The sequence below is a fragment of the Pseudomonas sp. PDM22 genome, from assembly GCF_014851965.1.
Taxonomy (GTDB): domain Bacteria; phylum Pseudomonadota; class Gammaproteobacteria; order Pseudomonadales; family Pseudomonadaceae; genus Pseudomonas.
Window position 1 is genome coordinate 167872 of sequence record NZ_JACVAR010000004.1, and the last position, 55942, is coordinate 223813.

Annotated in this window: 51 protein-coding genes (2 of these 51 running past the window's edge); 23 read left to right on the top strand and 28 right to left on the bottom strand. The window is 66.6% G+C overall.

Annotation, left to right across the window (positions count from 1 at the left end; all coding sequences use genetic code 11):
* From IB255_RS15790 to IB255_RS15810, 5 genes are all read right to left on the bottom strand, one after another.
* On the bottom strand, positions 1–527 hold the 5' portion of the coding sequence (locus IB255_RS15790) for an extracellular solute-binding protein (RefSeq protein ID WP_081515260.1). The gene continues 523 nt to the left of window position 1, outside the view; the window shows 527 of its 1050 coding nt (coding positions 1–527); the start codon lies at positions 525–527; the stop codon falls past the left edge of the window.
* Positions 528–570: 43 nt separating this feature from the next.
* Positions 571–1359 (bottom strand): ABC transporter permease, encoded by a 789-nt coding sequence (locus IB255_RS15795; protein WP_045215587.1) that lies wholly within the window; start codon positions 1357–1359, stop codon positions 571–573.
* Positions 1356–2270, bottom strand: a complete 915-nt coding sequence (locus tag IB255_RS15800; RefSeq protein WP_081515261.1) for an ABC transporter permease — start codon at positions 2268–2270, stop codon at positions 1356–1358. The genes IB255_RS15795 and IB255_RS15800 overlap by 4 nt, the downstream gene beginning before the upstream one ends.
* The gene (locus IB255_RS15805) at positions 2267–3316 is read right to left on the bottom strand and encodes an ABC transporter ATP-binding protein (RefSeq protein ID WP_081515262.1); all 1050 of its coding nucleotides are present in this window, start codon (positions 3314–3316) and stop codon (positions 2267–2269) included. The genes IB255_RS15800 and IB255_RS15805 overlap by 4 nt, the downstream gene beginning before the upstream one ends.
* Positions 3317–3633: 317 nt before the next feature.
* Positions 3634–4650, bottom strand: coding sequence for an AraC family transcriptional regulator (locus tag IB255_RS15810; RefSeq protein ID WP_081515263.1), 1017 nt, complete (start codon positions 4648–4650; stop codon positions 3634–3636).
* 149 nt (positions 4651–4799) lie between these two features.
* On the opposite strand from IB255_RS15810, the gene IB255_RS15815 reads away from it, so the two are divergent.
* Positions 4800–5723 carry an SdiA-regulated domain-containing protein gene (locus tag IB255_RS15815; RefSeq protein WP_081515264.1) on the top strand — a complete coding sequence of 308 codons (924 nt, stop codon included), beginning with the start codon at positions 4800–4802 and terminating at the stop codon, positions 5721–5723.
* Positions 5724–5744: 21 nt separating this feature from the next.
* Here IB255_RS15815 and IB255_RS15820 read toward each other — a convergent pair whose 3' ends face one another.
* From IB255_RS15820 to rpiA, 3 genes are all read right to left on the bottom strand, one after another.
* Entirely contained in the window at positions 5745–7688 is a 1944-nt protein-coding gene (locus IB255_RS15820; RefSeq protein WP_192210555.1) for an autotransporter outer membrane beta-barrel domain-containing protein, read from the bottom strand.
* A 213-nt stretch (positions 7689–7901) separates the two neighbouring features.
* Complete coding sequence (locus tag IB255_RS15825) at positions 7902–8234, bottom strand: YegP family protein (RefSeq protein WP_192210556.1); 333 nt, start codon at positions 8232–8234, stop codon at positions 7902–7904.
* 93 nt (positions 8235–8327) lie between these two features.
* A complete protein-coding gene (gene rpiA / locus IB255_RS15830) occupies positions 8328–8999 on the bottom strand; it encodes a ribose-5-phosphate isomerase RpiA (protein ID WP_081515267.1) in 672 nt (223 codons plus the stop codon).
* 189 nt (positions 9000–9188) lie between these two features.
* Between rpiA and ilvA the strand changes: the two genes are divergently transcribed.
* The 3 genes from ilvA (at position 9189) to IB255_RS15845 (ending at position 11730) form a co-directional block, all read left to right on the top strand.
* Positions 9189–10715, top strand: a complete 1527-nt coding sequence (gene ilvA, locus IB255_RS15835) for a threonine ammonia-lyase, biosynthetic (RefSeq protein ID WP_139791462.1) — start codon at positions 9189–9191, stop codon at positions 10713–10715.
* A gap of 69 nt (positions 10716–10784) precedes the next feature.
* A complete protein-coding gene (locus IB255_RS15840) occupies positions 10785–11252 on the top strand; it encodes a DUF2269 domain-containing protein (protein WP_081515269.1) in 468 nt (155 codons plus the stop codon).
* A gap of 10 nt (positions 11253–11262) precedes the next feature.
* Positions 11263–11730, top strand: coding sequence for a DUF2269 family protein (locus IB255_RS15845; RefSeq protein ID WP_081515270.1), 468 nt, complete (start codon positions 11263–11265; stop codon positions 11728–11730).
* Between the two features lie 46 nt (positions 11731–11776).
* Here the strand turns inward: IB255_RS15845 and IB255_RS15850 are convergent, their stop codons facing one another.
* A complete protein-coding gene (locus IB255_RS15850; RefSeq protein WP_081515271.1) occupies positions 11777–12433 on the bottom strand; it encodes an HAD family hydrolase in 657 nt (218 codons plus the stop codon).
* 147 nt (positions 12434–12580) lie between these two features.
* Here IB255_RS15850 and IB255_RS15855 point away from each other — a divergent pair, with 147 nt between their 5' ends.
* From IB255_RS15855 to IB255_RS15865, 3 genes are all read left to right on the top strand, one after another.
* Positions 12581–13060, top strand: a complete 480-nt coding sequence (locus IB255_RS15855; protein ID WP_017520843.1) for an RNA pyrophosphohydrolase — start codon at positions 12581–12583, stop codon at positions 13058–13060.
* Positions 13061–13091: 31 nt separating this feature from the next.
* Positions 13092–15371 carry a phosphoenolpyruvate--protein phosphotransferase gene (gene ptsP / locus IB255_RS15860; protein WP_081515272.1) on the top strand — a complete coding sequence of 760 codons (2280 nt, stop codon included), beginning with the start codon at positions 13092–13094 and terminating at the stop codon, positions 15369–15371.
* A 97-nt stretch (positions 15372–15468) separates the two neighbouring features.
* Positions 15469–16494, top strand: a complete 1026-nt coding sequence (locus IB255_RS15865) for a sensor domain-containing diguanylate cyclase (protein ID WP_081515273.1) — start codon at positions 15469–15471, stop codon at positions 16492–16494.
* Here the strand turns inward: IB255_RS15865 and IB255_RS15870 are convergent.
* Entirely contained in the window at positions 16491–17237 is a 747-nt protein-coding gene (locus IB255_RS15870) for an NRDE family protein (protein ID WP_081515274.1), read from the bottom strand. The genes IB255_RS15865 and IB255_RS15870 overlap by 4 nt on opposite strands.
* 114 nt (positions 17238–17351) lie before the next feature.
* Between IB255_RS15870 and IB255_RS15875 the strand changes: the two genes are divergently transcribed.
* Positions 17352–18134 (top strand): sulfite exporter TauE/SafE family protein, encoded by a 783-nt coding sequence (locus IB255_RS15875; RefSeq protein ID WP_081515275.1) that lies wholly within the window; start codon positions 17352–17354, stop codon positions 18132–18134.
* A gap of 283 nt (positions 18135–18417) precedes the next feature.
* The gene (lgt, locus tag IB255_RS15880; RefSeq protein WP_045215607.1) at positions 18418–19218 is read left to right on the top strand and encodes a prolipoprotein diacylglyceryl transferase; all 801 of its coding nucleotides are present in this window, start codon (positions 18418–18420) and stop codon (positions 19216–19218) included.
* A gap of 241 nt (positions 19219–19459) precedes the next feature.
* On the opposite strand, the gene IB255_RS15885 is transcribed toward lgt, so the two are convergent.
* The 4 genes from IB255_RS15885 to IB255_RS15900 all read right to left on the bottom strand — a co-directional run bounded on the left by IB255_RS15885 (position 19460) and on the right by IB255_RS15900 (position 24162).
* Entirely contained in the window at positions 19460–19906 is a 447-nt protein-coding gene (locus tag IB255_RS15885; RefSeq protein ID WP_081515276.1) for an NfeD family protein, read from the bottom strand.
* A complete protein-coding gene (locus IB255_RS15890; protein ID WP_081515277.1) occupies positions 19906–20832 on the bottom strand; it encodes an SPFH domain-containing protein in 927 nt (308 codons plus the stop codon). Before IB255_RS15890 ends, IB255_RS15885 begins: the two co-directional genes overlap by 1 nt.
* Before the next feature lie 125 nt (positions 20833–20957).
* Positions 20958–22742 (bottom strand): GspE/PulE family protein, encoded by a 1785-nt coding sequence (locus tag IB255_RS15895; RefSeq protein ID WP_081515278.1) that lies wholly within the window; start codon positions 22740–22742, stop codon positions 20958–20960.
* A gap of 55 nt (positions 22743–22797) precedes the next feature.
* Positions 22798–24162 (bottom strand): inorganic triphosphatase, encoded by a 1365-nt coding sequence (locus IB255_RS15900; RefSeq protein ID WP_081515279.1) that lies wholly within the window; start codon positions 24160–24162, stop codon positions 22798–22800.
* A gap of 187 nt (positions 24163–24349) precedes the next feature.
* Between IB255_RS15900 and argE the strand changes: the two genes are divergently transcribed.
* Together argE and argA are read left to right on the top strand one after the other, a co-directional pair.
* Positions 24350–25489 (top strand): acetylornithine deacetylase, encoded by a 1140-nt coding sequence (gene argE / locus IB255_RS15905; protein ID WP_081515280.1) that lies wholly within the window; start codon positions 24350–24352, stop codon positions 25487–25489.
* 196 nt (positions 25490–25685) lie between these two features.
* Positions 25686–26984 carry an amino-acid N-acetyltransferase gene (gene argA, locus IB255_RS15910; RefSeq protein ID WP_081515281.1) on the top strand — a complete coding sequence of 433 codons (1299 nt, stop codon included), beginning with the start codon at positions 25686–25688 and terminating at the stop codon, positions 26982–26984.
* On the opposite strand, the gene IB255_RS15915 is transcribed toward argA, so the two are convergent.
* The 4 genes from IB255_RS15915 to IB255_RS15930 form a co-directional block, all read right to left on the bottom strand.
* On the bottom strand, positions 26985–27233 hold the full coding sequence (locus IB255_RS15915) for a hypothetical protein (RefSeq protein ID WP_081515282.1): 249 nt from the start codon (positions 27231–27233) through the stop codon (positions 26985–26987).
* A gap of 139 nt (positions 27234–27372) precedes the next feature.
* Positions 27373–28959 carry a glutamate--cysteine ligase gene (gene gshA, locus IB255_RS15920; RefSeq protein WP_081515283.1) on the bottom strand — a complete coding sequence of 529 codons (1587 nt, stop codon included), beginning with the start codon at positions 28957–28959 and terminating at the stop codon, positions 27373–27375.
* Positions 28960–29124: 165 nt separating this feature from the next.
* Positions 29125–29487 carry a PaaI family thioesterase gene (locus IB255_RS15925; protein ID WP_412548123.1) on the bottom strand — a complete coding sequence of 121 codons (363 nt, stop codon included), beginning with the start codon at positions 29485–29487 and terminating at the stop codon, positions 29125–29127.
* 36 nt (positions 29488–29523) lie between these two features.
* Complete coding sequence (locus IB255_RS15930; protein ID WP_081515285.1) at positions 29524–31866, bottom strand: Tex family protein; 2343 nt, start codon at positions 31864–31866, stop codon at positions 29524–29526.
* Between the two features lie 274 nt (positions 31867–32140).
* Between IB255_RS15930 and ompR the strand changes: the two genes are divergently transcribed.
* Both ompR and IB255_RS15940 read left to right on the top strand, forming a co-directional pair.
* Positions 32141–32881 carry a two-component system response regulator OmpR gene (ompR, locus tag IB255_RS15935; RefSeq protein ID WP_081515286.1) on the top strand — a complete coding sequence of 247 codons (741 nt, stop codon included), beginning with the start codon at positions 32141–32143 and terminating at the stop codon, positions 32879–32881.
* 61 nt (positions 32882–32942) lie between these two features.
* On the top strand, positions 32943–34262 hold the full coding sequence (locus tag IB255_RS15940) for an ATP-binding protein (RefSeq protein ID WP_081515287.1): 1320 nt from the start codon (positions 32943–32945) through the stop codon (positions 34260–34262).
* On the opposite strand, the gene IB255_RS15945 is transcribed toward IB255_RS15940, so the two are convergent.
* The 3 genes from IB255_RS15945 to IB255_RS15955 form a co-directional block, all read right to left on the bottom strand.
* A complete protein-coding gene (locus IB255_RS15945) occupies positions 34259–35188 on the bottom strand; it encodes a S66 peptidase family protein (RefSeq protein WP_081515288.1) in 930 nt (309 codons plus the stop codon). The genes IB255_RS15940 and IB255_RS15945 overlap by 4 nt on opposite strands.
* Before the next feature lie 339 nt (positions 35189–35527).
* Positions 35528–36433, bottom strand: coding sequence for a 30S ribosomal protein S6--L-glutamate ligase (gene rimK, locus IB255_RS15950; protein ID WP_038803545.1), 906 nt, complete (start codon positions 36431–36433; stop codon positions 35528–35530).
* The gene (locus IB255_RS15955; RefSeq protein ID WP_263866023.1) at positions 36430–36873 is read right to left on the bottom strand and encodes an ATP-dependent zinc protease; all 444 of its coding nucleotides are present in this window, start codon (positions 36871–36873) and stop codon (positions 36430–36432) included. Before IB255_RS15955 ends, rimK begins: the two co-directional genes overlap by 4 nt.
* 134 nt (positions 36874–37007) lie before the next feature.
* Between IB255_RS15955 and IB255_RS15960 the strand changes: the two genes are divergently transcribed.
* Positions 37008–37400, top strand: coding sequence for an RNA-binding S4 domain-containing protein (locus IB255_RS15960; RefSeq protein WP_045215645.1), 393 nt, complete (start codon positions 37008–37010; stop codon positions 37398–37400).
* On the opposite strand, the gene IB255_RS15965 is transcribed toward IB255_RS15960, so the two are convergent.
* Both IB255_RS15965 and IB255_RS15970 read right to left on the bottom strand, forming a co-directional pair.
* Positions 37391–38038: an HAD-IA family hydrolase gene (locus IB255_RS15965; protein WP_081515290.1), complete on the bottom strand. Its 648-nt coding sequence runs from the start codon at positions 38036–38038 to the stop codon at positions 37391–37393. The two genes, IB255_RS15960 and IB255_RS15965, sit on opposite strands and share 10 nt — an antisense overlap.
* A 149-nt stretch (positions 38039–38187) precedes the next feature.
* Positions 38188–38988: a phosphatase PAP2 family protein gene (locus IB255_RS15970; RefSeq protein ID WP_081515291.1), complete on the bottom strand. Its 801-nt coding sequence runs from the start codon at positions 38986–38988 to the stop codon at positions 38188–38190.
* Positions 38989–39106: 118 nt separating this feature from the next.
* Here IB255_RS15970 and hslO point away from each other — a divergent pair, with 118 nt between their 5' ends.
* From hslO to IB255_RS15995, 5 genes are all read left to right on the top strand, one after another.
* Complete coding sequence (gene hslO, locus IB255_RS15975) at positions 39107–40000, top strand: Hsp33 family molecular chaperone HslO (RefSeq protein WP_151188663.1); 894 nt, start codon at positions 39107–39109, stop codon at positions 39998–40000.
* 168 nt (positions 40001–40168) lie between these two features.
* On the top strand, positions 40169–41710 hold the full coding sequence (locus IB255_RS15980) for a phosphoenolpyruvate carboxykinase (protein WP_081515293.1): 1542 nt from the start codon (positions 40169–40171) through the stop codon (positions 41708–41710).
* A 222-nt stretch (positions 41711–41932) separates the two neighbouring features.
* Positions 41933–43870 carry an ATP-dependent DNA helicase RecQ gene (locus IB255_RS15985; RefSeq protein ID WP_151188662.1) on the top strand — a complete coding sequence of 646 codons (1938 nt, stop codon included), beginning with the start codon at positions 41933–41935 and terminating at the stop codon, positions 43868–43870.
* A 126-nt stretch (positions 43871–43996) separates the two neighbouring features.
* The gene (locus IB255_RS15990; RefSeq protein WP_192210557.1) at positions 43997–45496 is read left to right on the top strand and encodes a flavin-containing monooxygenase; all 1500 of its coding nucleotides are present in this window, start codon (positions 43997–43999) and stop codon (positions 45494–45496) included.
* A gap of 154 nt (positions 45497–45650) precedes the next feature.
* Positions 45651–46253 (top strand): nitroreductase family protein, encoded by a 603-nt coding sequence (locus IB255_RS15995; protein ID WP_192210558.1) that lies wholly within the window; start codon positions 45651–45653, stop codon positions 46251–46253.
* 138 nt (positions 46254–46391) lie between these two features.
* On the opposite strand, the gene IB255_RS16000 is transcribed toward IB255_RS15995, so the two are convergent.
* Positions 46392–47291 carry a LysR family transcriptional regulator gene (locus IB255_RS16000; protein WP_192210559.1) on the bottom strand — a complete coding sequence of 300 codons (900 nt, stop codon included), beginning with the start codon at positions 47289–47291 and terminating at the stop codon, positions 46392–46394.
* A gap of 104 nt (positions 47292–47395) precedes the next feature.
* Between IB255_RS16000 and IB255_RS16005 the strand changes: the two genes are divergently transcribed.
* Complete coding sequence (locus IB255_RS16005) at positions 47396–48631, top strand: 3-hydroxyacyl-CoA dehydrogenase (protein ID WP_192210560.1); 1236 nt, start codon at positions 47396–47398, stop codon at positions 48629–48631.
* Positions 48632–48633: 2 nt separating this feature from the next.
* Positions 48634–50424 carry an acyl-CoA dehydrogenase C-terminal domain-containing protein gene (locus tag IB255_RS16010; RefSeq protein ID WP_192210561.1) on the top strand — a complete coding sequence of 597 codons (1791 nt, stop codon included), beginning with the start codon at positions 48634–48636 and terminating at the stop codon, positions 50422–50424.
* 31 nt (positions 50425–50455) lie between these two features.
* Here the strand turns inward: IB255_RS16010 and IB255_RS16015 are convergent, their stop codons facing one another.
* From IB255_RS16015 to IB255_RS16030, 4 genes are all read right to left on the bottom strand, one after another.
* Positions 50456–50749, bottom strand: coding sequence for a double zinc ribbon domain-containing protein (locus tag IB255_RS16015; RefSeq protein ID WP_081515300.1), 294 nt, complete (start codon positions 50747–50749; stop codon positions 50456–50458).
* Positions 50750–51097: 348 nt separating this feature from the next.
* Positions 51098–51610, bottom strand: coding sequence for a dihydrofolate reductase (locus IB255_RS16020; protein ID WP_081515765.1), 513 nt, complete (start codon positions 51608–51610; stop codon positions 51098–51100).
* A 20-nt stretch (positions 51611–51630) separates the two neighbouring features.
* Positions 51631–52698: a hypothetical protein gene (locus IB255_RS16025; protein WP_081515301.1), complete on the bottom strand. Its 1068-nt coding sequence runs from the start codon at positions 52696–52698 to the stop codon at positions 51631–51633.
* Positions 52695–53717, bottom strand: a complete 1023-nt coding sequence (locus IB255_RS16030; RefSeq protein WP_065086530.1) for a hypothetical protein — start codon at positions 53715–53717, stop codon at positions 52695–52697. The genes IB255_RS16025 and IB255_RS16030 overlap by 4 nt, the downstream gene beginning before the upstream one ends.
* Positions 53718–53881: 164 nt before the next feature.
* Here IB255_RS16030 and IB255_RS16035 point away from each other — a divergent pair, with 164 nt between their 5' ends.
* Both IB255_RS16035 and IB255_RS16040 read left to right on the top strand, forming a co-directional pair.
* A complete protein-coding gene (locus tag IB255_RS16035) occupies positions 53882–55267 on the top strand; it encodes a DUF2868 domain-containing protein (RefSeq protein ID WP_081515302.1) in 1386 nt (461 codons plus the stop codon).
* Positions 55260–55942 carry the 5' end (the start) of a GTPase/DUF3482 domain-containing protein gene (locus tag IB255_RS16040; protein ID WP_081515303.1) on the top strand. 691 nt of this gene lie beyond the right edge of the window, so the window shows 683 of its 1374 coding nt (coding positions 1–683); it begins with the start codon at positions 55260–55262; its stop codon lies beyond the right edge, outside the window. Before IB255_RS16035 ends, IB255_RS16040 begins: the two co-directional genes overlap by 8 nt.

The following is a 55942-nucleotide window of genomic DNA, read 5'->3' on the forward strand; positions in this document are numbered from 1 at the left end:
GCGTACAGTTCTTCGATGGAGTTGAGCGCCACCACCTTGCCTTTCAGCTCGGCCGGCGGCTCGAAGAACGGCTTCCAGCTCTCGTCCAGCTTGCCGCCGGGAACCTTGGCGCTGTCGTAGCTGTAGCCGGTGGTGCCCCACAGGTAGGGCACGGAGTAGTCGTGGCCCGGGTCGTAGGTCAGGGTCTTGAACTTGTCCTTCAGGTTCGCCAGGTTCGGCAGCTGCGACTTGTCGAGCTTCTGCAGGAGGCCTTCCTTGACGAAGATCTCGATGAAGCTGTCCGACGGCACGACCACGTCGTAGGCGCCGCCGCCGGCCTTGAGCTTGGCCAGCAGGGTTTCGTTGCTGTCGTAGGAGTCCAGGGTGGCGTGGATGCCGGTGTCCTTCTCGAACTTCTTCAGCAGTTCCGGCGGGAAGTAGTCGGACCAGTTGGCGAAGTGCAGGGTGCCGTCGGCATGGGCGCTGCCGGCCAGCAACAGGCTGGCGGCGACGAGCGCGCGGGCGATGGGGGTACGGCGGAATTTCATCGGTGAAGCTCCTTGCAATGTTGTTTTGTTTGGCGGCAGGAGGTCAGCGGCGACGCTGGCCGACGTAGTACGACAACGCAACGAACGCGATGGAAATCAACAGTATTATTGAAGATATGGCGTTGATCTTCGGGGAAATCCCCATTCGGATGGAACTGAAGATGTACACCGGCAGGGTGGTGGCCCCGGCACCGGCGACGAAGTAGGTGATGACGAAGTCGTCCATCGAGATGATGAACGCCAGCATCGCCCCCGACACGATCCCCGGCGTCAGCAGGGGGAAGGTCACCTTCCAGAAGGTCTTCCACGGCGAGGCATAGAGGTCCGCCGCCGCTTCCGCCAGCCGCGGGTCCATGCCTTCGAGACGGGCACGGATCGGCAGGTAGGCGAAGGGAATGCAGAACACGATGTGCGCCAGCAGGATGGTGAACAGCGACAGCTTCAGGCCGATGAACGCGAAGAACATCAGGGTCGCCACTGCGGTGACGATCTCCGGCACCAGCAGCGGCAGGCCCAGCACGCCACTCATCAGCGTCTGCCCACGGAACGAGCGGCCGCGCATGCCCAGCGCAGCCAGCGTGGCCAGGGTAGTGGCGACGACGGTGGCCAGGGTCGCGACGATCAGCGAGTTCTTCGCTGCGCGAAGGATCTCCGGGTCGTCCGCCACCACCGAGTACCACTTCAGGCTGAAGCTTTCCCACAGCGTCGCCGACTGGCCGCTGTTGAAGCTCAGCACCACCAGCACGAAGATCGGGATGTAGAGGAAGGCGAAGAACAGCCAGGCGGCGGGCCGGACCCCGGTGAACCGCCAGAGCGGGTTGGCCGACTTCATGGATGACCTCCCGACGCGCCCTGTTTGAATCGCATGCTGTAGATCATCATCGCCAGCAGCACGAAGGCCAGCAGGGCGAAGGACAGCGCCGCGCCGAACGGCCAGTTGTGCGCCGTGCCGAACTGCAGCTGGATCAGGTTGCCGATCATCAGCGACTTACCGCCCCCGAGCAGCTCGGGGATGATGTAGCTGCCCAGCGAAGGGATGAACACCAGGATGCAGCCGGCGACGATGCCGGGCATGGCCAGCGGGATGATGATCCGCTTGAGGGCCTTCCAGCGGTTGGCGCCCAGGTCGAAGGCCGCCTCCACCAGGCGCCAGTCCATCTTCTCAAGGCTGGTGTAGATGGGCAGGACCATGAACGGCAGGTAGGTGTAGAGCAGGCCGATGATCACCGCGTTATCGGTGTAGAGGATGCCCAGGGAGGCGTCCGAGAAGCCCAGCCCGTGCAGGCCCTCGTCGATCAGCCCGCCGTTGCGCAGCAGCAGCATCCAGGCGTAGACGCGCACCAGCAGGTTGGTCCAGAACGGCACCGTGACCAGGAACAGCAGCAGGTTGCGCCGGCGTTCGTCCTGCAGCGCCAGGTACAGCGCGGTGGGGAAGCCGATCAGCACGCAGCCCAGGGTGGTCAGGATCGACAGCCAGAACGAGCGCTGGAAGATGCCCAGGTAGTCGGCGTTGAAGGCCAGGCTGTCGTCCAGGTCGCGTTCCCAGAGGAAGTTGATGTAGGCCTCGACGGTGTGCTGGCCCCATTTCACGCCGCCGTAGTCCCCCGGTGCCTGGATCGACACGGCGAACATGATGCCCAGCGGCAGGACGAGGAACACCACCAGCATGATCATCGCCGGGCTGGTCAGGGCCAGGCGATTGAACAGCGACTTTCGTTCCGCCAGTGCGCGCAGTGTACTCATTCGGCCAGCACCCGGATGGCGGTGGCGGGAATGCGGACCCGCACCCGCGCGCCGGGCGCGTGGGTGGAAAGGGCGCCGTCGCGGTTCTGCTGACGGACCCGGAAGCCGCCCTGACCGGCGACATTGAGGTGGTACACGGTGTCGGTGCCGACGTAGACGATGTTCTCGACCACGCCTTCGAGCTGGCCATCCTGCGCAAGCTCGGTGCGCTCCGGGCGGATCGCCAGGGTTACCTTGCCGGGCAGGGTGGTGGCGGCCGGCAGCAGCTGGCCGTCCGCCAGGCGCACGCTGTCGCCGCTGGATTCACCCTCGAGGAAGTTGGTCTCGCCGATGAAGTCGGCCACCAGGCGGTTGACCGGCGCCTCGTAGATCTCGGTGGGCGTGCCGATCTGCATGACCTTGCCGCGACTCATCACCGCGATGCGGTCGGACATGGTCAGCGCTTCTTCCTGGTCATGGGTGACGAAGATGAAGGTGATGCCGGTTTCGTGCTGCAGGCGCTTGAGCTCGATCTGCATTTCCTTGCGCAGCTTGAGGTCCAGCGCGGAAAGCGATTCGTCGAGCAGCAGTACCTTGGGGCGGCTGGCCAGGGCGCGGGCGAGGGCGATGCGCTGTTGCTGGCCGCCGGAGAGCTGGTCGGCGCGGCGCTTGCCGACGTCGGGCAGGCGGACCAGGTCGAGCATCTTCTGCACGGTGGCGTCGATGTCGCTGCGCTGCTTGCCCTGCATTTCCAGGCCGAAGGCGATGTTCTCCGCCACCGTCATGTGGGGGAACAGGGCGTAGCTCTGGAAGACGGTATTGACCGGGCGGCGGAAGGGCGGGAGGCCTTCCATCGCGTCGCCGTAAAGGCGAATGCTGCCGGAGGAGGGTTGTTCGAAGCCGGCGATCAGTCGCAGCAAGGTGGTCTTGCCGCAGCCCGATGGGCCGAGGAGGGTGAAGAACTCGTTGGCGCGGATTTCCAGTGACACGTCGTCCAGGGCCTTGAGGCCTTGTCCGGGTGTACCGAACTCCATGCATATCCGCTCGATGGTGATCGCGCTGGTCATGCTCGTACCATGCAGTTAAGCAGTTGTTATTGTTGAGGTTTTACGGTTTCTAGGACCGTTTCACCTAGCTGCGGATTGATAATGACCAAGCGCCGGGATGCGCAGAACGATAGATCAGGCCAATAAGGGATAAATCAGGCCAAGTTGAAAATGCGCTTTGCCATGCTGGATTTCGGGCGTCAGCGGATTGTTGTTCTGAAGATTTTTAGGGGCTTGGTGCTACGCGGAAAAGTCGACTCTGGCGGTGAGTAGGATGGGCGTGCTGAGATGATGGTTATCGCTGCGCTCCACGCCATCCTACGAATAGAGCTCCCGGCTCAGCCCCGATACAAACTCGGACTCGCCCCGCTCCAGCGCTGGAAGGCATGCCGGAAACTGGCCGTCTCGCTGTAGCCCAGCTGTTCGGCGATCAGGTAGATCGGCAGGTCGGTGTCCTTGAGCAACTGCCGCGCGCGGTCGAAGCGCACCTCGTCGAGCACCTGTTGATAGCTGGTGTTCTGCTGCTGCAGGTGCCTCCGCAGGGTGCGGGTGGAGCGGTGCAGGTGGCGCGCCACGGTGTCCAGGCTGGCGGTGTCCTGCAGGTGGCTCGCCAGGTGCTGGCGCAACTGGTCGAGCACATCGCCACGGGCGCTGAGCACCCCGCTCATGCGCAAGCACTGCTGCACGCCGTTGTGGCAACTGACCGGGTCGGCCAGCGGCAGCGGCCGGTCCAGCAGCGCCGGGCTGAAGCACAGCGCGCTGGTGGGCGCGCCGAAATCCACCGGGCAGCCCAGGCGCTCGGTGTAGGTCTCCGCGTGCAGTGGCGGCCGATACGCCAGCAGCAGCCGACGAGGCCGCACCGACTCGCCGAGCAGGTCGCGGATCACCGTCAGCAGCGAAGTCAGGCACAGCTCGGTGTTGAAGACCGTCAGCTCCGGCGCGTAGCGGTAGCCGTCGGCGGTCAGGTGGACCTCGTCGCCCTGCGGCGTCAGCGCCAGGCGGAAGTAGGTGCCGAGCAGCTCGGGGAAGGACAGCGCCAGTTGCAGCGCATCGCGCAGGGTGCGGCTGGCGAGCATGCTGTAACCGAGGATGCCGTAAGCCGAGACATGCATGCGCAGGCCGAGGTAGAGGCCCAGCGCCGGATCGTGGTGGCAGTTCAGGGCGTTGGCGAAGACCCGCAGCTCCTGCGCGTGGGTGATCAGCTTTTCCGGCGTCAGCAGGTCCGCCTCGCCGATGCCGCTGCCCTCCAGCAGCTTCGGGCGCGGTACGCCGGCGTGGTGCAGCACCTCGGTCGCCAGCACCACCGTGTGCAGGGTCGCCTGCTGGCGTTGTTCGGGAAGCAGGTGCTGGGCCATCGATACGCCTCTTGCAGTCGTTTGCAAAAGAAACACGGGACAGTCTTGCGCTAACCTGACTCTAGCCTGCCCGCAGCGGATGATGGCCTTTAAGTTTGGCTTCAGGCGCTGCTGTCACTCTGCCACGCCATCCCCACCCCGAGTCCCCCATGCGCCGTTTGCTCAAACCCCGTCGCCTGTTCCTGCTGCTGGCGTTGCTCACCCTGGCCGCGCTGCTCGCGCTGGGCCAGAGCTTTCGGGTCTACGAGCGCATCTGGTTCAAGTTCAACGAGTGGCGCCACGCTGCGCAGTGGCAGGAACAGTCCCTCTGGCTGCCCGACTACCGCGTGGTGCTGGAGGCGCAACCCATCGAGGGGCTCAAAGACAACGTCTCGGCGCTGACCTACGACCCGGATCGACAGACCCTGTTCACCGTCACCAACAAGCAGAACGAGTTGGTCGAGCTGTCGCTGGAAGGCAAGGTGCTGCGCAGGATCGCGTTGCACGGCTTCGGCGACACCGAGGCCATCGAGTACATCAGCCGCAACGTCTATGTGATCACTGACGAAACCCACCAGCGGCTGATCCGCGTCGAGCTGCGCGACGATACCAAGGAGCTGCACATCGAAGACGCCCAGCAGCTCGCTCTGGCCCTGGGGCGCGGCGGCAACAGTGGCTTCGAGGGGCTGGCTTATGATTCGGTGGGCAAGCGCCTGTTCGTCGCCAAGGAGCGCCATCCCGTGCATATCTACGAGGTGCGTGGCTTTCCCTACGAGCAGTCGGAGCAACCCATCGCGGTGCATGTGGTGGAAGACCTCGAGCACAACCGCAACCTGTTCGTCCGCGATCTTTCCAGCCTGCAGTACGACGAGCGCAGCGGCCATCTGCTGGCGCTGTCAGACGAGTCCCGGCTGGTGCTGGAGCTGAGCGCCAATGGCGAGCCGATCAGCTCGCTGTCGCTGCTGCGCGGCATGCAGGGCCTGCGGCGCAGCGTGCCGCAGGCCGAGGGCATCGCCATGGACGACCAGGGCACGCTGTACCTGGTCAGCGAGCCCAATCTCTTCTACGTGTTCAAGAAGCGCGAGGCGCACTGAAGGCGCCTCGCACTCAGGCGATCAGAACTGCCACTGCACGCCGAGGGAATAGGACGCCTGGCTGCCTTCGCTGTGGGCGAAGCGCGAGTTGGCCTCGGCGAACACGCCCAATTGCTCGGTGACTGCCAGCAGGGCACCGACCTGGGCGCGGCCGAAGTCCTTGTCCACATCGCCCAGATCGGCGACGCGGGTGCGACCATCGCCCAGGGCGGTCAGCGCGATGTCTTCCAGGCGCCCGTCGGCCAGCTCCTTCACCCAGCGCACGCTGGCGTAGGGCTGCACAGCCATGCGGTTGCCCAACGGCAGCTCGCCGCGCAGGCCCCAGCCGAGGCTGGCTTCCACCGAGTCGTAGTCCTGCTTCTCGTAGCCCAGCGCAGTACGCAGGTCGTCGTCCTCATTGAAGTCGTCGATGCGGTAGTGCACGAAGTCCAGCCCGCCCTGCGGCCCGGTCTTGATACCAGCGACGTCGAAGTCGTAACCGCCGTCGACCCGCGCGCCCCAGAACCAGGCGTTGGTGTCGCCGTCGATGCGCTGGTCGAGCAGCACCGGGCCGTTGTTCGCCTTCAGGTATACCGAGCGCTTGCTGTCGAAGTCGGCGTAGCCGGCGCTCAGCTCGCCGCCCAGCCAGGCAGGACCGCCATCGTTGAGCAGGCCGTAGAGCCCCAGTTGCCAGGTTTCCGCTTCCAGGCGGGCGCTGTGGTCGAGGTTGTCGCGGCTGCGCTGGAAGCTCAGGCTGCCGCCGACGGTCACTGCCTCGCTGGCGCGGTAGTCGCCCAGCAGGTTGACGCCGGCACGGTGGGAGCGCGGGTCGCCGGGCATGTCGAAGCCGCTTTCGGGCGTGGTCTCACCTTCCACGCCGACGGCGCCGTCGAAGCTGCCGACCGGGCGCGAGCTGCCCAGCAGCGTCAGCCAGCGGCGGTCGTGCAGGCGGGTCAGGGCCAGGTGCTGGCGTTGCAGCTGGTCTTCCATCTGCCGTGCCATGGCGCCGCCGGAGGCGGTGGAGGCAAGCAGGTCGGCATTGGTCAGCTCCAGCACCAGGCGCGTGAGCAGGCGCGAAAAGTCGCGCAGGCGCTGGTCGATGCGCTCCTGGCCGAAGGCGCCAGTGAGCACCTGCTCGTTGTCCAGCGCCGGGTTGTGCCAGGTGGCGCCACCGGGGATGGCGGGGTTGTCGGTCTGCTCGTAGCCGTCGAGATCGCCCAGCTCCCAGTTGGTGGCCTCGATGAACAGCACCGGGACATTCAGGCCCTCGAAACTTTCGCCGTCACTGCAGCAACCGGTGCCGGCGGGGTATTCCTCGTTCAGGCCGGGGTTGGTGAACAGCGGGATCTTCAGTTCCTGGGCGATGCGCAGGAGCTGGTCGCGGTAGGCGCCCAGCGCGGGGTTGTCGACGCTGTTGAGGCCGGCGTGGGCGTACATCTTGTCGCCGGTGATCAGGCTGTCGAGGTTGATCATGCCCAGCAGGTTGCTGCGCTGTTCGTCACTGAGGGCGGCAACGTAGGCGCGCGAACCGCGCAGGCCTTCCTCCTCGGCGCCGAAGCCGACCACTTCCAGGCCGTTCTCCAGGGCGACGCCGCCCAGGTTGCGGGCGATCTCGGTCAGCACGGCGGCGCCCGAGCCGTTGTCATCCAGGCCCTGCAGGGTGGGACGGCCGTAGTAGGTGTCGTAGTGGGCGCCCAGCACCACGTACTGGCCGCTGCTGCCCGGGGCGCTGGCGATGACGTTCTGCGAGCTGCGGTTGCCGGCCCAGGTGAAGTCCTGGACCTGCGTCTGGTAGCCGAAGCCCAGGCGCGACTGCATCAGCGCGGTGGCGCCGGCGAAGCTGGCGGTGCCGCGGTAGCGGCCGGGGTAATCGTTGATCAGGGTGTCGAGGGTGTCCCCGGCATACTCCCCGTATTCGTAGGCGTTGGCGTCGGTTGCCAGCGCAGCACAGCCCAGGCTGACCGCAACGGCTAAGGGTCTGAACACGGCACTTTCCTCTGTGTCGATTGGGATCGCATCGGTCTTCGATGCGTGCGCCGGAGGAAAGCAGGATGTGGACCGGTTCGCCGGAGATGGGCGGAATTTGACGCGTCAGTGACCGAGGGTGTCGCGCCACTGTAACAATGGTGATACACGGCCGGCGGCAAGGCCGGCCGTGCTGAGCGGGCGTGAGGGAGTGCTCACCGAAATGGTGCGCTGTCAGGTGTCGTCGCTGATCGGAGCTTCCGGCGCGTAACGCTTGACCGCCCCCACGCCGGCATCGGCGGTGGCCTTGCTGGCGTACATCTGGCTCTGCCCGACGACCTGGCCGTTGGTGGCCTTGAGCACGAAGTAGTGCTTGCCGTTGGTGGCGACCTTGACCTCGAAGGCGCCTTCGCGCTGGGAGTTCTTGCGCACCGACTCGATGCCGTCGATGGCCGAGGTCTTGGCCTTGTACAGCTCGCTGGTCAGGACGATCTCGCCGTTGCTGGCGTGCAGGTTGAAGTGGAACTGGCCATCACTGGCCTTCTTCAGATGGTACTTGGCGGCCATGCTGCATCTCCTTCCGGGAGGGTTGGGTCATCCCAGCGTAGACGGCAGCAGGCGCTCTGGAAGGCGCCATCCGGCGGATGGCGCTTGAGGGCATCAGACCTTGAGGGTCTTCACACCTTCGGCGGTGCCCAGCAGCAGCAGGTCAGCCGGGCGCGCGGCGAACAGGCCATTGGTGACCACGCCGACGATATTGTTGATCGCCTCTTCCAGCTGTACCGGGCTGTCGATGCGCAGGTTGTGCACGTCGAGGATGATGTTGCCGTTGTCGGTCAGCACGCCTTCGCGGTACACCGGGTCGCCGCCCAGCTTCACCAACTGGCGCGCCACGTGGCTGCGGGCCATGGGGATGACTTCCACCGGCAGCGGGAAGCCGCCGAGCATCGGCACCAGCTTGCTGGCGTCGGCGATGCAGATGAATTCCCTGGCGACCGCGGCGACGATCTTTTCGCGGGTCAGCGCGGCGCCGCCGCCCTTGATCAGTTCCAGGCGCTCGTTGGTCTCGTCGGCGCCGTCCACGTAGAACTCCAGCTCGCTGACGGTGTTCAGGTCATAGACCGGAATGCCGTGGCCCTTCAGGCGCTGGGCAGTGGCTTCGGAGCTGGCCACGGCGCCGTCGAACTCGGCCTTGTGCTTGGCCAGCAGGTCGATGAAGAAGTTGGCGGTGGAGCCGGTGCCCACGCCGACGATGCTCTTGCTGTCGAGGTGCGGAAGGATGTGGTCGACGGCGGCCTGGGCCACAGCCTGCTTGAGCTGATCCTGGTTCATGGCGAGGGTCTTCTTACCTGGGTGGGCGCAACGGCGCCGGAGAATGGTCGAAAGGGCGGATTATAGCGGTCGACGGCGCGCCGGTGTTGCGCCGCCGGGCAACTGTTATGGTCATCTGCGCGCGGATTGTTCGGTGGCCCGCGCCGCGCCGGCTGGAGTAGACTCGCGGTTCCTCGAAAAGCCGCCGATATAGCCCTTCCGATGCTCGAACAATACGTCAAGAAGATCCTCACCTCGCGTGTCTACGACGTTGCCGTGGAAACGCCCCTGCAGCCCGCCCGCCAGCTCTCCGAGCGCCTGGGCAACCAGATTCTGCTGAAACGCGAAGACCTGCAGCCGGTGTTCTCCTTCAAGATTCGCGGCGCCTACAACAAGCTGGCGCAACTGAGCCCGGAAGAACTCGCCCGCGGCGTCGTCACCGCCTCCGCCGGCAACCATGCCCAGGGCGTGGCGCTGGCCGCCCGCGAGCTGGGCATCAAGGCCACCATCGTGATGCCGCGCACCACGCCGGAGCTGAAGGTCCAGGGCGTACGCGCCCGTGGCGGTAAGGCCGTGCTGCACGGTGACGCCTTCCCCGACGCGCTGGCGCACTCGCTGAAGCTGGTGGAAGAAAAGGGCTACGTCTACATCCACCCCTACGACGATCCGGACGTGATCGCTGGCCAGGGCACCGTGGCCATGGAAATCCTCCGCCAGAACCCCGGCCGCATCGACGCGATCTTCGTGCCCGTTGGCGGTGGCGGCCTGATCGCCGGCATTGCCGCGTACGTGAAGTACCTGCGCCCGGAGATCAAGGTCATCGGCGTCGAGCCGGACGACTCCAACTGCCTGCAGGCCGCCATGGCCGCCGGCGAGCGCGTGGTACTCGGCCAGGTCGGGCTGTTCGCTGACGGCGTGGCCGTGGCGCAGATCGGCAAGCACAACTTCGAGCTGTGCAAGGACCATGTCGATGAAGTGATTACCGTCAGCACCGACGAAATCTGCGCGGCGATCAAGGACATCTACGACGACACCCGCTCGATCACCGAGCCGGCCGGCGCGTTGGCAGTGGCCGGGATCAAGAAGTACGTCGAGCGCGAAGGCGTGAAGGGTGAGACCCTGGTCGCCATCGATTCGGGCGCCAACATCAACTTCGACCGCCTGCGCCACGTGGCCGAGCGTGCGGAGCTGGGCGAGAAGCGCGAAGCGATCATCGCGGTGACCATCCCCGAGCGTCCGGGCAGCTTCAAGGCCTTCTGCGAGGCCATCGGCAAGCGCCAGATCACCGAGTTCAACTACCGCTACAACACCGACAGCGAAGCGCACATCTTCGTCGGCGTGCAGACGCACCCGGAGAACGACCCGCGCGCGGCACTGGTGCAGCAGTTGCAGGAACAGGGCTTCCCGGTACTGGACCTGACCGACAACGAACTGGCCAAGCTGCACATCCGCCACATGGTCGGCGGCCATTCGCCGCGCGTCTCCGGCGAGCAGGTGTTCCGCTTCGAGTTCCCCGAGCGCCCCGGCGCGCTGTTCAACTTCCTCAACCGCCTGGGCGGGCGCTGGAACATCACCCTGTTCCACTACCGCAACCACGGCGCGGCCGATGGTCGCGTGGTCGCGGGCCTGCAGGTGCCGGAAGACGAGCGTCACCTGGTGGCGGCCGCGCTGGAAGAGATCGGCTACCCCTACTGGGACGAGACGGACAACCCGGCCTACCGCCTGTTCCTCGGCTGAGGATCGGGCAGGGGCGGCGCGACTGCTGCTAGGCTTGTCGGAACGCCGCCTTCTTCACAGGGAATTGAAATGGAAAGCCTGCAGACCTTCCGCATCCTCCACGGCATCGCCGCGGTGCTGCCGTTCCTGGCCATCATCGGCCTGGCCTGGTACGGCTGGCGCAGCTGGCGTGGCGGCGACGCCGGGGTGATCGCCAAGGCGCTGCAGCGCATCGGCCTGATCGGCTGGGTACTGGTGGCCGGCAGCGTCGCCAGCCTGCCAGTCACCGGCTACCGCATGGTGCAGACCGTCGGCTGGCCGCTGGGGCAAACCTGGCTGTTGGGCAGCGCCTGCCTGCTGATCGTCGCGACTATCTTCTGGCTGCTGTTCACCACCCGCCTGTGGCGCATCCGCGACCTGGCACTGGTGGCGCAGAGCAGCGGCGAGCCGATTGCATCGGGCGCCGCGCGGCAGTGGAAGTTCGGCCTGGCCTTCTTCGCGCTGGCGCTGCTTTGTGTGATCGCAATCCTGGTGCTGATGATCAGCAAGCCGGTGTGATGCCCACCGCGTGAACCTCTACCTGCTGCTCAAGACCTTTCATATCCTGTCTTCCACGCTGCTGTTCGGCACCGGGCTGGGCTCGGCCTACTACAGCTGGCGGGCCTGGCGCAGCGGCAACCTGGAAGCCATCCGCATCACCTTCCGCCATCTGGTCACCGCCGACTGGCTGTTCATCGCCACCACGGCGGTGTTCCAGCCGCTGAGCGGCATCGCCATGGCGCACATGGCTGGCTGGCCGCTGGATTCGGGCTGGCTGCTGTGGAGCCTGGCGCTCTATGTGTTCGCCGGTGTCTGCTGGCTGCCGGTGGTGTGGCTGCAGATCCGCGTGCGTGACATGGCCGAGGCGGCGCACCGCGATGGTGCAGCGTTGCCGCCCAGGGCCTTCCTCTATATGCGCTGGTGGTTCGCCCTGGGCTGGCCGGCGTTCCTGGCCTTCCTGGCGATCTTCTACCTGATGGTCAACAAGGGCTTCTGAACCCTCAGCGCAGATAGAGGAGCCCTCAGCGCAGGTTGACGGGCGCTCAGTCGCGCAGGCTGATCACCGGCCAGCCGCGCTCGGTGGCGGTGGCGCGCAGGGTGTCGTCGGGGTCGACGGCTACCGGATTGGCCACCAGCTCCAGCAGCGGCAGGTCGTTGCGCGAGTCGCTGTAGAAATAGGCGTCGTCCAGCTTCAGGCCGGTCTCTTCGAGCCAGCGGTTGAGGCGGGTCACCTTGCCGCCCTGGAAGCAGGGCACGTCGAAGGTGCGGCCGGTGTAGAGGCCATCGAGCATTTCGCACTCGGTGGCGATCAGGGTTTCCACGCCCAGGCGCGCGGCAATCGGGCCGGTGACGAAGCGGTTGGTGGCGGTGATGATCACCAGCTTGTCGCCCGCAGCGCGGTGCTCGGCCAGCAGGGCCTCGCCCTTGGCCAGGACGATGGGCTCGATCACCTCCTGCATGAACTGGCGGTGCCAGGTGTCCAGCTGGTCCAGGCTGTTGCGGCCCAGGATCGCCTGGGTGAAGGCCTGGTAGGCGAACACGTCGAGGGTGCCGGCCATGTAGTCGGCATAGAAGGCATCGTTGCGTGCCTGGTACTCGCCGGCGTCTACCAGAGCGCGCTGGCACAGCCATTCGCCCCAGCTGTGGTCGCTGTCGCCGGCCAGAAGGGTGTTGTCGAGATCGAAGAGAGCCAGTCGCACGATGGATTACCGCCAGTTGCCAATACGGAAAAGTCGCCTAGAGTAACGGCTTTTGCCCACCCGGCACAGGACGCCGCAGCCCGCGTTGCCGCTGTCACAAGCTTTGTGGAACAATGCGGGCACACGCGATTTCGAGGATGTACCGCCGTGATCGATCCCGATGGTTTTCGCCCCAATGTCGGCATCATCCTTTGCAACGATGTCGGACAGGTACTGTGGGCACGGCGCATCAACCAGGAAGCCTGGCAATTTCCCCAGGGCGGCATCAACGCCCGAGAAACCCCTGAGGAAGCGCTGTACCGCGAACTGAACGAAGAAGTCGGCCTGGAAGAGCAGGACGTCAAGATCCTCGCCTGTACCCGGGGCTGGCTGCGTTACCGCCTGCCGCAACGCCTGGTGCGTACCAACAGCCAGCCGCTGTGCATCGGGCAGAAACAGAAGTGGTTCCTTCTGCGCCTGACCGGCGAGGAAAGCCGGGTGCGCATGGATGTCACCGGCAAACCCGAATTCGACGGCTGGAAATGGGTGAGCTACTGGTACCCGCTGGGCCAGGTCGTGACCTTCAAGCGCGAGGTCTACCGCCGGGCTCTGAAGGAATTGGCACCGCGCCTGCTGGCGCGCGACTAGCACGAAGTTCAAGGAGTTAGACCCCCACGCCATGCTCAACACGCTGCGTAAGATCGTCCAGGAAGTGAACTCCGCCAAGGACCTCAAGGCGGCGCTGGGCATCATCGTGCTGCGGGTCAAGGAGGCCATGGGCAGCCAGGTGTGCTCGGTCTACCTGCTCGACCCGGAGAGCAACCGCTTCGTGCTGATGGCCACCGAGGGCCTGAACAAGCGCTCCATCGGCAAGGTCAGCATGGCGCCCAACGAGGGCCTGGTCGGCCTGGTCGGCACCCGCGAAGAGCCGCTGAACCTCGAGAACGCCTCCGAACACCCCCGTTACCGCTACTTCGCCGAGACCGGCGAGGAACGCTACGCCTCCTTCCTTGGCGCGCCGATCATCCACCACCGTCGGGTGATGGGTGTTCTGGTTGTGCAGCAGAAGGAAAAGCGCCAGTTCGACGAAGGCGAGGAAGCCTTCCTCGTCACCATGAGCGCGCAACTCGCCGGCGTAATCGCCCACGCCGAGGCCACCGGCTCGATCCGCGGCCTGGGCAAGATGGGCAAGGGCATCAGCGAAGCCAAGTTCGTCGGCGTCCCCGGCGCCCCCGGCGTGGCCGTGGGCAAGGCCGTGGTGGTGCTGCCGCCGGCTGATCTCGAAGTCGTCCCGGACAAACCCATCGATGACGTCGAGGCCGAGGTCGAGCGCTTCAAGCAGGCGCTGGAATCGGTTCGCGAGGACATGCGCAACCTCTCCAGCAAGCTGGCTACCCAGCTGCGCAAGGAAGAGCGGGCGCTGTTCGACGTCTACCTGATGATGCTCGATGACGCCTCCATCGGCCTTGAGGTCAAGCGCATCATCCGCACCGGCCAGTGGGCACAGGGCGCCCTGCGCCAGGTGGTCATGGAGCACGTGCAGCGCTTCGAGCTGATGGACGACGCCTACCTGCGCGAGCGTGCATCGGACGTCAAGGACATCGGCCGGCGCATCCTGGCGTACCTCCAGGAAGAGCGTAAGCAGTCGCTGACCTACCCCGACCAGACCATCATCGTCAGCGAGGAGCTGTCGCCGGCCATGCTCGGCGAAGTGCCCGAAGGCAAGCTGGTGGGCCTGATCTCGGTGCTCGGCTCGGGCAACTCCCACGTCGCCATCCTCGCCCGCGCCATGGGCATCCCGACCGTCATGGGCGCGGTCGACCTGCCGTATTCCAAGGTCGACGGCATCGACCTGATCGTCGACGGCTACCACGGCGAGATCTACACCAACCCGTCGCCGCAGCTGGTCAAGCAGTACGGCGAAGTGGTCGCCGAAGAGAAGGAGCTGAGCAAGGGCCTGGCCGCGCTGCGCGAGCTGCCCTGCGAGACGCTGGACGGCCATCGCATGCCGCTGTGGGTCAACACCGGCCTGCTGGCGGACGTCGCGCGCGCCCAGGAGCGCGGTGCCGAAGGGGTCGGCCTGTACCGCACCGAAGTGCCGTTCATGATCAACGACCGCTTCCCCAGCGAGAAGGAGCAGCTCGCCATCTACCGCGAGCAGCTCTCCGCCTTCCACCCGCTGCCGGTGACCATGCGCACCCTGGACATCGGCGGCGACAAGGCGCTGTCCTACTTCCCGATCAAGGAAGACAACCCCTTCCTCGGCTGGCGCGGCATCCGCGTCACCCTCGACCACCCGGAAATCTTCCTGGTGCAGACCCGCGCCATGCTCAAGGCCAGTGAAGGCCTGGACAACCTGCGCATCCTGCTGCCGATGATCTCCGGCACCCACGAGCTGGAAGAGGCGCTGCACCTGATCCACCGCGCCTGGGGTGAAGTGCGCGACGAAGGCGTCGACATCCCCATGCCGCCGATCGGCATGATGGTGGAGATCCCCGCCGCCGTGTACCAGACCCGCGAACTGGCGCGCCAGGTGGACTTCCTCTCGGTCGGCTCCAACGACCTGACCCAGTACCTGCTGGCCGTGGACCGCAACAACCCGCGTGTCGCCGACCTCTACGACTACCTGCACCCGGCCGTGCTGCAGGCGCTGAAGAAGGTGGTCGATGACTCCCACGCCGAAGGCAAGCCGGTGAGCATCTGCGGCGAGATGGCCGGTGACCCGGCCGCTGCCGTGCTGCTGATGGCCATGGGCTTCGACTCCCTGTCGATGAACGCCACGAACTTGCCCAAGGTTAAATGGCTGTTGCGCCAGATGACCCTGTCCAGGGCTCGCGAACTGCTCAGCCAGCTGATGACCTTCGACAACCCGCAGGTTATCCACAGCTCGCTGCACCTGGCCCTGCGCAACCTGGGGCTGGGCCGTGTGATCAACCCGGCCGCGACCATCCAGGCCTGACGCGGCGACAGTTCTTTACGAAAGCCACCTGCGGATCCGTGCATGACCACAGGGCAGATGAAGTAACAGGGCCGGATCACCGGCCAGGACGCAGCTTATGGAAGAGCTCGACCAGCCGCCTTGCACGGACACCGGCGCCAGCGCCCGCACCCTGCGCTATGCCCTGAGCATTGTCAGCGATGGCATCTGGGACTGGGACATCCGCAGCAACCATGTCACTCGCAGTCCGGGCTGGTACGCCATGCTCGGCTATGACCCCGACAGCCTCCCGGAAAACGTCGCCACCTGGCACGAGATCATCCATCCCGAGGACTTCTCCCGCGTGATGTTCGCGTTCGATGCCTATGTGCAGGGGCGCAGCGGCGTCTACCGCGAGGAGTACCGCTGCCGCTGCCTGGACGGAAATTACCTGTGGGTCAGCGATCACGGGCGCTTCTTCGAGTTCGACGAGGCGGGCAAGCCGACGCGGATGATTGGCGCGCACCGCAACATCCACGAGCGCAAGCTCGCGGAGCTGGAGCTGCAGGAGAAGAACCACGAACTGCACCAGCTCAACCTGAGCCTGGAATACCTGGTGCTGCAGCGCACCGAAGCCTTGCGCCAGGCCAACCAGGCGCTCGCCGAACAGGCCGCCGTCGCCCTGCGCCTTTCCGAGATCGACCCGCTGACACAGATCGCCAACCGCCGGCGTTTCGAGCAGCAGTTGCACGCCGAATGGCAGCGTCTGCAGCGCCACGGCCACGGCTGCTCGCTGATGATGTTCGACCTCGACCACTTCAAGCGCATCAACGACAGCCTTGGTCACCCGGCCGGCGACCGCGTGCTGGTGGCGGTGGCCGAAGTGGTGCGGCGGCGTCTGCGCGAGGAGGACTGCTTCGCCCGCTGGGGCGGCGAGGAATTCATCGTGCTGCTGCCGGAAACCACCTGCGAAGCGGCGCGCGAACTGGCCGAGCGGCTGCGCATGAGCCTGCGCCGGGCCGATATCTCGCTGCCGACCCAGCTCACCGCCAGCTTCTCGGTGACGGCGATGCAGCCCGGCGAGGACCTGTCGGTGATGCTGCGTCGCCTGGACGAAGGGCTCTACCGCGCCAAGGCCCAACGCGACTGCATCGTCACCTGCTAGAGGGACAGGGCCACTTCGCCCAGACGCGCGCCACTGGGGCCGAAGCTGTGTTCCAGAAGCTCGCGGCGGCCGTCCGCATGGACGATCAGCGCGGTGCTGGCGCGGGTGCCGTAGGTCGGGCTGGCGATGAAAACGCTCGACAACAGGCGCTCCGTGGCCAGGCCGACGCCGGTATCCGGCAGCTCGGCTTCGCTGGGCTGGCGGTTGTCGGCCAGCAGCGCCACCAGTGAGCTGGTGTCTGGCCTCTGCAGCGCGGCCTCCAGCCCGTTGCGGGCATTCAGCAGCTTGGGCCAGGGCGTGTTCAGCGCGGCGTTGGAGAGCCCGTGTACACCCGGCGCCACCGCCACCGGCGGGCCGACGCGGGGGTTGAAGTAGCAGAGCTGCGCACTGTCGCCCACCAGCAGGTTGAAGCCGCTGTAATCCGTGGCGCGGCGGGCGACCTGCTGCAGGTACTCCAGCGGTGCCTGCCGGCCCTGCAGGAAGGCCGCCACCAGCTCGCCGCGGGAGCGCGGGCCCAGCGGCTGGCCAGGGTCGCGCACGTTGGTCAGGGCGGCGAAGCGGCCGTCGGGCGCCACGCCCAGCCAGGTACCGCCGGCCTCCAGGTCGCGGCCGGCATAGACGCCGGGGTATTCCTCCCAGGCCGCCAGCGGCAGGGTCGGTCGGGCGTAGAACTCATCGCGGTTGGCCGCGACGATCAGGGGCGTGGCGTGGCCGGGACGCCAGGCGAAGACGATCAGGCACATGGGTCGAACTCCGTGGTGTCCCGGCAGTCTATCAACATCCGCCGATGTCCCGGAGTGGCTGGAGCGCCCGGGAGCCTTCGGCTACCATGCCCGCTTTGTTGCCCGAGGTTGCCCATGGAGTTCGTGCTCTACCTGGTGCTTGGCGCCTGCGCTGGCGTGCTCGCCGGCCTGTTCGGCGTCGGCGGCGGGTTGATCATCGTCCCGGCCCTGGTGTTCAGCTTCGGTGCCCACGGTTTCTCGCCCGACGTGCTGACCCAGATGGCGGTCGGCACTTCTCTGGCGACCATCGTCTTCACCTCGATCAACTCGATCATCGAACACCATCGCCGTGGCGCGGTGCGCTGGCCGGTGTTCGGCTGGATGACGGTCGGCATCCTGGTCGGCAGCGCGCTGGGGGCGATCACCGCGTCGAAGATCCAGGGCCCGGTGCTGCAGAAGATCATCGGTACCTTCGCCATCCTGGTGTCGATCCAGATGGCACTGGGCCTGCAGCCCAAGGGCGCGCGCGACCTGCCGGGGCGCTTCGGCCTGGGCGTGGCCGGCGGCGTGGTGGGCTGGGCTTCGGCGATTTTCGGCATCGGCGGCGGCTCGCTGACCGTGCCTTTCCTGACCTGGCGTGGCGTCTCCATGCAACAGGCGGTTGCGACTTCCTCGGCGTGCGGCCTGCCGATCGCCATCGCCGGCGCGATATCCTTCATCGCTGTCGGCTGGCACAACGACAAGCTGCCGGAGATGAGCCTGGGCTTCGTCTACCTCCCGGCGCTGGTGGGTATTGCCCTCACCAGCATGTTCTTCGCCCGCATCGGGGCTCGGCTGGCGCATCGCCTGCCACCCCTGGTGCTCAAGCGTTTGTTCGCCCTGCTGCTGTTCAGCGTGGGCATGAGTTTCCTGATCTGAGTTCCAGAGGGTCTGCTGACGTTTTGTCGCGGCCGCGACGGAGCCAGATTTTGCGCAGGTATGGCGCGAGGAGAGAGTTATGTTTGTTTCAAATGGGCGCCAAGTCATGCGGCGCTGCGCAAAATGTGGCCCGTCCCTTCGGGTTGCGCGTCAAACCACGCCATGCGTCGTTGCGGGACTAGGCAAGGGAGTGGCCATTGCCGGCGTCCCGCGTCTAGCCTGGCGTGGTTTGACGCGGCAACGCGGCGCGCGAAAAAACGTCAACAGACCCTAGGAGTAGCGGATGCTGCCTTATCCACAGATCGACCCGGTTGCCGTAGCGCTCGGGCCGCTGAAAATCCACTGGTACGGCCTGATGTACCTGATCGGCATCGGCGGCGCCTGGCTGCTGGCGTCGCGCAAGCTGAAGGATTTCGATCCGACCTGGACCAAGGAGAAACTCTCCGACCTGGTCTTCTGGGTCGCGTGCGGCGTGGTCCTGGGCGGTCGCCTGGGCTACGTGCTGTTCTACAACCTGGACGAGTACATCGCCAACCCGACGCTGATCTTCGAGGTGTGGAAGGGCGGCATGTCGTTCCACGGCGGGTTGATCGGCGTGATGCTGGCCACCTGGTGGTTCGGCAAGCGCAACAACAAGAGCTTCTTCCAGCTGATGGACCTGATCGCGCCGCTGGTGCCGATCGGCCTGGGCGCCGGGCGTATCGGCAACTTCATCAACGGCGAGCTGTGGGGCAAGGTGACCGACGTGCCCTGGGCGATGATCTTCCCCACCGGCGGCCCGGAACCGCGCCACCCGTCGCAGCTGTACCAGTTCGCGCTGGAAGGCGTGGCGCTGTTCGTCGTGCTCTGGCTGTTCACCCGCAAGCCACGCCCGACCGCCTCGGTGTCCGGCCTGTTCGTGCTGTGCTACGGCATCTTCCGCTTCATCGTCGAGTTCGTCCGTGTGCCGGATGCCCAACTGGGCTACCTGGCGTGGGGCTGGCTGACCATGGGCCAGGTGCTGTGCGTGCCGATGGTCCTGGGCGGCATCGCGCTGATGGTCTGGGCCTACCGCCGCGCCCCGGCGCAGCCGGCCGCGAGCTGAGTTTCGCCTGAATGAAAAAGCCCGCCGATTGGCGGGCTTTTTCGTTGAGGTCAGCTTGGGAGGGCTGTTCCCGCTATGTAGGATGGCGTGGAGCGAAGCGATACCCATCAATGTGCTTACCGGCTCTGCCGATAGCTATCACAAGCCCCCCCATCCTGCATTCGTGCACGCGAACCGAGCTCCGCAGCGGGGGCGGGTTCGCGAGCAAGCTCGCTCCTGCAGATACCGGTTTGATCGGTGCTCAGATCGGCTCGACGAGCAGCAGCACACCGTCCTGCCCGGTCACGCGCACCTGCGCGCCAGCGGGCAGGTCAGGCCCGCTGACCAGCCAGACGCTGTCACCGACGCGGATCTTGCCGCGCCCGCCGACGATGGCGTCATGCAGGGCGAACTGCCGGCCGACCAGCTCGCTGCCGCGACGGTTGAGGCTGGAGGGCACGGCCTGGCGCTTGTTGAGGCGCTGGTGGTTCCACCAGTACAGCGCGGTGAGGATCGCCAGCACGCCGAAGGCCAGGCACTGCCAGACCCAGTCCAGCCCCGGCAGCAGGAACGACAGCACGCCGGTCAGCGCCGCGGCGATGCCGATCCACAGCAGGTAGCCGCCGGCACCGAAGATTTCCAGGATCAGCAGGACGATGCCCAGGCCCAGCCAGTCCCAGAAACCGAGGTTCTGGAGAAAGGCAGCCATCAGCTACGGCCCTTGGTTTCGCCGAAGGTGGCCTTGACGATCTCGCCGATGCCGCCGACCGCACCGATCACCTGGCTGGCTTCCAGCGGCATCAGCACGATCTTGCTGTTGTTGGAGCTGGCCAGCTGGCCAAGGGCGTCGACGTACTTCTGTGCGACGAAGTAGTTGATCGCCTGCACGTTGCCGCTGGCGATGGCTTCGGAGACCACCTGGGTCGCCTTGGCCTCGGCCTCGGCCTGGCGCTCGCGCGCTTCGGACTCGAGGAAGGCCGACTGGCGCAGGCCCTCGGCCTCGAGGATCTGTGCCTGCTTCTTGCCCTCGGCGGTGAGGATTTCCGCGGCGCGGCGGCCTTCGGCTTCGAGGATCTGCGCGCGCTTCAAGCGCTCGGCCTTCATCTGGCTGGCCATGGCTTCCACCAGGTCGGCCGGCGGGCTGATGTCCTTGATCTCGATACGGGTGACCTTCAGGCCCCAGGGTGCGGTGGCCTCGTCGACGGTGCGCAGCAGGCGCTCGTTGATCGCGTCGCGCTGGCTGAGCATGTGGTCCAGCTCCATGGAGCCGAGCACGGTGCGGATGTTGGTCATCACCAGGTTGCGCACGGCGTTTTCCAGCCCGCTGACTTCATACGCCGCCTGCGCCGCGTCGACCACCTGGAAGAAGCACACGGCGTCGATCTGCACGATGGCGTTGTCGGCGCTGATGGCCTCCTGCGGCGGCACGTCGAGCACGCGCTCCATCATGTTGATCTTCTGGCCGACGCGGTCCACCACCGGAATGATGATGCTCAGGCCCGGCTTCAGGGTGACGGTGTAGCGGCCGAAGCGCTCGATGGTCCATTCGAAGCCCTGGGGCACGACCTTGAACCCCATGAGGACGATGACGATGGCGAGGATGACGAACAGCAGGGCGACACTGCCGATTTCCATGCAAAGGACTCCTTGTCTGGCTTGGATGAAGAGGGTCGAGTGTAACCGAACCGGTGTACCGGGCAGGCATGCAGGAAATTCCAGCAGGCGCCTGCGGAGTTTTCCTCAGGCGCCTGACCGGCGGCCTACTTCTGCTCGCTTTGCGGTGTGACCCGCATGACTTCCTCGATGGTCGTCAGGCCGGCGGCCACCTTCTGCGCACCGGACAGCCGCAGGCTGCGCATGCCTTCCTTGAAGGCCTGGCGGCGCAGCGGGATGAGGTCGGTGTCGGCGGTGATCAGCTCTTTCAGCGATTCGCTCAGCAGCATGATCTCGTACACGCCGGCGCGCCCGCGGTAGCCGGTATCGCGGCACTCCAGGCAGCCGACGGCCTGGTGCGCGCCGGTGGGCAGCGGGGCGTTCCACGGGCGGGTGACTTCCTGCCAGTCCTCCTCGTGCAGCTCCATCGGCGCCTTGCAGTGCGGGCAGAGGGTACGCACCAGGCGCTGGGCCATGACGCCGAGCACGGTGGCGCGGATCAGGTAGTAGGGCACGCCCAGTTCGAGCAGGCGGGTGATGGCGGTGGGTGAGTCGTTGGTGTGCAGGGTGGAGAGCACCAGGTGGCCGGTGAGCGCCGCCTGGATCGCCATTTCGGCGGTCTCCAGGTCGCGGATTTCGCCGACCATGATGATGTCCGGGTCCTGACGCAGCAGGGCGCGCACGCCGCTGGCGAAGGTCAGGTCGATGTTGTGCTGCACCTGCATCTGGTTGAACGAGGGCTCGATCATCTCGATCGGGTCCTCGATGGTGCAGAGGTTCACTTCATCCGTGGCAAGCTGCTTGAGCGTGGTGTAGAGCGTGGTGGTCTTGCCCGAACCGGTGGGGCCGGTGACCAGGATGATGCCGTTGGGCTGGCTGGTCATGCTCTCCCAGCGGCGCAGGTCGTCGGGGGAGAAGCCGAGCTGGTCGAAGGACTTGAGCAGTACCTCGGGGTCGAAGATCCGCATCACCATCTTCTCGCCGAAGGCCGTGGGCAGGGTCGACAGGCGCAGCTCCACTTCGGCGCCATCCGGGGTCTTGGTCTTCACCCGGCCGTCCTGTGGCTTGCGCTTCTCGGCAACGTTCATCCGGCCCAGGGACTTCAGGCGGCTGACCACCGCCATGCTGACCTGTGGCGGGAACTGGTAGACGTTGTGCAGCACGCCGTCGATGCGGAAGCGCACGGTGCCCTGCTCGCGGCGCGGCTCGATGTGGATATCGCTGGCGCGCTGCTGGAAGGCGTACTGGAACAGCCAGTCGACGATGGTGACGATGTGCGCATCGTTGGCATCGGGCTCCTGGTCGTTGGCGCCCAGGTTGAGCAGTTGCTCGAAGTTGCCGATGCCGCTGATCTTCTGGTCCTGCGAGCTGGCGCCGGTCACCGATTTGGCGAGGCGGTAGAACTCCACGGTGAAGCGCTGGATATCCACCGGGTTGGCGACCACGCGCCTGATCGGGCGCTTGAGCACGTGGGTGAGGTTGCTCTCCCAGGCGTGCACGAACGGCTGCGCACTGGCGATGGTGACTTCATCCGGCGCCACCGCGACCGCGAGGATCTGGTGGCGCTGGGCGAAGGCGTAGGACATCAGCGGGGTGACGGCGGCGACGTCGATCTTCAGCGGGTCGATGCGCAGGTAGGGCTGCCCGGAAAAGTCCGCCAGCCACCTCACCAAGGTGTCCAGGTCCAGCTTGTGCCCGGGCCGCTGGCGGTCCGCGACCTGCTGCGCGGCGAGGAACTCCAGCGGGTGCTGCTGGTTCTTCACGGCGCTGCGGCGGATCGCCAGGCACTGCTCGGCGTCATCCTGGGCGACGCGGCCCTGGGTGACCAGCTCGCGCAGGATATCGCCCAGGTCGAGCGGACGGTCCTGGGCGGATGGGGCAAAGACGGACATGCGGACTCCCTACTTCCAGTGGCGGGTCACAGGCCCGCAGCAATGCCGGGCCAGCTTATTTCAAAAGCGCCTTCCACGGCTTGAGGGTCAGCACAGTATGGGCCTGGGCCGCGAGGGCATCCAGGCGCCCCTCGGCGTCGGGAGTGACGAGCAGCTCCTGCAGCTTGGCCAGTTCGCCGTACAGGCGGTCGGTTTCCGGCAGCTCCAGCACGCTGCGCGCCAGGCGCAGCCAGACCAGCATGCGCTGCAGGCGCGGCAGTTGGTCGGCGAGCACTTCGGGCAGTTGCTGAGCGCGTTGCAGCGGCATGGCCTGGGCCTCTTCGGCCAGGGTGCGCTGCAGCCACTTGCCGACGGCGGAACCGCCCAGGCGGTTGGCGCGTTCGTTGCGCTCGGTGGCCCAGCCCTTGCCCAGCAGCCAGCGCGAGGTGCTCAGGGAGAACTGACCCCAGCGCAGGTTGGCCAGTTCCTCGCGGAAGGCGGCCGGCATCTGCTGGCGCACGGCGTCGTCGTGGCGACCCTGTTCGATGCGCGGCTGCCAGTCGGCGATCAGCGCGTCGAGGGCAGCACGCAGCTCGCGGGTGCTGGCGCGCGGCACGGCCTGGCCGAGGCTGCCGAGCAGGGCGCGCAGGTCGACCAGTTGCTGCAGCCAGCTTTCCAGCAGGCTCCAGTGGCCGTTGAAGCGGTATTGCTCGGCGAGGCGCTGGCTGCTGCCCAGCAGCGACCAGGACAGCGCGGCGAAGGCGCCGTCCAGCGGGGTTTCATGCAGCAGCTTCTGGGTGTCGGGCTGGATGCTGTAGCTGGCCGGGTCGAACAGTCGGTAGCCGCGCTCGGCCTTGCTGATGTCGCAGGGCATCAGCGCCAGGTCCGCGGCCAGTTCGATGGCCAGTTCCAGCAGCGCCTCGGGCTCGCCCTGGCGCAGTTCCAGTTCCAGCTCGCAGATTTCCTCTTCCTGCTTGCCGGCGATGACCTTGCCCAGGTCCAGCGCGGCCTCGATCACCACCTTGGCCTTGCCGCGGCCCCAGGCGATCTCGGCGCGCTGGCGGGTGAAGTCGGTGCTGAAGATCGGCTTCAGGCTTTTCTTGTCCAGGTCGGCGAGGGCGGCCGGCCAGCACTGGTCGTCGAGTTTCTTCAGGTCGAGCTTGTTCTTCTCCAGGTACCAGTCCCATTCGTTGCGCTCGGACAAGCCGGCCACACTCTGGCCGCGGGTCTTCAGGGTCTGGATGAACTGCTCGCCATCCTTGCGCATGCGCAGCGCCACGCGGGCGCGGGCCAGGTCGCGGCCGGGGGTGTCGTAATACTGGTTGAACAGCTCGCGGGGCTCCCAGCCGGATTTGTTGCGCTTCTTCAGCGCCGGGTGATCGCGCAGGGCTTCGAGGGTCTCGCGGCTGACGCGCAATTTGATTTCGGTTTCTTTCTGCATGGCGGGGGTCCGGTTCAGAGCGGACGCGCCCGGATTCCCGGCCTCTTGTAGCAAGGACGGAACGACGGGCGCGAAAAAGGCTTCAAAGTCATGCAGTTTACAGGACTTCAGCGTTCCTGCCGGGCGCCGCGAGGTTTTACCGCACCGCCGCATGGTCCATAGTGGAGTCCATCTTCTGGAGAAAGCCATGCCGTTGCCGCCGCTCAAACAACGCTTCGCCGAGCTGATCTCAATCCCCTCGGTCAGCTGCACCCAGCCCGCACTGGACCAGTCCAACCGCCCGGTGGTCGAGTTGCTGGGCAACTGGCTGGTGGACCTGGGCTTCGCCTGCGAGCTGCAGCCGGTGTCGCCGGGCAAGTTCAACCTGGTCGCTACCCTGGGCAGTGGCCCCGGCGGCCTGGTGCTGGCCGGACACACCGATACCGTGCCCTACGACGAGGCCCTGTGGAAAAGCGACCCGCTGGGCCTGGACGAACGCGACGGGCGTTGGTTCGGCCTCGGCTCCTGCGACATGAAGGGCTTCTTCGCCCTGGCCATCGAAGCGCTGCTGCCATTGCTCGATCAGCCGTTCAAACAGCCACTGATCATCCTTGCCACCTGCGACGAGGAAAGCTCCATGGCCGGCGCCCGTGTGCTGGCCGAGGCCGGGCGGCCGCTGGGCCGTGCGGCGGTGATCGGCGAGCCGACCAACCTCAAGCCGATCCGCCTGCACAAGGGCGTGATGATGGAGCGCATCGACATCCTCGGGCAGAGCGGCCACTCCTCCGACCCGAGCCTGGGGCGCAGTGCGCTGGAGGCGATGCAGGCGGTGATGGGCGAATTGCAGGGCCTGCGCAACCAGTGGCAGCAGGAGTTCAGCAACCCGCAGTTCAGCGTGCCGCAGCCGACCCTCAACCTGGGCTGCATCCACGGCGGCGACAACCCCAACCGCATCTGCGGCCAGTGTGCGCTGGAGTTCGATCTGCGCCCGCTGCCCGGCATGCAGCCCGAAGCCCTGCGCCAGGCCATCCGTGAGCGGCTCAAGCCGGTCGCCGAGCGCCATGCGGTGAAGATCGACTACGCTCCGCTGTTCCCCGCCGTGCCACCCTTCGAGGAGCCGGCACAGAGCGAGCTGGTGCGGCTGGCCGAAAGTCTGACCGGGCACACGGCACAAGCGGTAGCCTTTGGCACCGAAGCACCGTATCTTCAGCAGCTCGGCTGCCAGACCCTGGTGCTGGGCCCCGGCGACATCGCCTGCGCCCACCAGCCGGACGAACACCTCGAGCTCGACCGCATCGAGCCCTGCGTGGAACTGCTGCGCGGCCTGATCCGTCACTACTGTTTATGAAAGGCAGTCGCTGAAGAGCAGTCCGCAACAACTGTCGATGAAGAGTTGCCTGTAGCGCGCCCCGGTAACGGGCCCAACCTATCCAAGAGGAGAAACCTGTCGATGTGCATGCGACGACGATAACCGCGCCGCCCTGGCCGAACTCCGGCCGCATCCGACAGATTTCCGCCCACTCGAACGACAGGCTTTTCAAGCAATGCACGACTACGTCAACTGGCTGCGCCACGCCTCGCCCTATATCAATTCGCACCGGGATTGCACCTTTGTGGTGATGCTCCCCGGCGAGGGCGTCGAAGACCCCAATTTCGGCAATATCGTCCACGACCTGGTGCTGCTGCACAGCCTCGGCGTGCGCCTGGTGCTGGTGCATGGCTCGCGCCCGCAGATCGAGGCGCGCCTGGCTTCCCACGGGCTGGCGCCGCGCTTCCACCGTGGCCTGCGGGTCACCGATGCGCCGACCCTGGACTGCGTGATCGACGCCGTCGGCAGCCTGCGCATCTCCATCGAAGCGCGACTGTCCATGGACATGGCCGCCTCGCCGATGCAGGGCTCGCGCCTGCGCGTGACCGCCGGCAACTTCGTCACCGCGCGGCCGATCGGCGTGGTCGACGGTATCGACTATCACCACACCGGCGAAGTGCGGCGGATCGACCGCAAGGGCATCAACCGCCAGCTCGACGAGCGCAGCATCGTGCTGCTCTCGCCGCTGGGCTATTCGCCCACCGGGGAAATCTTCAACCTCGCCTGCGAGGACGTGGCCATGCGCGCGGCCATCGACCTGGGCGCAGACAAGCTGATCCTCTATGGAGCCGAGCGCGGCCTGATGGACGATGCCGGCAAGCTGGTGCGCGAGCTGCGCCCGCAGCAGGTGCCGGCGCACCTGGAGCGCCTCGGCGCGAGCTACCAGGGCGAGCTGCTGGATGCTGCTGCCCAGGCCTGTCGCGCGGGCGTGCGCCGCAGCCATATCGTCAGCTACACCGAAGACGGTTCGCTGCTCAGCGAGCTCTTCACCCGCACCGGCAACGGCACCCTGGTCGCCCAGGAGCAGTTCGAACAACTGCGCGAAGCGGGCATCGAGGACGTTGGCGGACTGCTGGAGCTGATTCGTCCGCTGGAAGAGCAGGGCATCCTGGTGCGCCGTTCCCGCGAGGTGCTGGAACGCGAGATCGAGCAGTTCAGCATCGTCGAACGCGAAGGACTGATCATCGCCTGCGCGGCGCTCTATCCCATCGCCGATTCGGATTCCGGCGAGCTGGCCTGCCTGGCGGTGAACCCGGAGTACCGCCACGGCGGGCGCGGTGACGATCTGCTGGAACGCATCGAACAGCGCGCGCGCAACCTCGGCCTGAAGACCCTCTACGTCCTCACCACGCGCACCGCCCACTGGTTCCGCGAGCGCGGCTTCCAGCCCAGCAGCGTGGAGCGCCTGCCGGCGGCGCGGGCATCGCTGTACAACTACCAGCGCAACTCGCAGGTGTTCGAGAAGACCCTCTGATCAGGTTTTCGCCTGTTGCCTCAGCGAATACCTGATCTGCACCTTCAGCGGTAGCGCCTTGCACGGCGCTGCCTGGGGTCGGAGCTGGCGCAGGCGCTCGCTGCCATCGAGCCAGCCGGCTTCCCAGCTGGCGGCCAGGACATCATGGTCAGGCCGACGGGGCCGGCGTTCGAGCAGTGCTTCCAGATAGCCTTGCTGGTAGGCGGTCTCCAGCTGGTGGAGGGTCCAGAGGGATGAAGGGGAACTCATGGAGCGCTTTCCTGAGAAGGCTTGCGCGGATCGCGCCGGTCGTGCCGGTCGCGATCCGCAGGGAGGGGAATTTTCTCCCCGCCCTCTCAGGATGCCGATCAGAACTCTATGAGCTGTGTGTCAGCGATTTCCTGCTCTATCAGACGCTGATCAGACCCAGGATGCTCGCCTGGTAGGCGGCGACGAAGGTGTCGAAATCGCCTTCGGGCTGTTTCTCCAGCTCCGCCTGTTCGGCCAGGGATTGGCTGGCCATGCCTTCGAAGCGCGCCTGCTCTTGCGTCGGCAGGGGTTCGCTCTGCAGCGTTTCGGCGTGCTGGCGGCTGTAGCGCAGGGCGAAGGCTTCGAAGCTCTCGCCACGTTCATGCATCTCCGCCAGGACCTTCGCCGATGGCGTCAGGTCGGCGTCGGCGACCTTGGCGCGCTGCTCGGCCAGGCTCTGCGCGTGCAGGCTGCTGCCGTTGGCACGGTCGAGCAGATCGATGATCGGCGCGATGGCGTCGAGCAGGGCGCCCGCCCACTCCTTCATTTCCACCGGCTGGCCGCCGCGCTCCAGCTTCAGGCCCGGGCGACGACCTTCCTTGACCACCTTGAGGAAATTGCTGGTGGCCGAGCCGCACTCGCAACCGCCCAGCGGCGGGCTGTCGGACAGCGCGCAGTAGAGCAGGAAGGCGTCGAGGAAGCGGGCTTCGGTGACGTCGATGCCCAGCGGCAGGAAGGGGTTGATGTCCAGGCAGCGCGCCTCGACGTACTGCACGCCACGGGCCATCAGCGCCTGGATCGGGCGCTCGCCGGTGTAGGTGACGCGTTTCGGGCGGATGCTCGAGTAGTACTCGTTCTCGATCTGCAGGATGTTGGTGTTCAGCTGAACCCATTCGCCATCGACCTTGGTGCCGACCTTCTCGTACGGCGCATACGGCGTGCTGACTGCGCGGCGCAGGCTGTCGATGTAGCTGTCCAGGTCGTTGTAGCAGGGCGTCAGGCCGGCCTGGGCGTTGTTCTGGTAACCCAGGTCGCTCATGCGCAGGCTGGTGGCGTAGGGCAGGTAGAGGGTGTGCTCGTCGAAGGCTTCCAGGCCGTGCGGACGGCCACGCAGGAAACCGGCGTCCAGGGCTGGCGAGGCGCCGAACAGGTACATCAGCAGCCAGCTGTAGCGGCGGAAGTTGCGGATCATCGCGATGTAGCGGTGCGACTGGAAGTCCCGCGCGCTCTTCTCGCTGCCTTCTTCCTCGCGCAGCAGCTCCCAGATGCCCTCGGGCAGGGAGAAGTTGTAGTGGATGCCGGCGATGCACTGCATGGTCTTGCCGTAGCGCAGGGCCAGGCCCTTGCGGTAGACGTATTTCAGGCGGCCGATGTGCGAGCTGCCATAGCGGGCGATCGGGATGGTCTCTTCATCCGGCAGCTCGCAGGGCATGGACGGGCTCCACAGGTATTCGCCGTCGAGCTTGCCGCTGGCGAAGCGGTGGATGTCACCCAGCTCGTCCAGGGTCTTCTCGACGCTGGTGGACGTCGAGGTGATGAACTCCAGCAGCGACTCGGAGTAGTCCGTGGTGATCTGCGGGTTGGTCAGCGCCGAGCCCAGGGCACGCGGGTGCGGGGTCAGGGCGAGCTTGCCGCGTTCATCGACGCGCAGGCATTCGCGCTCGATACCGTGCAGGCACTGGGTGAGCAGGGACAGATTGGCGGCATCGCCAAGCAGGGCCAGGCGGCGGGAGAGTTGGTCGCTCAAGTTGGAAGTCCTTCACACGGCAATCGCCCCACTATGGGGGTGGACTGGGCGGTCTACAAGGGGAGAACACAACCGGCGTGGTCGCCTGGCTTGGGGAGACGCCGCGCCGACGCCCGCCTTTCGCGGGCTCCGGACTACAGCATAGGTCAGTTGCGCCGAGGCTATTTACAGCTGCGCGAAGGTGCCTTGTCCCTTGGCGACCAGCTTGTCGCCCTGGTGGATGTCGGCCTCGACCACCAGCGAACGACGCCCGGCGTGCAGGACTTTCGCCACACAGCGCACTTCGCCTTCGGCGACCGCGCGGATGTAGTTGATCTTGCACTCCAGGGTGACGCTCTGCCGGTCGAAACCGTGGGCGCTGGAGCAGGCCAGGCCCATGGTCATGTCCATCAGCGTGAAGAGCGCGCCGCCGTGCATGACGTTGCCGCGGTTGCGCAGGTGCTCGGCCATCGGCAGGAGCACCTCGGCTTCGCCGTCAGCGATACGGATCGGCTGCACGCCGATGGTTTCGCTGAAGCGGCTGATCATCAGCTCGCGGGCGGGCATCTCGCTCATGGATCTTCCTTACTTCTTCTTCAGTTGCTTGGCGTTGGCGAACAGCGAGGCCATGGCGTTGTTCGCCGGGGCCTTCTCCTGCTGGCGCGGGGCTGCGCTGCGCTCGCCACGCGGCGCACTGTTGCCGGGACGGCCGCCGCCGCGCGGGCCGTCAACCTTCTCGCCGGGGGTGTCGCTCATGCGCATGGACAGGCCGACGCGATTGCGCGGGATGTCCACCTCCATGACCTTCACCTTGACGATGTCACCGGCCTTGACCACTTCGTACGGGTCCTTGACGAACTTCTCCGACAGCGCGGAGATGTGCACCAGGCCGTCCTGGTGGACGCCGATGTCGACGAAGGCGCCGAAGTTGGTGACGTTGGTCACCACGCCTTCGAGCACCATGCCGGGCGTGAGGTCCTTCAGGCTTTCGACGCCTTCCTGGAACTCGGCGGTCTTGAACTCCGGGCGTGGGTCGCGGCCGGGCTTGTCGAGTTCCTTGAGGATGTCGGTGACGGTGGGCAGGCCGAACTGCTCGTCGGTGAACTTCTTCGGGTCCAGGCGCTTGAGGAAGCCCGAGTCGCCGACCAGCGAGCGCACGTCACGGCCGGTGTCGGCGGCGATGCGCTGCACCAGCGGGTAGGTTTCCGGGTGCACCGCGGAGGCGTCCAGCGGGTTGTCGCCGTTCATCACGCGGAGGAAACCGGCGGCCTGCTCGAAAGTCTTGTCGCCGAGGCGGCTGACCTTGCGCAGGTCGTCGCGGGTGCGGAACGCGCCGTTGGCGTCACGGTGCGAGACGATGTTCTGGGCCAGGGTGCTGTTGAGGCCGGAGATGCGTGCCAGCAGGGCGGCGGAGGCGGTGTTCACGTCCACGCCCACGGCGTTCACGCAGTCTTCCACCACCGCGTCCAGGCTGCGCGCGAGCTGCAGCTGGGACACGTCGTGCTGGTACTGGCCGACGCCGATGGATTTGGGCTCGATCTTCACCAGCTCGGCCAGCGGGTCCTGCAGGCGGCGGGCGATGGACACGGCGCCGCGCAGCGATACGTCCAGCTCCGGGAACTCCCTGGCGGCCAGTTCGGAAGCCGAGTACACCGAGGCGCCGGCCTCGCTGACCATGATCTTGGTGCACTTGAGCGCCGGGTATTTCTTGATCAGCTCGGCGGCCAGCTTGTCGGTCTCGCGGCTGGCGGTGCCGTTGCCGATGGCGATCAGTTCCACCTGGTGCTTGGCGCACAGCGCGGCGAGCACGGCGATGGTCTGGTCCCACTGGTTCTTCGGCACGTGCGGGTAGACGGTGGCGGTGTCCAGCAGCTTGCCGGTGGCATCGACCACGGCGACTTTCACGCCGGTGCGCAGGCCTGGGTCCAGGCCCAGGGTGGCGCGCGGGCCGGCCGGGGCGGCCAGCAGCAGGTCGTGCAGGTTGCGCGCGAAGACGTTGATCGCCTCGGCGTCGGCGCCGTCGCGCAGCTCGCCCAGCAGGTCGGTTTCCAGGTGGGTGTAGAGCTTGACCTTCCAGGTCCAGCGCACCACTTCGGACAGCCACTTGTCAGCGGCGCGGCCCTGGTTGGAGACGCCGAAACGCTCGCCGATCATGATCTCGCAGGGGTGCGAGGTGCCCGGCAGCTCTTCGCCGACCTTCAGCGCGACGCTGAGGATGCCTTCGTTGCGCCCACGGAAGATCGCCAGGGCGCGGTGCGACGGGGCGCTCTTGAGCGGCTCGTCGTGCTCGAAGTAATCGCTGAACTTGGCGCCTTCGGTTTCCTTGCCCGGCACCATGCGTGCGGTGAGGGTGGCGTTGTCCTTGAGGAAGCCGCGCAGGCGGTCCAGCAGAGTGGCGTCCTCGGCGAAGCGCTCCATCAGGATGTACTTGGCGCCTTCGAGCACGGCACGGGTGTCGGCGAAGCCCTTCTCGGCATCGACGAAGCGCGCGGCTTCGGTTTCCGGCGACAGGCTCGGGTCGTTGAACAGCGCGTCGGCCAGTTCGCCGAGGCCGGCTTCCAGGGCGATCTGGCCCTTGGTGCGGCGCTTCTGCTTATAGGGCAGGTAGAGGTCTTCGAGGCGGGTCTTGGTGTCGGCGAGCTTGATCTCGCGGGCCAGTTCCGGGGTCAGCTTGCCCTGTTCCTCGATGCTGGCGAGGATCGCGCCACGGCGGTCTTCCAGTTCGCGCAGGTAACGCAGGCGCTCTTCGAGCATGCGCAGCTGGGTGTCGTCCAGGCTGCCGGTGACTTCCTTGCGGTAACGGGCGATGAAGGGGACGGTGGAGCCCTCATCGAGCAGGGCGACGGCAGCGGCGACTTGCTGCGGTTGAACGCGGCCGGAGGGCAGTGCGGAAAGCTCTTCGGCGATACGGGTGTTGATGCTGTCCATGAATCCACCTGACAAGACAATCGAAAACGGGGCGCATGATCTGCTGCGCTAGCTCGCAGGATCATCGAAAGGCCCATAACAGAGCGCCAATGCCGGGCTTCCCGGTCATTCGACAGGCTCTGTGACAACGCCCCGCCGCAAAAGCGCCGCATTATACCCACGACAATTTCACCGGGTGGGCGACTGGTCGGGGAAAAATCTGCTAACAATGGACAGGCCGTGATGCGCGGCGGCTGGGCGATAATGCCCGTCGAATCAGATTCTGGGAGTTTCCATGACCAACGCTGCCACCCTGCCGGAAGGCGAAAAGATCCTCGTGGTCGATGACGATGCGCGCCTGCGCCGTCTGCTGGAACGCTTCCTCGATGAGCAGGGTTACCGTGTCCGCGCCGTCGAAAACACCGAGCAGATGGACCGCCTGCTGGCCCGCGAGCTGTTCCAGCTGGTGGTGCTGGACCTGATGATGCCCGGCGAGGATGGCCTCTCCGCGTGCAAGCGCCTGCGCGAGTCGAACAACCAGATCCCGATCATCATGCTCACCGCCAAGGGCGACGAGTCCAGCCGTATCTCAGGCCTTGAGCAGGGCGCCGACGACTACCTGGCCAAGCCCTTCAACCCGCGCGAACTGCTGGCGCGGATCAAGGCCGTGCTGCGCCGCCAGGCGCCGCTGGTGCCGGGCGCGCCGGCGGGCGAGGACGAGGTCGTCACTTTCGGCGACTACGAGCTGCACCTGGCTACCCGCGAGCTGAAGAAGGGCGAGGAAGTGCACATGCTCACCACCGGTGAGTTCGCCGTGCTCAAGGCCCTGGTGCAGCATGCGCGCGAGCCGCTGACCCGCGACAAGCTGATGAACCTGGCTCGCGGCCGCGAGTGGGACGCCCTGGAGCGCTCCATCGACGTACAGATTTCCCGCCTGCGCCGGCTGATCGAGCCCGATCCGTCGAAGCCGCGCTACATCCAGACCGTCTGGGGCGTGGGTTACGTATTCGTGCCGGACGGCGCCGCCCGCAAGTGATTGACCCCGCCGGGGCGGAGTCCTTCGCCCCGGCCGTTCGTGTTCCGCTGGTAACGCCCTCTTGAAAACACCCCTCTGGTTCCCGCAAAGCTTCTTCGCCCGCACCCTCTGGCTGGTGCTCATCGTCGTGCTGTTCTCCAAGGCGCTGACCCTGGTGTACCTGCTGATGAACGAAGACATGCTGGTCGACCGCCAGTACAGCCATGGCGCGGCGCTGACCGTGCGCGCCTACTGGGCGGCGGACGAGAAGTCGCGCGAGGCCATCGCCCAGTCCGCCGGGTTGAAGTGGGCGCCCCACGAACAGGGGCAGCCGGAGGAAGTGCACTGGCCTTACACGGAAATCTTCCAGCGGCAGATGCGCATGGAGCTGGGCATCGACACCGAGACCCGCCTGCGTATCCACCATCCATCGATGCTCTGGGTTCGCGCGCCGACCCTGGGTGACGGCTGGATCGGCGTGCCGCTCTACCCGCACCCGCTGCGCGGCCAGCAGATCTGGAGCGTGCTGGGCTGGTTCCTCGGCATCGGCCTGCTGTCCACCGCTGCCGCCTGGATCTTCGTGCGCCTGCTCAGCCAGCCGCTCAAGCGCCTGGTCTTCGCCTCCCGCGAGTTCGGCAAGGGGCGCAGCGTGCGCCTGCCGCTGGGGCCGGAAACGCCCAGCGAGATGGCCGAGGTGTACCGCGCGTTCAACCAGATGGCCGACGATGTCGAGCAGGCCGGTCGCGAGCGCGAGCTGATGCTGGCGGGGGTTTCCCACGACCTGCGCACGCCGCTGACGCGCCTGCGCCTGTCACTGGAACTGATGCCCGACAGCGACCGCGAAATGGTCGAGGACATGGTCCGTGACATCGAGGACATGGACGCCATCCTCGACCAGTTCCTCGCCTTCATCCGCGATGGCCGCGACGAGTCGGTGGAAGAGGGCGACCTCGCCGACCTGATCCGCGAGGTGGCCGACGCCTTCAACCAGAGCGGCAACCGCGTGCGCCTGTGCCTGGAGACGCTGCCGCTGTTCCGCTTCCGCCGGGTATCGATCAAGCGCCTGCTTGGCAACCTGATCGAGAACGGCCTGAACCACGGCGGCGGCAAGGTCGAAGTGGCAGCCCACGTGGCGGGCGGTGGCGGCGCGCCCTACGTGGTGCTCAGCGTGCTGGACCGTGGCGCGGGGGTCGATCCGCAGGAGCTGGAAAACATCTTCAACCCCTTCTTCCGTGGCGACAAAGCGCGCGGCGGCAAGGGCACCGGCCTCGGTCTGGCTATCGTCAAACGTATCGCCGAACAGCACGGCGGCAGCATCGAGCTGCGCAACCGCGAGGGCGGTGGTGTGGAAGCGCGAGTCTGCCTGCCGTTGGGATTGCTGCTGCCGCGCGACGCGCACTAATCCCAGCGCAGGGATTTGCCTTCCAGCACCGCCTGGCGCCCATAGGGCCAGGCGCGGTTGTGCGCGCCGTGGCCGCTGGGCAGTCCGTGGTAGAGCGGCACGCCCAGCTGCGCGGCGTACTCGGCGAAGATTTCTTCTAGGCTGTGGGCCACGCCCTTGCGCGGGCAATCGGTGAAGGTGCCGAGGCAGACCGCGCCCAGGCGTGCGCCGTCCAGGCTGTTCAGCAGTTGCCAGAGGCTGCGCTCCAGGCGGTAGTAGGGTTCGCCGACGTCTTCGAGGATAAGGATCGCGCCGTCCGGCACGTACAGCGCGCCTGCTGTGCCAGCCATGCAGGCCAGTGCGGTGAGGTTGCCGCCGATCAGTTCGCCTTCTACAGCCGCCTTCGGCCCTGCCAGGTGCTGCACCGCCAGCTTGCCGGGGCCGCCGGCCAGTACGTGGCTGATCGAGGCCAGCGAGGCCAGGCGTTCACGCTGCTCGCTGGGTGCGCTCAACGGCTGCAGACCGAGGCCGGTGGCGACCATGCCATGGATCGCCGGCAGGCCCTGGCGGTGGAAGGCGCTGAGCAGGATGGAGATGTCCGAGAAGCCGATCAGCGGGCGCGGCGAGGCGGCCTTGAGGCGCTGCCAGTCCAGCTGCGGGATGAGTTGTCCACAGCCGTAGCCGCCACGCAGGCACCAGACGGCGCTGACGTCTTCTCGCTCGAAGGCGGCGTGGAAGTCTTCCAGGCGTTGCTCCGGCGTGCCGGCCAGGTAGCGGTAGCGGGCGTCGGTGTGCTCGCCCAGGTGGTAGTCGATGCCCTGCACCTCCAGCTGGCGCAGGGTGGCTTCCAGCACCTCTTCGGCAATCGCCGAGGCCGGCGCAACCAGCGCGACGCGGCCCTCGATGGGCGACCAGGTGAGTTCGGCGTGGGGGCGGGAAGTGGGCATGGCTGGGTTCCAAAGACTGCAGAAGAAACTCTAGGAGCGAGCGTGCTCGCGAAGGGTTCAATGAGGCAACGCTGTGCCGTGCATTCCCCTCACCCTCTCCCAAGGGAGAGGGGACCGATCGGCGCAGGATGAAACCATAGTGTCAGTAGGCACAGACTGCCCCCTCTCCCTCCGGGAGAGGGCTGGGGTGAGGGCAAGACCCCGCGCGATGCTCAAGGGTGCTTCATGAAAGTTTGTTCCTGACATCCCTGTCGTGACCACGTGCTTCTCTGAGACCCCTGCCAGGCCATCCGTGGCCTGGCGTTCGCCGGCGCGACGCATGCGTCGCGAAAGCCCGGCTCATCCCTTGCCTTTGGTCCGCGCCAGATGCGGCCCGCCATTCTTCTCCAGGTACTCGATGATCACCCCGGCGATGTCCTTGCCGGTGGTGGTCTCGATGCCTTCCAGGCCCGGCGAGGAGTTCACCTCCATCACCAGCGGCCCATGGTTGGAGCGCAGGATGTCGACGCCGGCGACGTGCAGGCCCATCACCTTGGCGGCGCGGATGGCGGTCATACGCTCCTCCGGGGTGATCTTGATCAGGCTGGCGCTGCCGCCGCGGTGCAGGTTGGAGCGGAACTCGCCGGCCGCGGCCTGGCGCTTCATCGAGGCGATCACCTTGTCGCCGACCACGAAGCAGCGGATGTCGGCACCGCCGGCTTCCTTGATGTACTCCTGCACCATGATGTTGTGCTTGAGCCCCATGAAGGCCTCCAGCACCGATTCGGCGGCCTTCTCCGTCTCGCAGAGGACCACGCCGATGCCCTGGGTGCCTTCCAGCAGCTTGATCACCAGTGGCGCGCCACCGACCATCTCGATCAGGTCCGGCACGTCATCGGGGGAGTGGGCGAAACCGGTCACCGGCAGGCCGATGCCCTTGCGCGACAGCAGCTGCAGCGAACGCAGCTTGTCGCGGGAACGGGCGATGGCCACCGACTCGTTGAGCGGGAAGACGCCCATCATCTCGAACTGGCGCAGCACGGCGCAGCCATAGAAGGTCACCGAGGCGCCGATGCGCGGGATCACCGCGTCGAAACCTTCCAGCGGCTTGCCGCGGTAGTGGATCTGCGGCTTGTGGCTGGCGATGTTCATGTAGGCGCGGAGGGTGTCGATCACCACCATCTCGTGGCCGCGTTGCTGCCCGGCCTCTACCAGCCGACGGGTGGAATACAGGCGCGGATTGCGCGACAGCACAGCAATTTTCATTGATCACCTGGAAGGGTGGCGGGAACCATGATGAGGGGTTTGTCTTGCACGTAGGTGAGGCCGGGGTTGACCACCAGTTGGCCCTGCACAAGAGCCTTGGAGCCTAGCAGCACGCGGTAGCGCATGGTCTTGCGGCAGGCCAGGGTGAATTCCACCGACCAGGCGCGGTCGCCCAGCGCCAGCAGGGTGCGGATCACGTAGCGGGTCTGGGCCTGGCCGTTGGAGCTCTTGATGGTCTTCATCGTCACCACCGGCGCTTCGCAGCGATGGCGACGCTGCACCTGGGTGCCCAGGTGCGCGACGAAGCGCACCCAGCTCTGCCCGTTGCGCTCGAAGGGCACGATGTCGCTGGCATGCAGGCTGGAGGTGCTGGCGCCGGTGTCGATCTTCGCGCGCAGGCCGACCATGCCCAGCTCGGGCAAGGCTATCCATTCACGCAGACCAATTACCGACAGCTGGTCGAAAGTCTTCAAGGCTGGTGTCCCCGGCGTTTGCCGGCATTCTAGTCAGGCCGCTTGTGCCCCGCCAGCGGGGCGCGGGGTACACTCTCAGACCCGCATGACGAGGTTGTGAAGTGAGCGAAAAAGACGACGACAAGGTCCGCCTGGACAAGTGGCTGTGGGCGGCGCGCTTCTACAAGACCCGCTCCCTGGCCAAGGAAGCCATCGATGGCGGCAAGGTGCATTGCCGGGGCGAACGCTGCAAGCCGGGCAAGGAGCCGAAGGTCGGCGAGGAGTACGTGATCCGCACCGGCTTCGACGAGCGCACCGTGGTGGTGAAGGCGCTGTCCATGGTGCGCCGTGGCGCACCCGAAGCGCAGTTGCTCTACGAGGAGACCGCCGACAGCGTGAAGCGCCGCGAGGACGCTTCGGCAATGCGCAAGGCCGGCGCGCTGGGCGTGCAGACCGACGGGCGGCCGACCAAGAAGCAGCGCCGCCAGTTGTTCAGCTTCCGCGATCAGGAATGATCGGGCAGTTCGATCAGCAATTTGCCGTTCGCGGCCTTCAGGCTCAGCGGTGACCAGTCCGGCACCACGGCGCGCACGCGCGGATCGAAAGCACTGCCGGTGCCGATCTGAATCACCTGGCAGCCAGCGTCCAGCGCGCTCTGCACGCCGGCCGGAGCGTCTTCGAAGGCCAGGCAGTCCTGCGCTGCCATGCCCAGGCGCTGGGCGCCGAGCCGGTAGGGTTGCGGGTCCGGCTTGCCGGCGCTGACGTCATCGGAGCCGACCAGCACATCCGGCAGCGGCAGGCCGCAGAGGGCGAGGCGATCCAGGGCAATCGCGCGGCTGGCGGAGGTGACCACCGCCCAGGGCTGGCCGGTCAGGGTGCCGAGGAAACGGTCGGCGCCGCCCACGATGGACGGTTGCGCTACGTGCTCGAGTTCCAGTTCGTGCAGGAACGCCAGTTCTTCCGCCAGCTCCAGGTGCGGCGCGAGGCGGCCGATCACGTCCTGCGAGCGCACACCGTGGCAGATCGACAGCGCAGCCTCCGGCGGCAGGCCGTGGCGCTGGCACCACAGGCTCCAGATGACTTCGACGGCGGCGGTGGACTGCACCAGGGTGCCGTCCATGTCGAGCAGGATGGCGCGGGTTTCGATCAGCATGGCGGGGCGAACTCCTGGAGGGGCTCCGGTCGGGGAGAGCGATGATGCTCCATTGACCACGACGAAACGCGGAAGATCGCTGTGGGATATATCCCGATGCTCTGGTCGAGAGCAACGGCCGGCGCGCCACACGGGCGCCGGCCGACGGTTCAGGCCGCGATAACGCTCAGGCGATTGACCAGCGGAATCCGCGCGGCCAGGCGGAACAGCGGATCGGTCCAGCGCACCAGGGCTGCGCTGCCCTTGGCGGCGAAGGGGGTGAAGCAGCTCCAGGCCAGGGCCACCAGCGCCATCTGCACGCCGCCGATGTAGTCGTCCTGGCCCCAGTGCGCGCCGGCCACCAGGCGCGGCAGCATGAACAGCAGCGCCAGGCCCCAGATCACCACCCACTGCAGGGCGTTGCGGGCGAACAGGGTGAGGAACAGCGCCCAGATCAACAGCACCGAGGCGTGGTCGCCGGGGAAGCTGCGGGCGGATTCGTCCTTCACCTCGAAGGGCGTGTCTTCCCATTGCGGGAAGAAGTGTTCCAGGCGTACGGCATCCGGCGCGATGCTGGAAATGCTCGCGTGCTGCCAGCCCAGCTTGTGGGCGACCTTGGCGTAGAGGATGCGCACGACCACCAGCACGACGGCTGCGCATAAAAAGCCGAAGGTCGCCGCGCGGACCTGGGTGGCCTTGAAGATCCAGTCGCCACGGATCATCAGCAGCAGCAGGATCACCCCCACCAGCAGGTCGAACGGCCGGGTGCTCGCCACGGCCCAGGTCAGGCGCCAGGCTTCGTTGGTCGCCAGCGGCTGGTTGAGCAGGCTGAACAGGCTGAAGTCGAACAGGTCCATCGCGCTGCGAGCGGGCTCCCAGAGCCACAGCAGGAGCAGGACGACCGCCATCAGGTGACAGGCGATGAAGGGCTTCCAGGACCAGGTGGCTTGGAACGGCGTGGTTTTGTCCATAAAATCGATACCCCCTTACGGAACCCCCCGAGTATGGGTGGGTGCTGCAAAGCGCGCTTTATAGGCCTTTGCCATCAACTTGTCATTTATTTGTGCCTATCGCAGCGTTGTGCAGAGCATGTCCCAGATCGATCAAAGTCAGCGTTTCCTGTTCGACAACACCGATGTCCGTGGTGAGCTGGTAGAGCTCGACCGCAGCTTCGCCGAAGTGCTGGCCAAGCACCCCTACCCACAGCCGGTCGCCCAACTGCTGGGAGAAATGCTGGCCGCCGCCGCGCTGCTCTGCGGCACCCTGAAGTTCGATGGTCTGCTGGTGCTGCAGGCGCGCTCCAATGGCGCCGTGCCACTGCTGATGGTGGAGTGCTCCAGCAACCGCGAAGTGCGCGGCCTGGCCCGCTACGACGCGGACGCCATCGGCGATACCGCCGGTCTGCCGGAGCTGATGCCAGAGGGCGTACTGACCCTCACCGTCGATCCGAAGAACGGCAAGCGCTACCAGGGCATCGTGCCGCTGGAAGGCGCGACCCTGGCGGACTGCCTGTCGACCTACTTCGCTACCTCCGAGCAACTGCCGACCCGTTTCTGGCTGAACGCCGACAGCCGCCGCGCCCGTGGCCTGCTGCTGCAGCAACTGCCGGCCGACCGCCAGCGCGACGCCGAGTCGCGCGAAGCCAGCTGGCAGCACGTCAGCACCCTGGCCGATACCCTCACCGCCGAGGAGCTGCTGGGCCTGGACAACGCCACCGTGCTGCACCGCCTGTACCACGAGGACGACGTGCGCCTGTTCGATCCGCAGCCGCTGGTGTTCCGCTGCAGCTGCTCGCGGGAACGCTCGGCCAACGCGCTGGTCAGTCTTGGGCAGGAAGACGCCGAGCGTCTGCTGGCCGAGGAGGACGGCGAGATCGTCATCGACTGCCAGTTCTGCAACCAGCGCTACCAGTTCGACGGTTCGGACGTTGCCCAGCTGTTCTCGGGCGGCGGTAGCCAGACACCGTCAGAAACCCGCCATTGACCGCATCGATTTGTCCGATAGCCGAACCAATGGCGCTCTCGCCAGATCAGAGGCTGCACGAGAACAGTTCTTTTCTGGCATAATCCCGCGACTTTTTTCCGCGGTAGTGGGAATCAGAAGTCACTACGCAATGTTTGGAGGACTCGGCTTCGGCCGACGGGGACCCACATGACGCAAGCCAATAAAGCCGTTTACACCGATATCAGCGTTGCCCAACTGGTGGAAGAAGCCATTCGCCGCGGCGAAGGCGAACTCGCCGACAACGGCTCGCTCGTGGTGAAAACCGGCCACCGCACCGGCCGCTCGCCTGCCGACCGTTTCATCGTCGAAGAGCCGGGCAGCAAGGATTCCATCGCATGGGGCGCCATCAACCGTCCGTTCCCGGCCGACAAGTTCGATGCCCTGTGGGACCGTGTCCAGGCCTTCAATGACGCCCAGGACCATTTCGTTTCCCACGTTCATGTAGGTTCGGCCCACGACCACTACCTGGCCGTGAAGATGACCACCGCTACCGCCTGGCAGAACCTGTTCGGCCGTGCGCTGTTCATCGAGCCCGAGCAGTACAACCCGGCCGGCCGCGAAGAGTGGCAGGTTCTCAACGTCGCCAACTTCGAGTGCGTGCCCGAGCGTGACGGCACCAACTCCGATGGCTGCGTGATCCTCAACTTCGCCCAGAAGAAGGTGCTGATCGCCGGCATGCGCTACGCCGGTGAGATGAAGAAGGCCATGTTCGGCGTGCAGAACTACCTGCTGCCGGAAAAAGACGTGCTGCCGATGCACTGCGCCGCCAACATCGGCGAAGCGGGCGACGTGACCCTGTTCTTCGGCCTGTCGGGCACCGGCAAGACCACCCTGTCCGCCGACGAAAGCCGCTACCTGATCGGCGACGACGAGCACGGCTGGGGCGAAGGCGTTGTCTTCAACATCGAAGGCGGTTGCTATGCCAAGTGCATCGACCTGTCCGAGAAGAACGAGCCGGTCATCTGGAAAGCCATCAAGTTCGGCGCCGTGCTGGAAAACGTCGTCCTCGACGAAAACCGCACTCCGGACTACGCCGATGACAGCCTGACCCAGAACTCCCGCGCGGCCTACCCGCTGGAAAACGTCGAGAAGCGTTCCGAGCAGAACCTCGGCGGCGAACCGAACGCCGTGATCTTCCTGACCTGCGACCTGACCGGCGTACTGCCGCCGGTGTCGATCCTGAACAACGAGCAGGCGGCCTACCACTTCCTGTCCGGCTACACCGCGCTGGTCGGTTCCACCGAAATGGGTTCGGGCGGCGGCATCAAGTCGACCTTCTCCACCTGCTTCGGCGCACCGTTCTTCCCGCGTCCGGCTGGCGTCTACGCCGAGCTGCTGATCAAGCGCATCAAGGCCTTCGGCTCCAAGGTCTACCTGGTCAACACCGGCTGGACCGGTGGTGGCTACGGCGTCGGCAAACGCTTCAACATCCCGACCACCCGTGGCGTGATCGCCGCCATCCAGAGCGGTGCTCTGATCGGCGCCGAGACCGAGCACCTGGACATCATCAACCTGGACGTGCCCAAGGCCGTTCCGGGCGTCGACACCGTCCTGCTCAACCCGCGCAACACCTGGGAAGACAAGGCTGCCTACGACGAAGCCGCCAAGGGCCTGGCCACCAAGTTCATCGACAACTTCCAGAAGTTCGACGTGAGCGACGCCATCAAGAACGCCGGCCCGCAGCTGTAAGCGAGCCCGTTCTGGAAAGAGCCGCCTTCGGGCGGCTTTTTCATTTGCACCGGTAGAGTCCTGTAGGAGCGGGCCATGCCCGCGATCACGCGCATGGCGCGCTCCTACAAGGTGGCAGAATCTGTACCGTTGGCGAATGCTCCTAATCCCGTTCGCTGGCAAGCGCGCTCCTACAAAAGCGCTTCCTAGGCTGGGTGGACGCCCATGAAAGGAGTTACCCCCATGCACGACACCCTCGAACGTGTCTTCGGCTTCCGCCAGTTCCGTCCCGGCCAGGAGGCGGCAGTCAGCGCAGTGCTGGCCGGGCGCTCGGCGGCGGCGATCTTCCCCACCGGCTCGGGCAAGTCGCTGTGCTACCAGTTGCCGGCGCTTCTGCTGCCGCACCTGACCCTGGTGGTCTCGCCGCTGCTGGCGCTGATGCAGGACCAGCTCGCCTTCCTCGCCCGCCATGGTATTGCCGCCGCCAGCATCGACTCGGCGCAGAGCCGCGAGCAGACCGCGCAGACCATGGCGCGGGCGCGCAGCGGTGAGCTGAAGGTGCTGATGATCTCGGTGGAGCGCCTGAAGAACGAGCGCTTCCGCAACTTCATCAGCGAGGTGCCGATTTCCCTGCTGGTGGTGGACGAAGCGCACTGCATCTCCGAATGGGGCCACAACTTCCGCCCCGACTACCTGAAGCTGCCGGACTACCAGAAGCAGTTCCGCATTCCCCAGGTGCTGCTGCTCACCGCCACCGCGACACCGGCCGTGATTGCCGACATGCGCACCAAGTTCGCCATCGCCGAGGCCGACGTGGTCACCACCGGCTTCTATCGCGCCAACCTCGATCTGCAGGTGGAGCCGGTGGCCAGCGCCGCCCGTCGCGCGCGGCTGGTGCAGTGGCTGGGCGAGCGCGCCGGGCAGCCGGCCATCGTCTATGTCACCCAGCAGAAGACCGCCGAGGAAGTTGCCGCGCACCTGGCCGAGCGCGGCATTCCCGCCTGTGCCTACCACGCGGGGATGGAGCACCCGGAGCGCGAGGGCATCCAGCGTCGCTTCATGGAAGGGCGGCTGAACTGCATCGTCGCCACCATCGCCTTCGGCATGGGCATCGACAAGAGCAACATCCGCCAGGTGGTGCACTACGACCTGCCCAAGTCGCTGGAGAACTACAGCCAGGAGATCGGCCGCGCCGGGCGTGACGGCCAGCGTTCGGAGTGCCTGGTGCTGGCCAACCGCGACAGCCTTAACGTGCTGGAGAACTTCGTCTACGGCGACACGCCCGAGCGCGAGGGCATTCGCCATGTGCTGGAAGAGATTCGCCAAGCGGCTGGAAATCAGAGGGGCGGCCAGTGGGAAACCATGCTGGTGCCGCTGTCGGACCAGTCCAACATCCGCCAGCTGCCGTTGAAGACGCTGCTGGTGCAGTTGGAACTACGCGGCATCATCGCCCCGCGTTTCGCCTATTTCGCCGAGTATCGCTACAAACTGAACATCGATTCCGCCGAGCTGCTGAGTCATTTCGAAGGCGAGCGTCGGCAGTTCGTCGATGCCATCCTCACCACCTCGGCCCGCGCCCGGACCTGGGCGACCCTGGATTTCGACACTCTCTACAGCCGCCATGGCGCCGAGCGCGCGCGGGTGGTGAAGGCGCTGGATTATTTCCAGGAGCGGGGCTGGGTGGAGCTGGAGAGCAAGCAGATGACCGAGGTCTACTCGGTGCGCGATGCGTCCTTCGCTGTGGATAACTTGAGTGAGGAGCTGCATCGCTACTTCAAGCGCCACGAAGAAAGCGAGATCGCCCGCATTGGCGCCATGCTTGAACTGCTGGGCAGCGCGGAGTGCCTGAGCTGGCGCCTCGCCCAGTACTTCGGCGACCAGCAGGCGCCGAACCGCTGCGGGCACTGCTCGGTCTGCGCTGGCCGCGTTGCCCGACTGCCGGAGCCACCCGCACTGCCGCCGCTGGACGGCCAGTCGCTGCACAGCCGCTGCGCCGCTTTCCTGGAGAAGTACCGCAGCGCCCGAGGCCTTGCGCCCAGCGCCGACTGCGTGACGCGCTTCCTCTGCGGCATCAGCGTGCCGGCCTTCACCCGCATGCGCGCACGCACGCTGCCGGGCTACGCGACGCTGGAGGACTATCCCTATGCCCAGGTCCGCGACTGGGTACAGGCGCAACTGTGACCGCCTGAAGACGCCGGCGCCACGCACGACTAAAGGTCGGCGTGATGCCGGCGGGGCTCCTTGTAGGGTGTGGAAAAGGCATTTCGGCCTAGACTCTTCAGGGCGTTGCAGCAAGGAGCCCCGCGCATGTCCACCGAGCACCTGGATGTACTGATCATCGGCGCCGGCCTGTCCGGCATCGGCGCCGCCTGCCACCTGCAGAAGCAGTGCCCCGGCAAGTCCTACGCCATCCTCGAGGGCCGCGAGGCCATGGGCGGCACCTGGGACCTGTTCCGCTACCCGGGCATCCGCTCCGACTCGGACATGTACACCCTGGGCTACAACTTCAAGCCCTGGACCGATCCCAAGGCCATCGCCGACGGCCCGTCGATCCTCAACTACATCCACGAGACCGCCCGCGAGTACCGCGTCGAGGACAAGGTCCGCTACCGCCACCGCGTGCTCAAGGCCGACTGGGACAGCGCCAGCGCGCGCTGGAACCTGCTGGTGCAGCGCGGCGACGAGGCGGAGCCGATGCGCATGAGCGCGCAGTTCCTCTTCATGTGCACCGGCTACTACCGCTACGACGCTGGCTACACCCCGGAATTCGCCGGCCGCGAGAGCTTCGCCGGGCAGGTCATCCACCCGCAGCTGTGGCCGGAGAACTTCGACTACAGCGGCAAGCGCATCGTGGTGATCGGCAGCGGCGCCACCGCTGTCACGCTGGTGCCCTCGCTGGCCGACAAGGCCGCCCACGTCACCATGCTGCAACGCTCGCCGTCCTACGTGATCAACTTGCCGGCGAAGGACCCGATCTCCAACTTCCTGCGCAACTTCCTGCCGGAGAAGTGGGTTTACCGCCAGGCGCGGGCGCGCAACGTGACCATGCAGATGATCTTCTTCATGGCCTCCAAGGCGTTTCCCGGCGCGGTGCGCAAGCTCATGCTGAAGCTGGCCAACCTGCAGCTGGGCAAGGATTTCGATATGCGCCACTTCAGCCCGCGCTACAAACCGTGGGACGAGCGCGTGTGCTGCGTGCCCGATGGCGACCTGTTCAAGGCGCTGCGCCACGGCCGTGCTTCGGTGGTCACTGACCATATCGAGCGCTTCTGCGAGAAGGGCATCCTGCTCAAGTCCGGGCAGGTGCTGGAGGCGGACGTGATCGTCACCGCCACCGGGCTGGACCTGGTGATGTTCGGCGGCGCCGAGCTGGCCATCGACGGCAAACCGTTCGATGTCACCCAGAGCATGGGCTACCGCGGCATCATGCTGCGCGACCTGCCCAACCTCGCCGCCATCGTCGGCTACACCAATGCCAGCTGGACGCTCAAAGCCGACCTTTCCAGCGAGTACTTCTGCCGCCTGATCAACCACCTCGATGCCGTCGGCATGCGCCAGTGCACGCCGCGCCAGACCGATGGGTCAGTGAAGGAAGAACCCTTCCTCAACCTCAACTCCGGCTACATCCAGCGCGCCGCGGACCGCATGCCCAAGCAGGGCGACCGCACGCCGTGGAAGCTCTACCAGAACTACGCGCTGGACCTTGCCCTCCTGCGCTTCGGCAAGGTCGAGGATGGTTACCTGGCCTTCACCTCGCCCAGGCAGCGTCACGCCGCGGCGGCACCGGTGGAAGCGCTGGAGAGCTGATCCCCTGCGGGCACTTGCTCGGTCCGGCGAGTGCCCGCGTCGTTCGATCTATCAACGCTTCGGATGGACATTATCGATACGCCGCTCTGCAACGGGGCGGCCTCTCGGCTTACCATGCGCGCCATTCCCGCCCATGCCAGCCAGAGGATTTTCCATGCTGATCGAAGACGCCATCCGCAGCCGCCGTTCCATTCGTGGTTTCGACACTTCCTATGTGATGAGCCGCGAGGAGAAGGACGACCTGCTGCAACAGGCGCTGCTCGCCCCCACCTCGTTCAACCTGCAGCACGTGCGCCTGGTGGAAGTCAGCGACCCGCAGCTGCGCGCGCAGATCCGCGAAGCCGGCTGGGACCAGGTGCAGATGACCGACGCCTCGATGCTGGTGATCGTCTGCGCGCAGGTCGACAGCTGGGAGAAGAACGCCGAGCGCGTGTGGGACGGCGCCCCGGCCGAAGTGAAGAACTACATGGTCGGCGCCATCGACGGCTACTACCGCGACAAGCCGCAGACCCAGCGCGACGAAGCCATGCGCAGCAGCGGCCTGGTAGCCCAGACCCTGATGCTCGCCGCCCGTGGCCGCGGCCTGGACAGTGTGCCGATGGTCGGTTTCGACTTCGACGCCGTAGCCAAGCTGATCAACCTGCCGGCCAGCCACGCCATCGGCCTGATGATCGCCGTAGGCAAGCAGGCGGTGGAAGCCCGGCCGCGCATCGGCCGCCTGCCGCTGGAAGAGACGATCGTTCGCGATCGTTTCTGATCCCGACGAAACGCGCCTCCGGGCGCGTTTTTCTTTCCTGCTCCTCGTAGGATGGGTGGAGCGAAGCGATACCCATGCTGTCTGCGCCAGGGCGATGGGTATCGCTTCGCTCCACGCCATCCTACGTCGTGCCTCCTGTTATTCCGGAGCGGAGTCCACTATCCGTTCGATCAGCCACTGCAACGCCGTATCCCGCTCGCGCTGGGCGAGATAGACCAGCTCCAGGTGGAACTGCCCGACGTCGAATGGCAGCTCCAGTACCTGCAGCGGCAGCAGCCGGGCGAAATGCGCCGCCAGTCGTGTCGGCAGCACCGTCAGCAAATCCGTGGTCGCCACCAGATGCGCCGCCTGCAGGTAGTTGGGCGTGGTGTAGGCGATCTGCCGTTTCAGCCCCTGGCTGGCCAGCCACTGGTCGACCATACCCTTGGTCTGCCCGCCGGAAACCCACAGGTGCCGCTGGCCGAGAAACGTCGGCAGGTCGATCCCGCCGTCCACCTGCGGATGCCCGCGCCGGGCCAGCAGGCGCAGCGTTTCGCTCGCCCACGGGCGGCGCTGGAAGCGCGCTGGCAGTTCCTCGAAGCGCCCCAGCACCAGGTCCAGATTGCCCTTGTCCAGCGCCTCGGTGGGCAGCGTCGGTGTCAGGTGCTGGATGCTCAGGCCCATGCCCGGCGCCGTGCTGCCCAGACTTTCGAGCAGGTGCGGCATGCACAGCGCTTCCACATAGTCGGTCAGCGCCAGGGTGAAGCGCTGGCGACTGCGCGCCGGGTCGAAGGTGTCGCCGCCGGCCAGGCTCTGGCCGATGCGTTGCAGGGCGTCACGGATCGGCGCTTCCAGCTCCAGCGCCCGCGGCGTTGGCTGCATCGCCCGACCGACGCGCACCAGCAGCGGATCATCGAGCAGTTCGCGCAGACGGTTCAGCGCGTTGCTCACCGCCGGCTGGCTCAGCGACAGGCGCTCCGCCGCGCGCGAGACGTTTCGCTCGCGCAGCAGCGCATCCAGCACCCGCAGCAAGTTGAGGTCGAAGGTGGTCATATTCACTGGCTGAATTCCACTTATCACAACTCAAAATTTCAAAAATAGTACCGCCTTCCCTAAGGTGAGTGGTCTTCAAACGAGCGTTTCAGGCTGACAAGAGGAACAACATGAGCCAGAACATCCGCATCGCCAGCGCCGCCGTCATCGGCGCCGGCACCATGGGTCGGGGCATTGCCATGTGCCTGGCGAACGCCGGCGTGCAGGTCCTGTGGCTGGACAACAACCCGCAGATGCTCACCCAGGCCCTCGGCGCCGTGGCCGACACCTACGCCCACAACGTGCGCCAGGGCCGCATCGACGAGGCCGAAGCGGCCCGTCGTCGTGCGCGCATCTCCCAGACGGCGAACTACGCGGCGATCCGCGAGGTGGACCTGGTGATCGAGGCGGTGTACGAGAATCTGGAGCTCAAGCAATCGATCTTCCGCGAGCTGGATGCGGCGCTGAAACCCTCGGCCATCCTGGCTTCCAACACTTCCTACCTGGACGTCGACGCCATCGCCGCAGTGACCTCGCGGCCGTCCCAGGTGCTCGGCCTGCACTTCTTCAGCCCGGCGCACATCATGAAGCTGCTGGAGATCGTGCGCGGCGCGAAGACCGATCCCGCCGTGCTCGAAGCGGCCCTGGAACTGGGCGAGCGGATGGGCAAGGTCAGCGTGGTCGCCGGCAACTGCCACGGCTTCATCGGCAACCGCATGCTGGAGAAGTACGTCCAGGAATCGCGCCGGCTGATCCTCGAAGGCTCGCTGCCGCACCAGGTGGACGCGGCGATCCAGGGCTTCGGTTTCGCCATGGGGCCGTTCCGCATGTTCGACGTGGTCGGCATCGACCTCGAATGGCGCGCCCGCGAGCTGGCCGGCAAGGGCCAGGACGCGCCGACCGTGCAGGTGGACAACCGCCTGTGCGAGATGGGCCGCTTCGGCCAGAAGTCCGGCAACGGCTTCTACCACTACGAGCCGGGCAGCCGCCAGGCCGAGCACGACCCGGAAGTGGACGCGCTGGTGCTGCGCGAGTCCGAGCGCCTGGGCTACCAGCGCCGGGATATCGGTGCCGAGGAAATCCTCGAGCGCTGCCTGCTGGCGCTGGTCAACGAAGGCGCGAAGATTCTCGACGAAGGCATTGCCTCCACCAGCGCCGACATCGACACCGTTTACCTCAATGGTTATGGCTTCCCCAAGGACAAGTCCGGCCCAATGGCCTGGGCCGATGCCCAGGGCCTGCAGAGCGTGCTGGCGCGCCTGCGTGACCTGGCCGGCGAGCACGGTGCGCACTGGCAGCCGGCCGCTCTGATTGAGCGCCTGGCCGCCGCCAATGGCCGCTTCGCCGACGTGAAACAGGAGCACTGAACATGAGTTACCAGGCACCCCTGCGCGACATGCGCTTCGTCCTCCACGAGCTGTTCGACGTCAGCGCCCATTGCGAGCAACTGGGCAACGACCTCGACCGCGAGCTGATCGACGGCGTGCTGGAAGAAGGCGCGCGCTACACCGGCGAAGTGGTCGCCCCACTGAACCGTAACAGCGACGAGCAGGGCGCGACCCTGCTGAACGGCGAAGTCACCACGCCCGATGGCTTCCGCGAGGCCTACCAGCAGTATTGCGACAACGGCTGGGCCAGCATGACCGGCCCGACCGAGTTCGGCGGCCAGGGTTTCCCGCAGATGGTCGCGGCCAGCTTCCACGAGATGCTGATGGCCGCCTCGCTGTCCTTCCGCGTCTACTCCGGTCTCACCGAAGGCGCGGTGCTGGCGCTGTACAAGCACGGCGCGCCGGAACTGCAGCGCGACTACCTGGCGAAGATGGTCAGCGGCGTGTGGAGCGGCACCATGTGCCTCACCGAACCCCAGGCCGGCACCGACCTGGCCCTGCTGCGCACCCGCGCCGAACCGCAGGCGGACGGCAGCTACCGCGTCAGTGGCAGCAAGATCTTCATCAGCGGCGGCGAGCAGGACCTCTCCGAGAACATCGTCCACCTGGTGCTGGCGCGCTTGCCGGATGCGCCGGCCGGAGTGAAGGGCATCAGCCTGTTGCTGGTGCCCAAGTTCATTGCCAACGCCGACGGCACGCCGGGCGCGCGCAACTCCCTGAGCTGCGGTGCCATCGAGCACAAGATGGGCATCAAGGGCGCCTCCACCTGCGTGATGAACTTCGACGGCGCCACCGGCTGGCTGATCGGCCAGGCCAACCAGGGCCTGGCGTGCATGTTCACCATGATGAATGACGCGCGCTTCCAGGTCGGCCTGCAGGGCCTGGGCATCGCCGAACGCTCCTGCCAGGGCGCGTTGGCCTATGCCCGCGAGCGCCTGCAATCGCGCGCGCTGACCGGTGCGGCCGAGCCCACCAAGGCTGCCGACCCGATCATCGTCCACCCGGACGTGCGGCGCATGCTGCTGACCCAGAAGACCCTCACCGAAGGCTGCCGGATGATCGCCGCGCTCTGCGCCCGCGAGCTGGACCTGGAGCATGGCCACCCCGAGGCGGACGGCCGCAAGGCGGCGAGCAAGCGCGCGGCACTGCTGATTCCCATCGTCAAGTCGTTCTTCACCGATGTCGGCCAGGAGGTTTCCAGCCTCGGCGTGCAGGTCTACGGCGGCCACGGCTACATCCGCGAATGGGGCATGGAACAGCTGATGCGCGACAGCCGCATCACCCAGATCTACGAAGGCACCAATGGTATCCAGGCGCTCGACCTGATCCGCCGCAAGCTGCTGGGCGACGGTGGTGCGGAACTGAGCGCGCTGATCGGCGAGCTCGCGGCCGTCTGCGAAGCCGTCGGCGCGCGCACTGAACTGGCTGGTCTCGCGGAAACCGTCCGGCAACGCCTGCTGGAATGGCGCAGCCTCACCAGCGAAGTGATCGCCGCCTGCCAACGCGACCCGCAGGAAATCGGCGCCACCTCGGTGGACTTCCTGCAGTACTGCTCCTACGTGCTGCTCGGTGGCCTGTGGCTACAGGCTGCCGGTGTGGCTCAGGCGAAGCTGGCGGCCGGCGAGGGTGACGCGGACTTCTACCGCGCCAAGCTCGCCAGCGCCGAGTTCTACGTCAGGCGCATCCTGCCGCGTGCCAGCATGCACCGCGAGGCCCTGCTGGGTGGCGCGGATTGCCTGATGGCGCTGGACGCGGAGCATTTCGCCTTCTGAGCCCAGGGCCCGAGGTTTTTCCGCGGGCCCGTCAACTGCCGCGCTCTTGGCCGCACTGCGCACAGAAGCGTGCCTGAGGCGCGACAGCGGCGCCGCAGCCCTTGCATGGCGTGGCCTGTAGCGACCCGCCGCAGTTGTGGCAGAAGCGACTGTCCTGCGGGTTCTGCGCGCTGCACTGCGGGCAGGGCTGGGTGGGAGCCGCATTGGCTGTCGGTGGTGGTGCGGGTGCCGGCGGATAGCCCGGTGCGCCGTAACCGCCGCCGTGCCCGCCATGACCGCCGCGGCCGTGGTGACCGCCCATCATCAAACGTTCGAGCCAACCCATGATGTACCTCCAGTTTCCCGTCGTGGGGTGGAGTCATTGGGCAGCCTGTAGTTGCTACAGGGTCAAGGCTTGGGAGTGTGAGCGGAGATTTCGCAAAAGAGCGCCCTATGAAAAACGCCGCGCCGGGTGATCGGGGCGGCGTTTTCTTTTGGTAGTTCGGAGCTGGGTGTTCCCTCACCCTAACCCTGGCTGCGCGCCCCGCTCCTGAGGGAGAGGGGACCGTTCGGAGCGCTCTGGGAGTCAGGCGTCAGCCGGTCGATCAGGGAGAGCAGGATTCATCTCGGCACATACGGCTCCCTCTCCCTCTGGGAGAGGGCTGGGGTGAGGGACTCCGGATACGCAGGGCTATCAGGCCCGCTCCCAAACCTCGAACGCATAGGCCGGCGTCTCGCCTTCCGCGTCGTGCTCGATGCTCGACGCCAGGTGCCACTGGCTTTCGCTCACTTCGGGGAAGTGGGCGTCGCCTGCCGGGCTGAGGCCCACGCGGGTCAGGTAAAGGCGGTCGGCGCGGCCGAGGGCTTCACCGTAGAGCTGCGCGCCGCCGATCAGCATCAGCTCGTCGGCTTCCTCTTGCCTGGCCCATTGCTCGGCGCGCTCCAGGGCGGCGTCGAGGCTGGTAAAGACTTCCGCGCCTTCGAGCGTCAGGCCCGCCTGGCGGGTGACGACGATGTTCAGGCGGCCCGGCAGCGGGCGGCCGAGCGAATCCCAGGTCTTGCGGCCCATGATCACCGGCTTGCCCAGGGTCATGGCCTTGAAGTGCTTGAGGTCCTGCGGCAGGTGCCAGGGCAGGCGGTTGTCGACGCCGATCACGCGGTTCTCGGCAAGGGCGGCGATCATCGCCAGGGGCAGTGCTTGGGTCATCTCGACTCCAGTGGTGAACATCAGCGGGAACTCCCGTTGCCAGAGGATACCAGCCGCTCGCCGTCGGCGGGGCCGGCGGGTGGCGGAACGCGCATGAAGAAGGTGCCGTCCTCGTTGACCTGGGTGATGCCGGTCGCCAGCACCTTGCGATAGTCTTTGAGGTTGAAGGCCAGGGTCTGGTCCGGGCGCTCGGCCTTGAGCAGCACCTGCGAGTAGGTGATGAGGATCTCGAAGATCTTCAGGTCGCCCGACTGCAGCCAGATGTAGGACTGCCCGGCCTGGCGCGGAGGCTCGAAGGCCAGCGAGGCGGCGCCGTCTCTGGGCGCGAATTTCAGGTGCAGGCCCTTGGCGTCCAGCCAGGTGGACTCGACGCGGCCGTCGATGCCCACCAGCGGGAAGACCTGGTGGTAGTTCAGGTGCATCACGTTGTCCTGCAGCACCGCGCCGGGTCGCTCCAGGGTCACCAGCGAATCCAGGCGCAGGCCTACCAGGCTCATGGCGCCGTAGCTGGGCACGCCGAGCACCTTCACGCTGTCGGGCTGGTAGTCGAGGTTGTCGCCGTCGAGCTTCACCGTGCCGGAGAGCCGTAGCGGCAGCCAGGGGCCGACGCCCAGCGGCTGCACTTCGCCGGAGACCAGCAGGCGGTCGCCTTCGATGCTCAGCTTGAAGTCGCGCAGCATGGTTTCCGGGTAGGCAAGGATGTGCTGGTTGAACAGGTTGCCGAGCTGTTCGGGGCTGAGGATCACCTCGCCCTCGGAAACGTTGATGCGCATGTCCTGCGGGCGGTCGAAGTCGATCGGCTCGCCGGCCTTGAGCGGCACCAGCCAGCCCTTGAGCAGCGGGCTGTGGAAGCCGATGTCGCCCTGGAAGTACATGTCCACGTTGTTGAGCAGGATGCCCACGCCGTCCTGGCCGGAATCGCGCAGGCCGCCCGGCCGGCTGGCCTTGAAGTCCGCCGCCGGCGGCGTCTGCTGGAACCAGCCCTGGCGCAGCACGCCCAGTTCGCGCTGTTGCTTGTCGATGGCGCTCTCGGCCGCGGCCTGGCCGACCAGCGTGAGGCAAAGAAGGGAAGCAAGGAGGGTTCTCATAGGGCTTTCTCCTCCGGGGCCGGCGCCTTAACCGGCGAGACGGCGATGTGCACCATGCCGTCTTCGCGCAGACGGATTTCGCCGTACTGCAGCTGGCGGCGGTAGTCGTAGAGGTTGAACAGCAGTGGCGCATCCGGGCTGAGGCTGGTGAACAGCGCGTAGGCCTTCACCAGGATGGTCCGCGCCATCTTGATGTCGCCGCCCTCGATGAACATGTAGCTCTGCGGCGCCTTGAGCTGTGGCCACTTGAGCTCGGCCAGGTCGCTGCCCAGCAGCAGGTCCATGCCGCCGTCGGCGAGCTTCAGGTGGCTGACGGTGAAGTCCAGGCGCGGCGGCGGGAACAGGCCGTCGAGGTCGACCAGGATGCGGTTGCCGATCAACTGCATGTGCGCGGTGTGCAGTTGCAGCACCTCGGACATCTCGATGGAAGCAGCGGTCAGCGACGGTGTGACGTCCACCCCGTCGACGAAGATTCGCTGCGGCACCAGCGCCACCTTCAGCGGCCCGGCCTGCTCGATCCCGGTGACCATCCGCAGCGGCCGCCAGCGGCCCTTGCGCAGCAGCTCGCCGTGGACTTCCTGGCCGTCGGCGCGGGTGCTGAGCTTGAGGTTGCGCACCGGCGCGTTGGCGTTGCGCAGCTCCTCGTTGAGCAGGCTGGCGAGGGTCGCGTCAGCGACGAAGATGTCCCCGGCCTGGATGCGCGCGACCATGGACTTCGGGTCGTCGAGCATCAGCGGCGTGCCGGCGCCCGCCACCGGGCTCATCTGGATCAGCATCTTGCGGATGAAGAAGCCGATGTCGTCGTGCAGGCGGAAGTCGGTGTGGCTGATCCACAGTTGCGAGGTGTTGCTGTCGGACTGCCGGGCGCTGACGTTGGCGTCCAGCACGCGCGGCGGCACCGCCTGCATCAGCGGGGTGTCCGGGCCCCAGTCGGAGGGGCGCACCGGCGGTGTTTCCACGGCAACCGCGGTGGCGGCGGCCAGCAGCAGGGGCAAGGCACTGAGCATCGAGCGCAGCATGGCGAGGCCTCATTCTTGTTGTTTTTTCCGAGTGTGAGGCTGGCCGGGCACGGCGAGAGCCCCCCCTTGGTTTGGTTGACGCCACCGGGTGTTACCGGCGGTGCCGGGACGCGGCGGCGAGCAGCGGTTATCCTTGGTGCCGAGTACCGATTGTCGGAGACCCCGTGAGCGAAACCCCCGCTTCCGCCCTCGAATCCCTGTGGCTGTGCGAGGCCGTGCGTCTGCGCGAGGAGCAGGTCGGCCCGCTGGAAGACAGCGAAGCCAACCGCCGCGCCATAGTCAGCGGCGGCGACCTCGCCCGCCGCCTGCAACACCGCGCGCTGCTGCTCGCCGAACGCGATGGTCAGCGCGCCGCTCTGCGCACCTGGGTGCAAGGCTCGCGCCTGGCGCTGTACCTGCTGCTGGCGCTGGCGCTGTTCACCGGCGGCGGCCTGGCCTTCGCCGCCCTCGGCGACGGCCTGCGCCCGGTCAACGTGTTCTGGGCCCTGGCCAGCCTGCTCGGCCTGCACCTGATTACCCTGATCGGCTGGACCCTGGCCTTCTTCGCTGGCGGTGAGGCCGCCGGTGCGCTCGGCCGCCTGTGGTTGTGGTTGAGTGGCAAGTTCGCCCGCGACGCCCATGCTGCGCAATTGGCGCCCGCGCTGCTGGTGCTGCTGGACCGGCAGAAGCTCACGCGCTGGGCGCTCGGCCTGCTGGTTCATGGCCTCTGGCTGGTGGCGCTGGGCAGCGCGCTGGGCGTGATGCTGGCGTTGCTGGCGACGCGGCGCTACGGCTTCGTCTGGGAGACCACCATCCTCGGCGGCGATACCTTCATCGCCCTGACCCACGGCCTCGGCGCGCTGCCGTCGCTGCTCGGCTTCCCGCAGCCGGACTCGGAGCTGGTGCGCGCCAGCGGCGATGCCCTGGTGGCCAGCGAAAACGCGCGCCACGCCTGGGCCGGCTGGCTGGTGGGCATCCTGCTGGTGTACGGCGTGCTGCTGCGCGGTGCGTTGTGGCTGTTCTGCCTGTGGCGCTGGAAGCGCGGGCGTGCGCAGCTGGCGCTGGATGTCTCGCTGCCCGGCTACGCCCTGCTGCGCGAGCGTTTGATGCCGGCCAGCGAGCGGCTGGGCGTCAGCGATGCCGCGCCGGACGAACTGATTGAGCCGCAGGCGCAGGCCCCGGCGACCACCGCCGACGGCGCCGTGCTGGTGTCCATAGAACTGCTCGACCGGCCCAACTGGCCGCCGAAGCTGGCCGAAGGCATCGCCAATGCCGGCGACCTCGACGACGGTGCCCAGCGCCGCCGCCTGCTGGAGCAACTCACCCGCTACCCGCCGGCGCGCCTGGTGATCGCCTGCGACCCACGTCGCTCGCCGGACCGCGGCACCCTGGCGCTGATCGCCGAACTCTCGCGCTGCGCCGCCGCCACCCGCGTCTGGCTGTTGCAGGCTCCGACGGGCGAAGCGCTGGACGCCGAGCGCCTGGGCGACTGGCACGCCGGCGTCGAGCGCCTGCAACTGCCGCACACCTCGGCATCGCCGCTGGGCTGGCTGGAGACCGGGCATGACTGATGCGCTGAAACTGGCCGTGGTCGGCCACACCAACGTCGGCAAGACCTCCCTGCTGCGTACCCTGACCCGTGACGTGGGCTTCGGCGAGGTCTCCCACCGCCCCAGCACTACGCGGCATGTGGAAGGCGCGCGGCTGTCGGTGGACGGCGAGCCGCTGCTGGAGCTTTACGACACGCCGGGCCTGGAAGATGCCATCGCCCTGCGCGACTTCCTCGATGGGCTGGAGCGCCCCGGCGAGCGCCTGGACGGCCCGGAGAAGCTGCGGCGCTTCCTCGACGGCAGCGAAGCCCGTGGGCGTTTCGAGCAGGAAGCCAAGGTGCTGCGCCAATTGCTCGCCTCCGACGCCGGCCTCTACGTGATCGACGCCCGCGAACCGGTGCTGGCCAAGTACCGCGACGAACTGGCAGTGCTCGCCGCCTGCGCGCGGCCGTTGCTGCCGGTACTCAACTTCGTCGCCAGCCCACAGCACCGCGAGGAGCAGTGGCGCGAGGCCCTGTCCCGTCTCGGTCTGCATGCGCTGGTGCGTTTCGATAGCGTGGCGCCACCGCTGGATGGCGAGCGCCGCCTGTACGAAAGCCTGGCGCTGCTGCTGGAGCGTGCGCGCCCGCAGCTGGATCGACTGGTGGCCGATCACGAGGCCCAGGCCGTCGCCCGCCGCGAAGCCGGGGCGCGGCT

What these genes read in the sequence shown, in the direction of transcription:
- IB255_RS15900 (WP_081515279.1), bottom strand. Translation starts at nt 24,162, where the DNA reads ATGCAGAAAGAAACCGAAATCAAATTGCGCGTCAGCCGCGAGACCCTC.
- IB255_RS15870 (WP_081515274.1), bottom strand. Translation starts at nt 17,237, where the DNA reads ATGTGCCTGATCGTCTTCGCCTGGCGTCCCGGCCACGCCACGCCCCTG.
- lgt (WP_045215607.1), top strand. Translation starts at nt 18,418, where the DNA reads ATGCTGCCTTATCCACAGATCGACCCGGTTGCCGTAGCGCTCGGGCCG.
- IB255_RS15925 (WP_412548123.1), bottom strand. Translation starts at nt 29,487, where the DNA reads ATGATCAGCCGCTTCAGCGAAACCATCGGCGTGCAGCCGATCCGTATC.
- IB255_RS16020 (WP_081515765.1), bottom strand. Translation starts at nt 51,610, where the DNA reads ATGACCCAAGCACTGCCCCTGGCGATGATCGCCGCCCTTGCCGAGAAC.
- IB255_RS15840 (WP_081515269.1), top strand. Translation starts at nt 10,785, where the DNA reads ATGGAAAGCCTGCAGACCTTCCGCATCCTCCACGGCATCGCCGCGGTG.
- IB255_RS15875 (WP_081515275.1), top strand. Translation starts at nt 17,352, where the DNA reads ATGGAGTTCGTGCTCTACCTGGTGCTTGGCGCCTGCGCTGGCGTGCTC.
- IB255_RS15865 (WP_081515273.1), top strand. Translation starts at nt 15,469, where the DNA reads ATGGAAGAGCTCGACCAGCCGCCTTGCACGGACACCGGCGCCAGCGCC.
- IB255_RS15965 (WP_081515290.1), bottom strand. Translation starts at nt 38,038, where the DNA reads ATGCTGATCGAAACCCGCGCCATCCTGCTCGACATGGACGGCACCCTG.
- IB255_RS16030 (WP_065086530.1), bottom strand. Translation starts at nt 53,717, where the DNA reads ATGCTGCGCTCGATGCTCAGTGCCTTGCCCCTGCTGCTGGCCGCCGCC.
- IB255_RS15895 (WP_081515278.1), bottom strand. Translation starts at nt 22,742, where the DNA reads ATGTCCGTCTTTGCCCCATCCGCCCAGGACCGTCCGCTCGACCTGGGC.
- IB255_RS15930 (WP_081515285.1), bottom strand. Translation starts at nt 31,866, where the DNA reads ATGGACAGCATCAACACCCGTATCGCCGAAGAGCTTTCCGCACTGCCC.
- IB255_RS15885 (WP_081515276.1), bottom strand. Translation starts at nt 19,906, where the DNA reads ATGGCTGCCTTTCTCCAGAACCTCGGTTTCTGGGACTGGCTGGGCCTG.
- argE (WP_081515280.1), top strand. Translation starts at nt 24,350, where the DNA reads ATGCCGTTGCCGCCGCTCAAACAACGCTTCGCCGAGCTGATCTCAATC.
- IB255_RS15825 (WP_192210556.1), bottom strand. Translation starts at nt 8,234, where the DNA reads ATGGCCGCCAAGTACCATCTGAAGAAGGCCAGTGATGGCCAGTTCCAC.
- IB255_RS15800 (WP_081515261.1), bottom strand. Translation starts at nt 2,270, where the DNA reads ATGAGTACACTGCGCGCACTGGCGGAACGAAAGTCGCTGTTCAATCGC.
- IB255_RS16025 (WP_081515301.1), bottom strand. Translation starts at nt 52,698, where the DNA reads ATGAGAACCCTCCTTGCTTCCCTTCTTTGCCTCACGCTGGTCGGCCAG.
- IB255_RS15970 (WP_081515291.1), bottom strand. Translation starts at nt 38,988, where the DNA reads ATGGACAAAACCACGCCGTTCCAAGCCACCTGGTCCTGGAAGCCCTTC.
- IB255_RS15945 (WP_081515288.1), bottom strand. Translation starts at nt 35,188, where the DNA reads ATGCCCACTTCCCGCCCCCACGCCGAACTCACCTGGTCGCCCATCGAG.
- ompR (WP_081515286.1), top strand. Translation starts at nt 32,141, where the DNA reads ATGACCAACGCTGCCACCCTGCCGGAAGGCGAAAAGATCCTCGTGGTC.
- IB255_RS16015 (WP_081515300.1), bottom strand. Translation starts at nt 50,749, where the DNA reads ATGGGTTGGCTCGAACGTTTGATGATGGGCGGTCACCACGGCCGCGGC.
- IB255_RS15890 (WP_081515277.1), bottom strand. Translation starts at nt 20,832, where the DNA reads ATGGAAATCGGCAGTGTCGCCCTGCTGTTCGTCATCCTCGCCATCGTC.
- IB255_RS16010 (WP_192210561.1), top strand. Translation starts at nt 48,634, where the DNA reads ATGAGTTACCAGGCACCCCTGCGCGACATGCGCTTCGTCCTCCACGAG.
- ptsP (WP_081515272.1), top strand. Translation starts at nt 13,092, where the DNA reads ATGCTCAACACGCTGCGTAAGATCGTCCAGGAAGTGAACTCCGCCAAG.
- IB255_RS15815 (WP_081515264.1), top strand. Translation starts at nt 4,800, where the DNA reads ATGCGCCGTTTGCTCAAACCCCGTCGCCTGTTCCTGCTGCTGGCGTTG.
- rimK (WP_038803545.1), bottom strand. Translation starts at nt 36,433, where the DNA reads ATGAAAATTGCTGTGCTGTCGCGCAATCCGCGCCTGTATTCCACCCGT.
- IB255_RS15795 (WP_045215587.1), bottom strand. Translation starts at nt 1,359, where the DNA reads ATGAAGTCGGCCAACCCGCTCTGGCGGTTCACCGGGGTCCGGCCCGCC.
- IB255_RS15805 (WP_081515262.1), bottom strand. Translation starts at nt 3,316, where the DNA reads ATGACCAGCGCGATCACCATCGAGCGGATATGCATGGAGTTCGGTACA.
- hslO (WP_151188663.1), top strand. Translation starts at nt 39,107, where the DNA reads ATGTCCCAGATCGATCAAAGTCAGCGTTTCCTGTTCGACAACACCGAT.
- IB255_RS15810 (WP_081515263.1), bottom strand. Translation starts at nt 4,650, where the DNA reads ATGGCCCAGCACCTGCTTCCCGAACAACGCCAGCAGGCGACCCTGCAC.
- IB255_RS15985 (WP_151188662.1), top strand. Translation starts at nt 41,933, where the DNA reads ATGCACGACACCCTCGAACGTGTCTTCGGCTTCCGCCAGTTCCGTCCC.
- rpiA (WP_081515267.1), bottom strand. Translation starts at nt 8,999, where the DNA reads ATGAACCAGGATCAGCTCAAGCAGGCTGTGGCCCAGGCCGCCGTCGAC.
- IB255_RS15995 (WP_192210558.1), top strand. Translation starts at nt 45,651, where the DNA reads ATGCTGATCGAAGACGCCATCCGCAGCCGCCGTTCCATTCGTGGTTTC.
- argA (WP_081515281.1), top strand. Translation starts at nt 25,686, where the DNA reads ATGCACGACTACGTCAACTGGCTGCGCCACGCCTCGCCCTATATCAAT.
- IB255_RS16005 (WP_192210560.1), top strand. Translation starts at nt 47,396, where the DNA reads ATGAGCCAGAACATCCGCATCGCCAGCGCCGCCGTCATCGGCGCCGGC.
- IB255_RS15990 (WP_192210557.1), top strand. Translation starts at nt 43,997, where the DNA reads ATGTCCACCGAGCACCTGGATGTACTGATCATCGGCGCCGGCCTGTCC.
- IB255_RS15980 (WP_081515293.1), top strand. Translation starts at nt 40,169, where the DNA reads ATGACGCAAGCCAATAAAGCCGTTTACACCGATATCAGCGTTGCCCAA.
- IB255_RS15915 (WP_081515282.1), bottom strand. Translation starts at nt 27,233, where the DNA reads ATGAGTTCCCCTTCATCCCTCTGGACCCTCCACCAGCTGGAGACCGCC.